The organism is Celerinatantimonas sediminis, assembly GCF_046054195.1.
Taxonomy (GTDB): Bacteria; Pseudomonadota; Gammaproteobacteria; order Enterobacterales; family Celerinatantimonadaceae; genus Celerinatantimonas.
Genome location: NZ_JBEQCS010000013.1, coordinates 1 through 57,671, shown reverse-complemented (window position 1 = coordinate 57,671; position 57,671 = coordinate 1). Strand labels below are relative to the sequence as shown.

Annotated in this window: 49 protein-coding genes and 1 other RNA gene (1 of these 50 running past the window's edge); 29 read left to right on the top strand and 21 right to left on the bottom strand. The window is 42.3% G+C overall.

The features are described from left to right. Positions 1-85, bottom strand: the 5' end (the start) of a protein-coding gene (locus tag ABTQ23_RS14540; protein ID WP_408616467.1) for an HlyU family transcriptional regulator. 206 nt of this gene lie to the left of the window's left edge; 85 of the gene's 291 nt are visible here — the first part of the coding sequence; the start codon lies at positions 83-85; its stop codon lies beyond the left edge, outside the window. Between the two features lie 75 nt (positions 86-160). Between ABTQ23_RS14540 and rmuC the strand changes: the two genes are divergently transcribed. Further along, on the top strand, positions 161-1,582 hold the full coding sequence (gene rmuC, locus ABTQ23_RS14535) for a DNA recombination protein RmuC (RefSeq protein WP_408616466.1): 1,422 nt from the start codon (positions 161-163) through the stop codon (positions 1,580-1,582). A gap of 53 nt (positions 1,583-1,635) precedes the next feature. Beyond that, on the top strand, positions 1,636-3,495 hold the full coding sequence (locus tag ABTQ23_RS14530; RefSeq protein ID WP_408616465.1) for a GGDEF domain-containing protein: 1,860 nt from the start codon (positions 1,636-1,638) through the stop codon (positions 3,493-3,495). On the opposite strand, the gene ABTQ23_RS14525 is transcribed toward ABTQ23_RS14530, so the two are convergent. After that, positions 3,465-4,169, bottom strand: a complete 705-nt coding sequence (locus ABTQ23_RS14525) for a pseudouridine synthase (RefSeq protein WP_408616464.1) — start codon at positions 4,167-4,169, stop codon at positions 3,465-3,467. The genes ABTQ23_RS14530 and ABTQ23_RS14525 overlap by 31 nt on opposite strands. A gap of 515 nt (positions 4,170-4,684) precedes the next feature. Here ABTQ23_RS14525 and ABTQ23_RS14520 point away from each other — a divergent pair. From ABTQ23_RS14520 to ABTQ23_RS14510, 3 genes are all read left to right on the top strand, one after another. After that, entirely contained in the window at positions 4,685-5,737 is a 1,053-nt protein-coding gene (locus tag ABTQ23_RS14520; protein ID WP_408616463.1) for an aldose epimerase family protein, read from the top strand. A gap of 79 nt (positions 5,738-5,816) precedes the next feature. Next, positions 5,817-6,254: a hypothetical protein gene (locus ABTQ23_RS14515; RefSeq protein WP_408616462.1), complete on the top strand. Its 438-nt coding sequence runs from the start codon at positions 5,817-5,819 to the stop codon at positions 6,252-6,254. Positions 6,255-6,449: 195 nt separating this feature from the next. Next, entirely contained in the window at positions 6,450-7,628 is a 1,179-nt protein-coding gene (locus ABTQ23_RS14510) for a cystathionine beta-lyase (RefSeq protein WP_408616461.1), read from the top strand. 46 nt (positions 7,629-7,674) lie between these two features. Here ABTQ23_RS14510 and ABTQ23_RS14505 read toward each other — a convergent pair whose 3' ends face one another. The 3 genes from ABTQ23_RS14505 to leuC form a co-directional block, all read right to left on the bottom strand. Further along, the gene (locus ABTQ23_RS14505; protein WP_408616460.1) at positions 7,675-7,884 is read right to left on the bottom strand and encodes a TOBE domain-containing protein; all 210 of its coding nucleotides are present in this window, start codon (positions 7,882-7,884) and stop codon (positions 7,675-7,677) included. Between the two features lie 392 nt (positions 7,885-8,276). Beyond that, positions 8,277-8,894: a 3-isopropylmalate dehydratase small subunit gene (leuD, locus tag ABTQ23_RS14500; protein WP_408616459.1), complete on the bottom strand. Its 618-nt coding sequence runs from the start codon at positions 8,892-8,894 to the stop codon at positions 8,277-8,279. A 28-nt stretch (positions 8,895-8,922) separates the two neighbouring features. After that, positions 8,923-10,320, bottom strand: a complete 1,398-nt coding sequence (leuC, locus tag ABTQ23_RS14495; RefSeq protein ID WP_408616458.1) for a 3-isopropylmalate dehydratase large subunit — start codon at positions 10,318-10,320, stop codon at positions 8,923-8,925. Positions 10,321-10,931: 611 nt separating this feature from the next. On the opposite strand from leuC, the gene tig reads away from it, so the two are divergent. From tig to ABTQ23_RS14460, 7 genes are all read left to right on the top strand, one after another. Next, positions 10,932-12,230 (top strand): trigger factor, encoded by a 1,299-nt coding sequence (tig, locus tag ABTQ23_RS14490; protein WP_408616457.1) that lies wholly within the window; start codon positions 10,932-10,934, stop codon positions 12,228-12,230. A gap of 105 nt (positions 12,231-12,335) precedes the next feature. After that, positions 12,336-12,956 (top strand): ATP-dependent Clp endopeptidase proteolytic subunit ClpP, encoded by a 621-nt coding sequence (gene clpP / locus ABTQ23_RS14485; RefSeq protein WP_408616456.1) that lies wholly within the window; start codon positions 12,336-12,338, stop codon positions 12,954-12,956. A gap of 75 nt (positions 12,957-13,031) precedes the next feature. Further along, positions 13,032-14,315: an ATP-dependent protease ATP-binding subunit ClpX gene (clpX, locus tag ABTQ23_RS14480; RefSeq protein WP_408616455.1), complete on the top strand. Its 1,284-nt coding sequence runs from the start codon at positions 13,032-13,034 to the stop codon at positions 14,313-14,315. A gap of 205 nt (positions 14,316-14,520) precedes the next feature. After that, positions 14,521-16,887, top strand: a complete 2,367-nt coding sequence (gene lon, locus ABTQ23_RS14475; protein WP_408616454.1) for an endopeptidase La — start codon at positions 14,521-14,523, stop codon at positions 16,885-16,887. 129 nt (positions 16,888-17,016) lie between these two features. Further along, complete coding sequence (locus tag ABTQ23_RS14470; RefSeq protein WP_408616453.1) at positions 17,017-17,292, top strand: HU family DNA-binding protein; 276 nt, start codon at positions 17,017-17,019, stop codon at positions 17,290-17,292. A gap of 79 nt (positions 17,293-17,371) precedes the next feature. Next, positions 17,372-19,261: a SurA N-terminal domain-containing protein gene (locus ABTQ23_RS14465; protein WP_408616452.1), complete on the top strand. Its 1,890-nt coding sequence runs from the start codon at positions 17,372-17,374 to the stop codon at positions 19,259-19,261. Next, positions 19,254-19,661 carry a DUF2850 domain-containing protein gene (locus tag ABTQ23_RS14460; RefSeq protein ID WP_408616451.1) on the top strand — a complete coding sequence of 136 codons (408 nt, stop codon included), beginning with the start codon at positions 19,254-19,256 and terminating at the stop codon, positions 19,659-19,661. Before ABTQ23_RS14465 ends, ABTQ23_RS14460 begins: the two co-directional genes overlap by 8 nt. A gap of 53 nt (positions 19,662-19,714) precedes the next feature. On the opposite strand, the gene fabV is transcribed toward ABTQ23_RS14460, so the two are convergent. The 5 genes from fabV to ABTQ23_RS14435 all read right to left on the bottom strand — a co-directional run bounded on the left by fabV (position 19,715) and on the right by ABTQ23_RS14435 (position 24,640). Continuing rightward, entirely contained in the window at positions 19,715-20,914 is a 1,200-nt protein-coding gene (gene fabV, locus ABTQ23_RS14455; protein WP_408616450.1) for an enoyl-ACP reductase FabV, read from the bottom strand. A 106-nt stretch (positions 20,915-21,020) separates the two neighbouring features. Next, positions 21,021-21,800, bottom strand: coding sequence for a peptide ABC transporter ATP-binding protein (locus tag ABTQ23_RS14450; RefSeq protein WP_408616449.1), 780 nt, complete (start codon positions 21,798-21,800; stop codon positions 21,021-21,023). Continuing rightward, entirely contained in the window at positions 21,797-22,795 is a 999-nt protein-coding gene (locus ABTQ23_RS14445; RefSeq protein ID WP_408616448.1) for a peptide ABC transporter ATP-binding protein, read from the bottom strand. Before ABTQ23_RS14445 ends, ABTQ23_RS14450 begins: the two co-directional genes overlap by 4 nt. Continuing rightward, on the bottom strand, positions 22,795-23,685 hold the full coding sequence (locus ABTQ23_RS14440) for an ABC transporter permease subunit (protein ID WP_408616447.1): 891 nt from the start codon (positions 23,683-23,685) through the stop codon (positions 22,795-22,797). The genes ABTQ23_RS14445 and ABTQ23_RS14440 overlap by 1 nt, the downstream gene beginning before the upstream one ends. Further along, the gene (locus tag ABTQ23_RS14435; protein WP_408616446.1) at positions 23,672-24,640 is read right to left on the bottom strand and encodes an ABC transporter permease; all 969 of its coding nucleotides are present in this window, start codon (positions 24,638-24,640) and stop codon (positions 23,672-23,674) included. The genes ABTQ23_RS14440 and ABTQ23_RS14435 overlap by 14 nt, the downstream gene beginning before the upstream one ends. A 350-nt stretch (positions 24,641-24,990) precedes the next feature. Between ABTQ23_RS14435 and ABTQ23_RS14430 the strand changes: the two genes are divergently transcribed. The 5 genes from ABTQ23_RS14430 (at position 24,991) to leuB (ending at position 30,443) form a co-directional block, all read left to right on the top strand. Then, complete coding sequence (locus tag ABTQ23_RS14430) at positions 24,991-26,355, top strand: YcjX family GTP-binding protein (protein WP_408616445.1); 1,365 nt, start codon at positions 24,991-24,993, stop codon at positions 26,353-26,355. 44 nt (positions 26,356-26,399) lie between these two features. Continuing rightward, positions 26,400-27,410, top strand: a complete 1,011-nt coding sequence (locus ABTQ23_RS14425) for a TIGR01620 family protein (RefSeq protein ID WP_408616444.1) — start codon at positions 26,400-26,402, stop codon at positions 27,408-27,410. 56 nt (positions 27,411-27,466) lie between these two features. Further along, the gene (locus ABTQ23_RS14420) at positions 27,467-27,796 is read left to right on the top strand and encodes a 4a-hydroxytetrahydrobiopterin dehydratase (RefSeq protein WP_408616443.1); all 330 of its coding nucleotides are present in this window, start codon (positions 27,467-27,469) and stop codon (positions 27,794-27,796) included. Positions 27,797-27,798: 2 nt separating this feature from the next. After that, on the top strand, positions 27,799-29,241 hold the full coding sequence (locus tag ABTQ23_RS14415) for a TyrR/PhhR family helix-turn-helix DNA-binding protein (protein ID WP_408616442.1): 1,443 nt from the start codon (positions 27,799-27,801) through the stop codon (positions 29,239-29,241). 98 nt (positions 29,242-29,339) lie between these two features. Further along, positions 29,340-30,443: a 3-isopropylmalate dehydrogenase gene (leuB, locus tag ABTQ23_RS14410; protein WP_408616441.1), complete on the top strand. Its 1,104-nt coding sequence runs from the start codon at positions 29,340-29,342 to the stop codon at positions 30,441-30,443. A 91-nt stretch (positions 30,444-30,534) separates the two neighbouring features. Here the strand turns inward: leuB and ABTQ23_RS14405 are convergent, their stop codons facing one another. The 3 genes from ABTQ23_RS14405 to ABTQ23_RS14395 form a co-directional block, all read right to left on the bottom strand. Further along, positions 30,535-30,744, bottom strand: coding sequence for a cold-shock protein (locus ABTQ23_RS14405; protein ID WP_408616440.1), 210 nt, complete (start codon positions 30,742-30,744; stop codon positions 30,535-30,537). A gap of 236 nt (positions 30,745-30,980) precedes the next feature. Further along, the gene (locus ABTQ23_RS14400) at positions 30,981-31,391 is read right to left on the bottom strand and encodes a SufE family protein (protein WP_408616439.1); all 411 of its coding nucleotides are present in this window, start codon (positions 31,389-31,391) and stop codon (positions 30,981-30,983) included. After that, complete coding sequence (locus tag ABTQ23_RS14395) at positions 31,388-32,602, bottom strand: aminotransferase class V-fold PLP-dependent enzyme (protein ID WP_408616438.1); 1,215 nt, start codon at positions 32,600-32,602, stop codon at positions 31,388-31,390. Before ABTQ23_RS14395 ends, ABTQ23_RS14400 begins: the two co-directional genes overlap by 4 nt. A gap of 446 nt (positions 32,603-33,048) precedes the next feature. Here ABTQ23_RS14395 and nhaD point away from each other — a divergent pair, with 446 nt between their 5' ends. After that, entirely contained in the window at positions 33,049-34,482 is a 1,434-nt protein-coding gene (nhaD, locus tag ABTQ23_RS14390; protein ID WP_408616437.1) for a sodium:proton antiporter NhaD, read from the top strand. A 284-nt stretch (positions 34,483-34,766) separates the two neighbouring features. On the opposite strand, the gene ABTQ23_RS14385 is transcribed toward nhaD, so the two are convergent. The 6 genes from ABTQ23_RS14385 to ABTQ23_RS14360 form a co-directional block, all read right to left on the bottom strand. Beyond that, on the bottom strand, positions 34,767-35,102 hold the full coding sequence (locus ABTQ23_RS14385; protein ID WP_408616436.1) for an SUI1 family translation initiation factor: 336 nt from the start codon (positions 35,100-35,102) through the stop codon (positions 34,767-34,769). A 62-nt stretch (positions 35,103-35,164) separates the two neighbouring features. Then, positions 35,165-35,410 carry a FeoC-like transcriptional regulator gene (locus ABTQ23_RS14380; protein ID WP_408616529.1) on the bottom strand — a complete coding sequence of 82 codons (246 nt, stop codon included), beginning with the start codon at positions 35,408-35,410 and terminating at the stop codon, positions 35,165-35,167. Then, positions 35,410-37,749, bottom strand: a complete 2,340-nt coding sequence (gene feoB / locus ABTQ23_RS14375; RefSeq protein ID WP_408616435.1) for a Fe(2+) transporter permease subunit FeoB — start codon at positions 37,747-37,749, stop codon at positions 35,410-35,412. Before feoB ends, ABTQ23_RS14380 begins: the two co-directional genes overlap by 1 nt. Then, a complete protein-coding gene (locus tag ABTQ23_RS14370; RefSeq protein ID WP_408616434.1) occupies positions 37,746-38,024 on the bottom strand; it encodes a FeoA family protein in 279 nt (92 codons plus the stop codon). The genes feoB and ABTQ23_RS14370 overlap by 4 nt, the downstream gene beginning before the upstream one ends. Positions 38,025-38,254: 230 nt before the next feature. Continuing rightward, on the bottom strand, positions 38,255-39,139 hold the full coding sequence (locus ABTQ23_RS14365) for a LysR family transcriptional regulator (RefSeq protein WP_408616528.1): 885 nt from the start codon (positions 39,137-39,139) through the stop codon (positions 38,255-38,257). 2 nt (positions 39,140-39,141) lie between these two features. After that, positions 39,142-39,906: a YciK family oxidoreductase gene (locus ABTQ23_RS14360; protein ID WP_408616433.1), complete on the bottom strand. Its 765-nt coding sequence runs from the start codon at positions 39,904-39,906 to the stop codon at positions 39,142-39,144. 138 nt (positions 39,907-40,044) lie between these two features. On the opposite strand from ABTQ23_RS14360, the gene sohB reads away from it, so the two are divergent. Continuing rightward, positions 40,045-41,067 (top strand): protease SohB, encoded by a 1,023-nt coding sequence (gene sohB, locus ABTQ23_RS14355; protein ID WP_408616432.1) that lies wholly within the window; start codon positions 40,045-40,047, stop codon positions 41,065-41,067. A 64-nt stretch (positions 41,068-41,131) separates the two neighbouring features. Here the strand turns inward: sohB and astB are convergent, their stop codons facing one another. Further along, on the bottom strand, positions 41,132-42,475 hold the full coding sequence (gene astB, locus ABTQ23_RS14350) for an N-succinylarginine dihydrolase (RefSeq protein ID WP_408616431.1): 1,344 nt from the start codon (positions 42,473-42,475) through the stop codon (positions 41,132-41,134). Positions 42,476-42,800: 325 nt separating this feature from the next. Here astB and topA point away from each other — a divergent pair, with 325 nt between their 5' ends. The 7 genes from topA (at position 42,801) to ABTQ23_RS14315 (ending at position 53,102) form a co-directional block, all read left to right on the top strand. After that, positions 42,801-45,431, top strand: coding sequence for a type I DNA topoisomerase (gene topA, locus ABTQ23_RS14345; protein ID WP_408616430.1), 2,631 nt, complete (start codon positions 42,801-42,803; stop codon positions 45,429-45,431). A 212-nt stretch (positions 45,432-45,643) separates the two neighbouring features. Next, complete coding sequence (locus tag ABTQ23_RS14340; protein WP_408616429.1) at positions 45,644-47,680, top strand: hypothetical protein; 2,037 nt, start codon at positions 45,644-45,646, stop codon at positions 47,678-47,680. Between the two features lie 493 nt (positions 47,681-48,173). Next, the gene (pfkA, locus tag ABTQ23_RS14335) at positions 48,174-49,136 is read left to right on the top strand and encodes a 6-phosphofructokinase (RefSeq protein ID WP_408616428.1); all 963 of its coding nucleotides are present in this window, start codon (positions 48,174-48,176) and stop codon (positions 49,134-49,136) included. A gap of 179 nt (positions 49,137-49,315) precedes the next feature. Further along, positions 49,316-49,412, top strand: an RNA gene (gene ffs / locus ABTQ23_RS14330) — signal recognition particle sRNA small type. Between the two features lie 121 nt (positions 49,413-49,533). Continuing rightward, positions 49,534-50,157, top strand: a complete 624-nt coding sequence (locus ABTQ23_RS14325; protein WP_408616427.1) for a TnsA endonuclease N-terminal domain-containing protein — start codon at positions 49,534-49,536, stop codon at positions 50,155-50,157. After that, positions 50,144-52,042: a TnsB C-terminal domain-containing protein gene (locus tag ABTQ23_RS14320; RefSeq protein WP_408616426.1), complete on the top strand. Its 1,899-nt coding sequence runs from the start codon at positions 50,144-50,146 to the stop codon at positions 52,040-52,042. Before ABTQ23_RS14325 ends, ABTQ23_RS14320 begins: the two co-directional genes overlap by 14 nt. 1 nt (position 52,043) lies before the next feature. Next, complete coding sequence (locus tag ABTQ23_RS14315; RefSeq protein WP_408616425.1) at positions 52,044-53,102, top strand: TniB family NTP-binding protein; 1,059 nt, start codon at positions 52,044-52,046, stop codon at positions 53,100-53,102. Here the strand turns inward: ABTQ23_RS14315 and ABTQ23_RS14310 are convergent. Beyond that, positions 53,091-53,402: a helix-turn-helix domain-containing protein gene (locus ABTQ23_RS14310; RefSeq protein WP_408616424.1), complete on the bottom strand. Its 312-nt coding sequence runs from the start codon at positions 53,400-53,402 to the stop codon at positions 53,091-53,093. The genes ABTQ23_RS14315 and ABTQ23_RS14310 overlap by 12 nt on opposite strands. 102 nt (positions 53,403-53,504) lie before the next feature. On the opposite strand from ABTQ23_RS14310, the gene ABTQ23_RS14305 reads away from it, so the two are divergent. From ABTQ23_RS14305 to ABTQ23_RS14295, 3 genes are all read left to right on the top strand, one after another. After that, on the top strand, positions 53,505-54,044 hold the full coding sequence (locus tag ABTQ23_RS14305) for a VspR family transcription factor (protein ID WP_408616423.1): 540 nt from the start codon (positions 53,505-53,507) through the stop codon (positions 54,042-54,044). Positions 54,045-54,497: 453 nt separating this feature from the next. Continuing rightward, the gene (locus ABTQ23_RS14300) at positions 54,498-55,709 is read left to right on the top strand and encodes a TniQ family protein (protein WP_408616422.1); all 1,212 of its coding nucleotides are present in this window, start codon (positions 54,498-54,500) and stop codon (positions 55,707-55,709) included. Then, positions 55,709-57,598 carry a type I-F CRISPR-associated protein Csy2 gene (locus ABTQ23_RS14295; RefSeq protein WP_408616421.1) on the top strand — a complete coding sequence of 630 codons (1,890 nt, stop codon included), beginning with the start codon at positions 55,709-55,711 and terminating at the stop codon, positions 57,596-57,598. Before ABTQ23_RS14300 ends, ABTQ23_RS14295 begins: the two co-directional genes overlap by 1 nt. The last annotated feature ends 73 nt before the right edge of the window (positions 57,599-57,671 follow it).

Sequence of the window (57,671 nt, the reverse complement as noted above, 5' to 3'; positions counted from 1 at the left end):
CTTGATAGTCCACCGACTCATGTTGTTTAGTAGCCGTCGGAGCTGGGGTGCTAAGCAGGGCTTTAAGAGAATTAAAAAGACCCATAATTATTCCTTGATTCATACAGATACAGCCCTGATGATACCGGGCTAATAGCATAGATACAACGGAGAAACCGTCGTGGGCAATTTTTTCACACAGCCAATTTCAATCACCTGGGTATATCTATTGGTGTTGATTATAGGTGTTAGCTGGTTTTTTTGCTGGTTTATCCGCCAGCGATTTACCAAGATTCATCAAGATTACCAGACGCTTAAACGTGAGTATGAACTGTTGCAAACCCAATATGACAGTTATCGAGATGAAAATTATCATCTGCAGCAACGCCAGCAGCAACTCATCCATCAACAAGGGCAATTGCAAGCAAAAGCTGAATATAGTGATGCATTGCAGAGCCAACTGAATGAACAGCGTATCGCTTTAGAAAAAGCGTTTACTAAACAATCTGAGCTGCAAAGCGAGATTGCTCGTCTTGTGCAGCAACGTGAAGATGATGCTAATCAGCTTTCCCAGCTTGCCAAAACCGAGCAGCGTTTTAAAGAAACATTCGAAAATTTAGCGCAACAGATCTTTGAGAAAAAAGCGACCACGATGCAAGAGCAGAACCAACAGAGCATGAATGGTTTGTTGGCACCGCTGCGTCAACAACTGGATAATTTTCGCCAGCAAGTCCAGCAAAGTTACGATACCGAATCGCGCGAGCGCCACTCGCTGAAATCTCAGGTTGAACGACTAAGTGAACTTAACCAAAAAATGAGTGAAGAAGCGGTGAATTTAACCCGAGCACTCAAAGGCGACAACAAGCAGCAAGGGAATTGGGGCGAAGTGGTCTTAGCTCGTATTTTAGAAGAGTCCGGGCTTCGAGAAGGGCATGAATATCGCCAGCAGGTAACAGGAAAGAACCAACAAGGACAGGTCATTAAGCCTGATGTCGTGGTTTCTCTTCCTGATAACCGCTGCGTTATTATCGATTCAAAAGTAACTCTCGTTGCTTATGAGCGGTACTGTCGCAGTGAAGATGAGCCAAGTGCAGAAAAAGCACTTCAGGAACATATTCGTGCGGTGCGTGGCCATATTAATGGTTTGGGACGCAAAAACTATCAGACTTTATACGGTATCGAAGGGCTCGACTTTGTACTGTTATTTATTCCAATCGAAGCGGCCTTTCAACTGGCTTTACAACATGACTCAGAGCTTATCTCGTTAGCTAGTCGGCAAAACATTTTATTGGTTAGTCCAAGTAGTCTATTGGTTGCTTTGCGCACGGTAGAGAATCTTTGGCGTAGTGAATATCAGCAACGTAACGTCGCTGAAATTGCTCAGCGGGCAGGGCGTTTATACGATAAATTCTGCGGCTTTGTGGATGACTTAACCCAGATTGGCAGCCAAATTGATAAAGCGCGTGATAGTTATCAAGGGGCATTGACGAAGCTTTCTGCAGGGCGCGGTAATTTAATCCGACAAGCTGAGCAACTGCGAGAGTTGCAAGTGCCGACAACTAAACAGCTCCCCGAAGAGCTACGTAATCAACAAACATCATAATTGTAAATGACTGACTATACTTGAGCTTATTGATTAGACAAGATGTTTTGCCAATGAGCTCAAGCGCGCAGCAGTACAAAGCAAAAAAAGCGAGGTTATCGCGTCAAGGATGGTTCCTTGGGTTAAATGTGCTTTGGGTTTTGCTTATCTTTGCGTTTGCCGCAGAAGCTATCTATCTGCAGTATCGCCACACTAGTCGCCAAGTAGAACAAGAGTTTCGCCTCTCTTTTGATGCTTATCAGTTGCAAATCAATGAAGCTTATCGACAGTCACTGCAACGTAATTTTCTGATTGCGCATGAACTTAAAGCCATGCAGATGGATGATAAGTTGCAGTTTCTGAAATTTAAGTCACTGTTCTCTTCGATGCGGCGATATCAAAAATTAACCGGGAGCTTTTATTATATCTCTGCTAGTGGTCAAGTGGTCGGTTGGATTGATACCCCCACCGGTTATAACTTAACCAAACATCTTCCTGAGCGATTAGCGCAAAAAATCAATAAAAATGATCTGGCAGCGTTGTCTACGACGGATTTTTTTGGGCCAGGTTTTATCGGGTTACAAACCGCTGTATTAAATCATCAAAATAAGTTTTCAGGTTGGTTGTTGAGTATTTATTCACCTGAGCAAATTCGCAAGTTAACACCATTAACAGGGAGCCAATTGATTCGTTCTAATTCGGTCGTGTTAACGCCATCAGGCTATTTTTATGTTGGCCATAATCAATTAACTCACCAGATATTAGTCAAAGTGACTCACACTTTTAACGTCAAACAACAAGGCGATCAGTTAGAGAAACTCACGCAAGGCCAATATGGCAAAATTGCCACGTCTAACGGACAGTTGTTAGTTAGCTGGATTACAGTTTCAGATGATAAATTTCCGGCTGTGATATTAATCAATTCAAAAATGATCTTAGGTTTGATAAAAAATTGGATTATAGCCGTCACACTGGGTGCTCTTGGACTTTTAGTGCTTGGGTTGTTGGTGATTTTCTTATTAGGTGTTCAATATAAACGTCGTCAGCAGTTAGCTTTATCAGCAGCGGTCTTAGAAGCCGCTTTTACTCGAAAAATATTTCTGGCTATTCTTGATCTTCAAGGGCGAGTGAAACGAGTAAACAATTTCTTTCTAGCGACATTTGGTTTGCGTTTTATCGATATGCAAATGCAACCACTTGATCAAATCGTTCACTTTGAACCGGCTTTACCCAAGTTACTTGAGATGGCCGCAAAAAGAGGGCACTGGCGTGGTGAAATGAAGCTAAGCCTGATGGAGAAATCGGTTTATGTACAATTTGATATATCGCTAGTTAAAGAGAAGAATCTGCCGGAGCTGTTTGTATGCTCTGGGATTGATAATCAGGCTCAGCGGGAAATGGCCAAATTACTCGCCACTCAAGCAAACACGGACTCACTCACTGGGTTATATAATCGAACGTTTTTGAATGACCAGATACAACGAGAGATTAAACGCTGTGAACGCAATAAATCCCCCTCATCGTTATTGCTGATAGATATCGATTATTTTAAACAAATTAACGATCAATTCGGGCATCTAATGGGAGACCAATTATTGGTTGAATTTTCCCAGTTGCTTTCCACCCGGGTGCGAGCCAGTGATGTATTGGTTCGCTGGGGGGGAGAAGAATTCGTAATTTTAGCTCCCGATACCTTATTGGATGACGCTAGCCAACTTGCCGCTCAACTATTATTAAGCGTGAATGAACATCGCTTCACCCAACAAATTCGATGTAGCTGTAGTATTGGTGTTTCGCAATGGGTAAGTGGACTCAATGCTCAGCAACTGTTTCAGCAAGCCGATGAGGCGCTCTACGAAGCGAAAGCATCGGGGCGAAACACCTATCGGGTTTGGGGAAAAAATCAGGATGATAAAAATGCGCTGACTTCTTGATCACTCAGTCTGCGGTATTCACCTGGTTGTAAATTTCCATCAAGGCTAATAGTACCTATTTGTTCACGGTGTAAAGCGGTCACTTTGTTACCAACGGCTGCGACCATTCTTTTAACTTGATGGTAGCGCCCTTCAATGATACTCAACCGGATTATTTGCTCATCCACTCGTTCAACTTGGGCAGGTAGTGTGGGAGTCTCTTCGCCGCGAAGCATAACGCCTTCACTCAATAACCGCAAAGCTTGCTCTGTTAGGGGCTCGGCAAGGGTTGTTAAGTATATCTTGTGCTGGTGATGGCGAGGCGAGGTGACTTGGTGGGACCATTGCCCGTCGTTGGTTAATAGCAGTAAACCGGTGGTGTCCGCATCAAGTCTGCCCGCAGCATGTAGAGCCGGGTTGCAAAACTCCTCGATGAGATCGAGTGCACTGGGATGATTGGCATCCTCTCTGGTGCTTGTATAACCTGCGGGCTTGTTGAGCATAAAATAGCCAGGCAAGCTTAGATGAAGTTCTTTTCCTTCAAAGGTGATGGTGTCTTTATCTGAGACTGATATTTTCCCTTGAGTGACGATTTGACCATTCAGTGAAATTTGTTTGTGATTGAGCCGCCGTTTAACCTCACTACGAGGTAAGCCCGTTGCATGGCTGACGAATTTGTCCAGTCTTTGGAGCATTTGAGTACATCTTTAAGGTAAATTTATAGTTTAATCCAAGCGCTGTGGTCATGATAGCTTTCTTTAAGCTCACAACTGGCTAATTTGCTCTGTATCTGGCGAAAAATATAAGCGTATTATCTGCATCATTGTTATAACCGTTAATGCAAATGAGCCAATATTGTAACGAAGTTGCGCGTATCGCTATCATTTGCTGGGAAACATATCATTAAAGGTAAAAAATACTTATTTAGCAGGGAATTGCCCTTGTGTTTATCAACGATAGAGGCAAAATATTCATTATTAGTGATTAGGGTTTTGTCAGGGCGCTAAAACAACGATTGTTAAAGCACAAATGGTTGGTAAGCTTAAATCGTATATATTTTAAGCAAATAGAACCGTGTTACCGTCATTTTGCGATGTAGATCTGGGTTTGTCTGCTGTGGTTTGATTTAATAGCGTTATTTTACAGCACAGTGTGACTCGTGCCGCAACACGTTAATAGTGCCTTAGCTGAAAGTTTACGGGAGAATAACATGGCTCAGCGAGCTGATATTTCGGTCACTTGGGAAAAATGGCAAGCAACCCCAGACGGCCAGACCGCTCGTCATTTCCACCTGACTAATAGACGGGGAACTCGATTAACTGTCTCTGATTGGGGGGCGACGTTAACGTCATTTAAATTGGCCATGCCAAACGGTAATTTGCGCCAGTTGGTTTTAGGCTGCGATACACTTGAAGATTATCTGCAGAGTCCATACCTGGGTGCAACCGTTGGGCGATATGCCAACCGCATTCGTGGTGCTAAGTTCAGCGTTGATGGTCAAGAATACAAATTGATTGCCAACGAAGGCGATAATTGTTTGCATGGCGGGCCTATTGGCTTTGCTCATCAACTCTGGGATGCGGAAATTATTGATGAAATTCCAGCGGTTCGTTTTACCTTGCTCTCACCTGATGGTGACGAAGGTTTTCCAGGAAATGCGACCGTGACGGTTATGTATACATTAAGCGAAGATAATAATATTCGCATTGATTATGAAGCCACCGTCGATAAAGCTTGTCCGTTTAATCTGACTAACCATAGCTACTTTAACTTAGATGGTGTTGCTGGGGATGTGGGTAACCATGTTGCACAAATTGACGCGAACAGCTATCTGCCTGTAGATAAAGCTAGTTTGCCTAAAGGCGCTCCGGCGAGTGTTGAGCAGACTGCATTTGATTTTAGAAAAGCCAAACCACTCAATCAGGATTGGCGCAAAATTGTTTCAGACCAGCGCTATCGTGGGTTTGATCACTGCTTTATATTAAATCACAGTGATGAGAGTCAGCCTGATGCACAAGTTCGCTCTGGTGATGAACAGGTCGTTTTATCGCTTTATACGACGTCGCCTGCTGTGCAGTTATATACCGGGCAATATTTAGAAGGCACTCGAGGTCATAATGAGCTGGTCTATCAGAACCGCGATGGTTTTTGTTTAGAAACGCAATATATGCCAGATCAACCCAATAGTGACAGTGCACAAGAATGTATTGTTCGTCCTGAAAAACCATTTAAGCATTCGACGACTTTTGCCTTTCATTGCTAAATGCTAGGATAAATAGATAAAAATGAATGGAGCCTCATTTTATATGGGGCTTTTTTGATCGAAGCGGAGAGTTGTCTGTATGAAGCGTTTTTTTGCCGGATTAATGGTATTGATTTTATGTGCGTGCGCACTGATGCAACTAGCTTCTCCAGCCCCATTATTTTGGTTTAGTGCGACTTTGTTTGTTGGCTTAATCTGCATGTTGTGTGCATGGGGAATTTGGTATCGTAAATTAGCCTTTATTGCTCTGTTGGCAAGTGCCGTTGGCCTCGGTTGGGTTTGGCAGGGGAGTGTTTGGTTGTTTACCCAATTTTCGCAGTGGGATTCAGTGACCTTTTTCTCAAGCCTCTCTCCATTTTTACAGATGCGACATGCATTAATTTTATGGATTATGGTGGTGGCTTTAGTTGGGATCCTAATTAATTTTAAAAGTAATAGTGACTCTTCAGATGATACGGCGAAGTCTAAGCCTTCAAAACGTCAATCTGATAACGAGCGATTAGAACCAAAAATCTAGATTGCAATTGAGTCAGTTACAGGTGGACATATAGCTAAAACTCATCCTTTATTAGTTTAAGATATTGGATATATGTTATTTTTAGCAATATAAAGAACATACATAATATTGCGTTAATTCTTCGCGCTAGAGCAACTTTTCAAGGAGCTATGGCGGATTTAAATTAAGCGCCTATCGAACAGATTTGTAGGTTTTATGAAAAAAGATACGAAATATGTGGCTTCTGGCCGCAAGAATGAATGGACTCGAGGCGCGGTTAATCCAGCTGTTTCAAGAGCATCCACTGTTGTTTTCGATAATGTCGAACAGATGAAATATGCGACACAGCATCGTGAAGGTAAAACGTTATTTTATGGCCGTCGTGGTACATCGACTGCATTTGCCTTTCAAGATGCGATAAACGAACTTGAGGGCGGTGTCGGGTGCGCGCTTTATCCTTCGGGTACAGCAGCTATTAGCGGTGCTTTGTTGTCATTTTTAAGTGCAGGCGATCATCTGTTGGTGGTTGACAGCGTCTATGAGCCAACTCGTGACCTGTGTGACAAACTATTATCTCGTTATGGGATTGAAACGACCTATTACGACCCGCTCATTGGTGCAGATATTGAGTCGCTGATTCAGCCTAATACCAAAGTCATCTATCTTGAATCACCGGGCTCTATCACTTTAGAAGTTCAGGATGTTCCAGCCATTACTAAAGTGGCTAAGGCGCATGGGATTATGACGATGCTTGATAATACTTGGGCATCACCTGTGAATTTACAGCCATTTGAATTAGGTATCGATGTCTCTATTCAAGCTGCGACTAAATATATTGTTGGTCATTCTGATGTGATGTTAGGAACTGCAACCACCACCGCTGAATATTGGGATCAATTACGCGAAAACAGTTATTTGTTGGGCCAATGTACTTCACCGGACGATCTGTATTTAGCACTACGAGGCGTTCGAACCTTAGGGGTGAGAATGCGTCAGCATCAAAAAAATGCTCTGGCAGTCGCTCATTGGTTGGCCAAACGTGATGAAGTGGACCACGTTCGTCATCCTGCTTTGGCTACATGTCCAGGACATGAGTTCTTTACCCGTGATTTTCAAGGTTCTAATGGGTTGTTCTCTTTTGTTCTTAAGCAGGGCACTCAGGCTGGGATTGATGCGATGCTCAATGAAATGGAACATTTTAAAATTGGTTTTTCATGGGGCGGGTTTGAAAGCTTAATTTTAGGACATATGCCAGATCATGTTGCACATCTGCGCTCAGTGACTAAGTGGCAAGCGAAAGGGCCTTTAATTCGTTTGCATATTGGCTTAGAAGATGTCGATGATTTGATTGGCGACCTTGATGCCGGTTTAGCGCGATTAAATGCACACCTGTAATCATTAAAAATGAAAGCCAAGAAAATTCTTGGCCTTCACTTCAAGACTATTCAATACCGATTAATACATCGGTTGCTTTAATCACTGCAAAGGCAGGCTGGCCCACTGTTAATCCTAAATTTTCGACTGCGCCATTGGTAATAATCGATGAAATAACTAGCCCATCGGCTAATTCGATATGCACTTCACTATTTACTGCGCCAGTAGTGATTGATTTTACGATCCCTTTAAACTGATTTCTTGCGCTTAGTTTCATTCCAAATCTCCTCAATTGTGGTCGTATCCGTATAAGCCAGGAGCAGGGTAACAGTAATAAGTTATTATTTTTTATCGTAAGTATGCTCTTAGTTATGCATCAGTTAGTAACTGATCGCAATCATTATTTATAGATTTATAAAAATATCTATTTAGTTGAGTGGACTAATTAGTTATGGGCTTGTTTGTGTAACAAATTGACTTTTTAGCTAACGGGGCAATGTTGAGAATGAATCTGCGTAAATATGATTGGCGCTCTAATCGACATCGCTTAAAGAGAACTCACAGAGGATTGTTGGACGCTTGCGGCTATTGATCGGTTAAATAAAAAACGCCAACATATGAGTTTGTTGGCGCCTGATGAATGACTTGGCTTTTGTAAAACCTAAAGTACTATTGTTGTGGCCACAACCATGGAAGTTGCTGCTTTTGCTTCTCTTCAAACGTGGTAATTTTTGACTCGTGTTGCAATGTCCAACCGATGTCATCTAACCCTTCAAGCAAACTATGCTTGCGGAATGAATCAACCTCAAAAGAGATTTCAAGCCCTTTTGGAGTGGAAATAGTCTGCTGCGCCAGATTGATCGTGAACTGGCTGCCAGGGTGCTCTTCAAGCTCAGCAAACAGCGCAGCGAGTTGTTCTTTGGTCACACGGATAGGCAAAATACCATTTTTAAAACAGTTATTAAAAAAGATGTCCGCAAAACTGGTTGAAATAACGGTATTAAAACCATAATCAGCAATAGCCCAAGGTGCGTGTTCACGTGAACTACCGCAACCAAAGTTATCACCCGCAACTAGAATTTTAGCACCTTTCACTTCTGGTTGGTTCAGCTCAAAGTCTGGGTTATCACTGCCATCGTTCAAGTAACGCCAGTCGTTAAATAAGTGGATGCCAAAGCCAGTACGTTCCACTTTTTTCAAAAACTGTTTTGGGATAATTTGGTCGGTGTCAACATTTGAACGATTCATCGCCACCGCAATTGAAGTATGAGTTTTATAAGCTTTCATTATCTTTTTCCTATGACGAGTGACGGTGTTATTTCCAGTGGCGCAAATCAACAAATTTTCCTGCAACAGAAGCCGCGGCTGCCATCGCTGGAGAAACTAAGTGAGTCCGTCCACCTTTGCCCTGACGACCTTCGAAGTTTCGGTTTGAAGTTGATGCACTGCGCTGTCCAGGTTTGAGGTTGTCACCATTCATAGCCAAGCACATTGAACAGCCAGGTTCTCGCCATTGCCAACCCGCTTCGATGAAAATTTTATCCAACCCTTCTTTTTCTGCCTGCAATTTAACAGGATAAGAACCTGGTACGGCGATAGCTTCGACCCCCGGTGCTACTTTTTTACCCTTAAGTAATGCCGCAGCCTGACGAAAGTCTTCGATTCGGCCATTCGTGCATGAACCGATAAAGACGACATCTACGCTGACATCAGTGAGCTTAATACCCGGTTGTAAACCCATATATTTAAGAGCGTTCGTTGCAGCTTGGGATTTAATCAAGTCACTCATTTGCGTTGGATCAGGCAGTGGCTGATCAACGGCTAATACTTGCTCTGGTGATGTGCCCCAGGTAACCTGTGGTGAAATATCGTCACCATCGAGCTCAACTACTTTATCAAATTGTGCGCCGTCATCAGTTCGCAGTGATTTCCAGTATTTAACCGCTTGTTCCCAGTATTCTTCTTTAGGTGCAAACTCTTTGTCTTTTAAAAATTCAAACGTTTTTTCATCAGGGGCAATTAAGCCTGCACGAGCGCCCGCTTCAATCGCCATATTACAAAGCGTCATTCGACCTTCCATTGATAAATCTTCAATGGCTTGACCAGAAAATTCAATGACATGGCCAGTCCCGCCAGCTGTGCCAGTTTTGCCAATAATAGCCAGCGCAATATCTTTAGCCGTTGCAAATTCTGGCAACTTGCCATTAACGATGATGTTCATGGTCTTAGATTTTTTCTGCTGAATGGTCTGAGTGGCCATAATATGCTCAACCTCAGATGTTCCAATACCAAATGCTAATGCACCAAATGCACCGTGCGTGGCTGTATGGCTGTCACCGCAACAGACCACCATCCCTGGGTGAACAAAACCATGTTCAGGAACTACGATATGGATGATGCCATTGTTCTGGTTACTCATGTCATACAGATTTAAACCGTTTTCTGCGCAGTTGTGTGCCAGCGTTTCAACCTGTTTGCGGCCAATTGGGTCACTGATCGAATCGCGATTGATAGTCGGAATACAATGATCCATTGTTGCTAGGATACTGTGGGGATTGCGGATTTTTCGTCCCGCAACTTTTAGTCCTTCAAATGCTTGGGGGCTTGTGACCTCATGCATTAAATGACGATCAACATAAAGTAATGGGGTGCCGTTTTCTGGAGAATGAACCAGGTGTGCATCCCAAATTTTTTCATACATTGTCTTTTTCATTGGACTTTCCCACTTTACTCCAACCAGTCTCGATGCTGGCCATCTTTAGTTTTTATGCCTGAATATTGGTTATTTAATCGAGGTTAAGACCTCATGCTATGTATAGTGCGGCAAAATCATGCGAATGTGAAGCGCTAAATGCTAAAAAGTATTCTTTAGTTAAAATTATACGTCCTTTTTATAACCGTAAATATTAAAAATATTGCTTTTTTTGATATAAATTTGGTGATCTGTGTTTTTAGAAACCTCGTTTTATATATAAACGCAATCTTTCACTCCGATTGCTTATTTAATGCACAGAAAAGTGACTTAAATCTGTGTTTTTGGCTTCAAAGACGCGAATTTACCGACACCATCTCGACTCATGCACAAAGCATCGCTATAATGCGGCGTCTTAATTAAAGGTTGTAAACTCAAATTAACCGATTTCAATACGGTGAGGTCCTGTTTAGGTTTACTGGGTTAGGGGACTTTTAGTAAGCTAAAGTCCAGTTTCAGCTGATGTTGAATATAGCCGCTAAATCTAAACAGGACCTCGCTTGATAAGCGTTGTTCTAAAAGTTTACTCTGGAGAAAAAGTCAGTAAGAACTGACCGATACGAGGTAAGAAAATGCAGGTTTCATTAGAAACGACTGAAGGTTTGGAGCGTCGTCTGTCAATTGCTGTTGACGCGCAAACTATTGATGAGGAAATCAAACAAGCGGTTCGTGATATTGCTAAGCGTGAACGGATGCCAGGGTTCCGTCCTGGTAAAGTACCAGCATCAGTGATTCAAAAACGCTATGGCGCAGCAATCGAAGCGGATGTCAAAGACAAAGCAATGCAACGTCATTTCTATGAAGCAGTGATCCAGGAAAAAATTACTCCTGCAGGTGCTCCAACTCTGGAAGTTGGCGAAGTTAAAGATGGTCAATTCCACTTTAGTGCAACTTTTGAAGTTTTCCCTGAAGTTGAATTAAACGACTTTGCTGCGCTAGAAATTGAAAAAGTTTCAGCTGAAGTTGCCGACGGTGATGTTGACAATATGGTTGAAACTTTGCGTAAACAGCGTGTTAACTGGGTTGAAGCAGCTGATGGCGCTCTGGAAGAAGGCGATCGTGCTACATTTGACTTCGTTGGTAAAATTGATGGCGAAGAGTTTGAAGGTGGCAAAGCTGAAGGTTTCTCTTTAGAAATCGGTTCTGGTCGTATGATCCCAGGTTTCGAAGATGGTCTGAAATCTCATAAAGCGGGTGAACAGTTTACGATTAAAGTAACTTTCCCAGAAGACTATCACGCAGAAAACCTAAAAGGTAAAGAAGCAGAGTTTGATATCACTTTAACTAAAGTTGAAAAAGCTGAGCTTCCTGAAGTAACTGCAGACTTTATCAAACAGTTCGGCATTGAATCTGGCGAATTGGCTGATCTTAAAGCTGAACTTCAAAAAAATATGGAACGTGAACTTAAACAAAAACTGCGCAGTGATATTAAAGAGCAGGTTTTGGATAAATTGCTTGAAGCAAATGACATCACTGTTCCTAGTGCATTGGTTAAAAACGAAGTTGAACAGCTGCGCAAGCAGGCAATGGAACGCTTCGGTGGCCAGGTTGATCCTAAAAACCTGCCTAACTTACCTGATGAACTGTTCGAAGAACAGGCACAGCGCCGCGTTAAAGTTGGCTTGTTGTTAGGTGAAGTAATCAAAGTAAATGAACTTAAAGCAGATGATGAAAAAGTTCAGGAACACTTAAAAGAGATTGCTTCTGCTTATGAACAGCCAGAACAGGTGATCGAATACTATAATAATAATAAAGAAATGAAAGAGAACCTCTCTAACGTTGTTCTTGAAGAACAAGCGGTTGATCTGATTCTTGATAAAGCTAAAGTAACAGAAGTAACTAAAGCTTTTGATGAAATTATGAACAACTAAGTCAATACCTGATCGGTTAGATTTGACTTTAGCCGATAAGGCTTGCATATAATGGCTCGGTAGGTTCAATTCTCCCGAGCCATTTGTTTAAGGAAGCGTGTATCGATGTCAAAAGATTATCCTGATTTAAGTAACCCTCTAGCTGCGCTAGTTCCAATGGTCGTTGAACAAACATCAAAAGGCGAGCGTTCCTACGACATCTATTCTAGATTGCTCAAAGAGCGGGTTATCTTTCTAACTGGCCAAGTTGAAGACAACATGGCTAACTTAATTGTGGCTCAGCTGCTATTTCTCGAATCAGAAAGCCCTGATAAAGATATTTTCCTGTATATTAATTCTCCAGGTGGTGTTATTACTGCGGGTATGGCAATTTATGATACGATGCAGTTTATCAAACCTGATGTAAGTACTGTTTGTATGGGAATGGCTGCGAGTATGGGGTCATTTCTTTTAGCTGGTGGCGCTAAAGGTAAACGTTATTGTCTACCTAACTCTAAAGTGATGATTCATCAGCCCCTGGGTGGTTATCAGGGACAGGCATCGGATATTGAAATCCATGCCAACGAAATTATCAAAACCAAGCGGCTTATGAATGAATTATTGGCATATCATACTGGGCAAAGCTATGAAAAAATTTCCCAGGATACTGACCGCGATAATTATATGACTGCACAAGAGTCTAAAGAGTATGGCTTGGTGGACGATATCTTAACTAATCGTGGATAAGTAAATTTGAAAAACATGTAGAGTGTCATCATATATATTATATTGATAACTGCTCTACAGTTGTGAGGTTAGCTAATGACAGATAAACACAAAGGTGATGGGGACAGTGGCAAACTGTTGTACTGCTCATTTTGTGGAAAAAGTCAGCATGAAGTACGTAAATTAATTGCTGGCCCATCGGTCTATATCTGTGATGAATGCGTGGAATTATGTAATGATATTATCCGCGAAGAGATCAAAGATATTTCACCCAAGCATGAAGACGGGGCTCTACCCGTACCGAAAGAAATTCGCTCTCACTTAGATGAGTACGTTATCGGTCAGGACCAGGCAAAAAAAGTTCTTTCTGTTGCGGTTTATAATCACTACAAACGGCTGCGTAACTCAAGCAGTACCGACCAGGTCGAATTAGGTAAAAGTAACATTTTGCTGATTGGCCCAACCGGTAGTGGTAAAACTTTGTTGGCAGAAACAATGGCACGGTTACTTGATGTACCGTTTACCATGGCTGATGCAACGACCTTAACCGAAGCTGGTTATGTGGGTGAAGATGTTGAAAACATCATTCAGAAGTTACTGCAAAAATGTGACTATGATGTTGAGAAAGCAGAGCAGGGGATTGTTTATATCGATGAAATCGATAAAATCTCTCGTAAATCTGATAACCCTTCTATCACCCGTGACGTATCCGGTGAAGGCGTTCAGCAAGCACTGCTGAAACTGATTGAAGGCACCGTGGCTTCTGTTCCTCCTCAGGGTGGGCGCAAACATCCCCAGCAAGAGTTTTTACAGGTTGATACCTCTAAAATATTATTTATTTGTGGGGGCGCTTTTGCCGGTTTGGATAAAGTTATTGCTCAACGTACCGAAGCGCATGCAGGTATTGGTTTTGGCGCAGAAGTTAAGACTAAAGAACAGCAAAGTTCAGTCTCTAAAATTTTCGCACAGGTTGAGCCTGAAGACTTGGTGAAATACGGGCTGATTCCTGAGTTTATTGGACGTTTGCCTGTAGTTGCTTCTTTGACTGAGCTTGATGAGTCTGCTTTGATTCAGATCTTGAGCGAGCCTAAAAACGCACTGACCAAGCAATACGGTGAGTTGTTCAAACTTGAAGGTGTTGAGCTTGAGTTTCGTGAAGATGCTTTAAAAGCTATCGCACACAAAGCGCTGGCCCGAAAAACTGGTGCTCGTGGATTACGCTCAATTGTTGAAGACGTATTGCTTGATACGATGTACGAGCTGCCTTCAATGGATAACGTTAGCAAAGTTGTTATTGATGCAACAGTTATCAAAGGTGAAAGTGATCCATTGATTATCTATTCCAATAAAGAGCAAGCTAAGGCTTCCTCCGGCGAATAGATATCTGTTTAGTTAATCACAAATAAAAGGTGGCTCTTAAGTCACCTTTTTTAATTTAGTCGCTGCTATATTCACAATTGGCGTAATTGTATCCAGTTAACCGCTTTTTATCACTTTTTCTTCCATCTCTAATTGAATCTATGTGAATTACCCCAATATACTGAACATAGCGAATTTATATTTCAGCTAAGGCAGAGAGGACCAAATGACCTTAGAGCGTTCAGAAAGTATGATAATTCCGGTGCTGCCACTGAGAGATGTGGTGGTTTATCCCCATATGGTCATCCCTCTATTTGTAGGGCGTAAGAAGTCTATCCAATGTCTGGAAACAGCTATGGAACACGATAAGCAGGTTTTGCTTATCGCGCAAAAAGATGCATCTACAGATGAACCGAGTGTTGATGACCTGTATGACGTGGGCACTGTTGCCAATATTCTTCAGCTGTTAAAACTTCCCGATGGTACGGTTAAAGTCTTGGTGGAAGGGAGCCAGCGTGCGAAATTAAATGAATTTACTGACAACGAAGATTTCTTTGAGGCGCAGATTGAATTTATTCAATCGCAGCCCATTGATGATCGCGAACAAGAAGTGCTTGTTCGGTCAGCTATTTCGCAGTTTGAAGGATACATCAAACTGAATAAAAAAATCCCACCAGAGGTTTTAACTTCTGTTTCTGGGATTGATGATGCCGCTCGGCTAGCGGATACCATGGCAGCTCATATGCCATTAAAACTAGCTGATAAACAGCAGGTTCTAGAGATTGCGAGTGTCACCGAGCGTCTCGAATATCTGATGGCGATGATGGAATCTGAAATCGACCTATTACAGGTTGAGAAGAAAATCCGTTCTCGCGTGAAAAAACAGATGGAAAAGAGCCAGCGCGAATACTATCTCAATGAGCAAATGAAAGCGATTCAAAAAGAGCTCGGTGAGATGGATGAAGGCCAAGATGAATTTGAAGTTTTAGCTCAGAAAATTGCTGAAGCAAAAATGCCTCAGGAAGCTCGTGAAAAAACCGAAGCTGAGCTCAATAAACTGAAAATGATGTCGCCTATGTCGGCTGAAGCGACCGTTGTTCGCGGCTATGTCGATTGGATGCTGAGTGTCCCGTGGACTAAACGTTCCAAAGTTAAAAAAGACTTAGCTAAAGCGGAAGAGATCCTAAATAGTGACCACTATGGCCTTGAAAAGGTCAAAGAGCGGATTTTAGAGTACCTTGCAGTACAAACTCGCACCAACAAATTGAAAGGCCCAATTCTGTGTTTGGTAGGACCTCCAGGGGTTGGTAAAACCTCTCTGGGTCAGTCAATTGCTCGTTCGACCGGACGTAAATATGTCCGTATGGCATTGGGTGGCGTGCGTGATGAAGCTGAAATTCGTGGTCACCGTAGAACTTATATTGGTTCTATGCCGGGTAAACTTATCCAGAAAATGGCGAAAGTTGGCGTTAAAAACCCACTGTTCTTATTAGATGAAATCGATAAGATGTCATCAGATATGCGTGGCGACCCAGCATCTGCTTTGCTAGAGGTGTTGGACCCTGAGCAAAACAATAGCTTTAACGACCATTATCTGGAAGTGGACTATGACTTGTCTGATGTGATGTTCGTTGCGACATCTAACTCGATGAATATTCCAGGCCCGCTGCTTGATCGTATGGAAGTGATTCGTCTGTCTGGCTATACCGAAGACGAGAAACTGAATATTGCCAAACGTCATTTAATTGAAAAACAGATTAAACGCAATGGCCTTAAAAAAGGTGAACTGACCATTGAAGATAGTGCAGTGGTTGGCATTATTCGTTATTACACTCGCGAAGCCGGCGTGCGTGGTTTAGAGCGGGAGATTTCTAAAATCTGTCGTAAAGCAGTAAAACAGATCTTGCTTTCACCCGATGTTAAACATATCAGTGTCGATGGTGATAACCTGCATGATTATCTGGGTGTCCAACGCTTTGATTATGGCAAAGCCGATGAACATAACCGGATTGGCATGGTAACTGGTTTGGCTTGGACTGAAGTGGGTGGCGATTTGCTGACCATTGAAACCGCCTCGGTTCCAGGTAAAGGCAAAATGACCCAGACTGGATCACTTGGCGATGTTATGCAGGAGTCGATTCAGGCAGCTATGACGGTTGTTCGCTCTCGCGCTGACAAATTAGGGATCAACTCTGATTTCTATGAAAAACGCGATATTCACGTGCATGTGCCAGAAGGCGCTACGCCTAAGGATGGCCCAAGTGCCGGGATCGCGATGTCAACAGCGCTGGTTTCAGCTTTAACAGGCAATCCGGTTCGTGCTGATGTGGCCATGACTGGTGAAATCACTTTGCGCGGTGAAGTGTTACCTATCGGTGGTTTGAAAGAGAAACTGTTAGCGGCTCATCGCGGCGGAATTAAACGCGTGTTGATTCCAAAAGAAAACGAACGTGATTTGGAAGAAATTCCAGAAAACGTTAAAAAAGAGCTTGATATACGACCTGTCCATTGGATTGAGGAAGTATTAGAACTGGCTCTTGAGAGAAACCCTTTTGGTGTAGAGTTCGTCACTAAAAAAACTGAAACTGCTTGAGCTTGAGCGGTTGATACATAATAATTGTCAGCTCAGTCTTTCTGATGGGCTGGCGAAATTGTGTCATAGTGGCCTCGTAAGGGATGTGAGGTTTGTGGCCGAATTAGATGATTATCAAAGGGGATTCTTGTGAACAAAGCTCAGTTAGTCGATAAAATTGCAAGCGGTGCCGATATGTCAAAAGCGGCAGCAGGGCGCGTACTGGACTCAATGCTGGAAGTGATTAGTGAATCACTAAAAGAAGGCGATAGTATCAGTATCATTGGTTTTGGAACGTTTCAGACCCGGGAACGTGCAGCTCGCAGTGGCCGCAATCCTCAAACTGGGCAGGAGATTGAAATCCCGGCCGCACGAGTCCCTGCATTTAAGGCAGGAAAGCTTCTTAAAGATTCAGTAAATGAATAGTGATTTTCTGATTTTAAATTATTGAGCGCATCATGGATGCGCTTTTTCGTTATCTATAGCAGTGAAGAGTGAAACCAGAATGTTGGAGAAGATTCAGGAAGGTGGCCAGGGGCTAATTATTAAGATTATCCTATGCCTTATTATCATCTCATTTGCCCTGGCTGGGATTGGGAGCTATCTTGGTTCATCCGGCGGTAGTTATGCCGCAAAGGTCAACGGGGAAACAATATCGGAAGCTGAATTTCAGCAGGCTTATCAGCAACAGCGTAGTCAGATGCAGCAGCGTTATGGTAGTGCCTTTTCTCAGTTAGCCGATAATCCTCAATATATTGCTCAATTAAAACAAGGTGTCTTGGCTCGGTTAGTTAATCAAAAGCTCATTGATCAAGAGTCTGAAAAATTGGGTATTGCAGTGAGCGATAAGCAAGTTGAAGATAATATTAAAAATATGGATGCATTCAAACAAAATGGTAAGTTTGACAATGCATTGTTTCTTCAGCGCTTACAAAGCAATGGCCTGACCGCAGTACGTTTCAGTCAACTTATTCGCACTGATATGCAAAATACGCAGTTGCAGCAGGCTCTATTTGAGTCACAATTTGTTTTAAACAATGAAGTAAAACAATTGGGCAATTTGCAGGCTCAGACTCGTAGTTTTCATTATGTGCATGTACCAGAAGAGAATTTTGCAGGTACTATAAAAGTCTCTGATAAAGAGGTGAAAGCCTATTATCAGCAGCATCAAGAACAGTTCCGCTCGCCTGAAACAGTCGATATCAATTATATTTTGCTGGATGCTAAATCAATTGCTAATTCCATTAACGTGACAGATGAGCAGGCAAAACAATATTTTCATGAGCATGCAGACCAATATCAGTTGCCTGTTCAGCGCCATGTTGCACATATCTTAATTAAACCAGGTAAAGATCCGCAAAAAGCGCAAGCCGAAGCTGAGAAGCTGGAAAAAGAGCTGAAAAATGGTGCCGATTTTGCCACGTTGGCTAAAAAATATTCTCAGGATCAATTTAGTGCCAAAAAAGGTGGTGACCTTGATTGGTTCCAGAAAGGTGTCATGCCTAAAGCTTTTGATAAAGCGGCTTTTGGTTTAGCTAAAGTTGGGGACATCAGTGGAGTGGTTAAAACTAAGTATGGTTATCACATCATTAAACTGCTAGGTGTACAAGATTCGAAACTGCCTCCTTTTGCCAGAGTGAAAGATAAAATCGTCAAAAAAGTTCAGCAAGATCAGGCAATGACCAAGTTTTATGATGTTTCTCAGAAGCTCAATAACCTTACCTATGAGTCGCCTGATTCCTTGGATGAAACTGCTAAAAAGTTAGGTTTAAAATTAGAAACAGCTAAAGGTGTTTCTCGTGATAATCTGCCTAAAGATATTGATTCACAGCAGGCGATTGAACAAATCTTCTCTAAAGATGCAATCGAGAAACAGCAAAACAGCCCGATTATTAATTTGAGCCCTGAACAGGCACTGGTTGTGCGAGTAACTGGCCATAAAGCTGCATCAGTTAAACCTTTTGACAAAGTCAAAGAAGATGCCAAGCAAGCTTTAGTTACAGAAAAAGCAATTCAACAAGCGCAGGATTATGCAAATAAACTTGCAAGTGTTGCTGATAAGAGCGCTGAGTTTGACAAGCTTCTCCAAGCTCAAAACCTGAAATTACAACGGGCATCGGATGTCGCTCGTAATGATCAGAAACTCGACCAACAGGTTGTTAGTGAAGCATTTACAATGGCTCACCCTAAAGATGGTAAACATCCAGCCAAAGCTATTAAAACGGCGACAGGTGATGCTTTCGTGATTACGCTAGATCAAATTAATCAGCCTAAGGTTGATGACAATCTGAAACAACAGATCCTTAAACAGTGGCCATCACAATTAGCCAACGAAGATTACCGTTTATTGCTAGACTATCTAAAAAGCAAAGCGGATATTTCTTATAATGGTTAAAACTGGTCAGTATGGTCGGCTGCTGATTACTCGGCAGTGGGCCTTTCTGGTGTTAGCTCTGTTGGGGGTAGGAATAGGAGTCGGACTTTTTGTCTATTTCTCTTTATTTTACAACCCCCATACGGTTAATCCGATTATTGGTAAATGGAGAAGTGAAGAGCCATACTTTGGCACAACTGAGTATTTGCAGTTTTCTGCACAGGGTGTGATTCAGGATGGGAGCTTAATTCATACTACATATAAAATTCGTAATAACACAATTTATGTTGAAACGAATTTAGGTGAGCATAAGTATGTAATATCTCATGACCGAATGCGATTATTTATCCATAAGCCACGTGTCGGTAAATTAACTTATCTTCGAGTAGGGCCCTTGCCCAAAGAGCTCCAACCAGATTAAAAAAAGCCACCTTAATTAAGGTGGCTTTCTCATTACTGAGTCATTGAAGTGAATTAGGCTTCAATCGGACTAAATTCAACAATTGGGCTAATATCTGCGTCGTAATCTACGCCATCTAAACCAAATCCGAATAAACGCATAAATTCATTTTTATAGAATTGATACGCTGTTTTTTCCTGAAGATTTTCTGTCGTGATTTGTGGCCACATTTCGTGGCAAGCAGATTGAACATCGTCACGCAGTTCCCAGTCGTCTAAGCGGACTCGATTTTGCTCATCAAGAGGAATCTGACTGTCTTGGCCATAAAGGCGTTGTTCAAATAAACGCTGAATTTGCTCAATGCAGCCTTCATGAATGCCTTTTTCCTGCATGACCTTAAAGACCATCGCTAGGTACAAAGGCATCACTGGAATTGCTGCACTAGCTTGTGTAACAACACTTTTTAGCACTGCAACATTAGCACCGCCATTGAGCTCTTCTAAACTTGCATTGATTTGAGCTGCTGCGCGATCAAGGTCTTTTTTCGCCTGACCGATAGTGCCATGCCAATAGATAGGCCATGTTAAGTCTGCACCAATATAGCTATAGGCAACGCTGCGAGCTCCTTGAGCTAATACACCCGCTTCTTTTAAGGTACTCATCCAGAGTTCCCAATCTTCGCCGCCCATGACTTTAATTGTATTATCAATTTCTTCTTGGGTTGCAGGCTCAACAGTTGCTTCAAACAATTCGTCTTTATTGGTGTCAACAGCCGTTGCTGTATAAGTTTCACCAATAGGTTTTAAAGTAGAACGGATAAGTTCGCCAGTATCTGGCATTTTACGAACAGGTGAAGCCAGAGAATAGACAACTAAGTCAACTTGGCCTAAATCGGCTTTGATTTGATCAATTGTGACTTGGCGAATTTCATTAGAGAACGCATCACCATTAATGCTTTTGGCATAGAGTCCTTGAGCGTGTGCGGCTTTTTCAAATGCTGCACTGTTATACCAGCCAGCTGAGCCTGGTTTTTTTTCTTTTGGTGCTTTTTCTAAAAAGACTCCTAAAGTAGAAGCCCCGCCACCAAATGCAGCGGTAATTCGTGAGGCTAGGCCATACCCAGTTGATGCACCAATCACCAAAACCCGTTTTGGGGCGTTAGCGATTACACCTTTGCTTTTTACATAGCTAATCTGCTCATTAACATTAGCTTCACAGCCTGTAGGATGGGTAGTCGTGCAAATAAATCCACGAATTTTAGGTTTAATAATCATCTATATGGTTCCTTTGGCTTATTCAGTTGTTAACTGGATAAGGCGAATGTAAAACGCGTATATCATACCATAACTGCGGGCTAATCTAGTTAGCCCTGAGCAAACATTACTTTTTGAAGTCAGTATAGTAAGCATTGAGCAGGCGTTGAGTCACACTGTGCTGCGGGCTTTCAAATAGAGTTTTAGTTTGTGTCCATTCGATAATTTCGCCCTGATGCATTACCGCGACCTGGTCACTCATATGGCTAACCATACCTAAGTCGTTGGAGACTAAAATATAACTCAAGCCAAATCGTTCTTGCAGCTCTAATAATAGGTTAATGATTTGTGAACGTACAGAGACATCCAATGATGAAATACTTTCATCGGCGATAATGATTTTAGGGTTAAGAATAAGGGCTCGCGCCAAAGCAACACGCTGCTTTTGGCCATTACTGAGCATTTGTGGATAATATTGCGCATGTTCTGGGAGTAAGCCTACCAGTTTTAAAGTCGAAGCAATGCGCTCAGAACGCTGGCGATCACTCATATAAGTATTTAGCGCAAGTGGGACTTCTAAGATACGTCCAATCCGGTTACGTGGATTTAACGAGGTATTCGGGTCTTGAAAAATCATTCGGACCAGTTTGCAGCGCTTAGCGTTTTCACCGTAGTGAAGCACTTCGCCATTGATACTAATTTCGCCCTCACTGGGGCGATTTAGGCCAGCAATGAGTCGTGCTAACGTGGATTTGCCTGAGCCTGATTCACCCACGAGCGATAATGTATGCCCCTGTTTTAAAGTAAGATTGACCGACTTTAAAATTGGCACGTTATGACGTTTAAACCAGTTATCATGAACACGAATATATTGGGATAAATTAGTGACTTCTAATAACGCACTCATCCATTATCCTCTTCAAAGTTCAGTGGGTAATGACAGGCAAAATAGTGGCTTTTAAACTGTTTAAGCGCTGGCTGCTGTACACATTCTCGCTGGGCTCTAGGACAGCGCGGACCGAGGCGGCAGCCAATAGGCAGATGTTGCAAAGAGGGGGTTGCTCCAGGCAATGAGGGTAAGCGGCTTTTTGGCACTAACCCATCCAGATAATTAGGTACAGCATTAATTAAGGCTGAAGTATAAGGGTGATGTGGATTATCTAATACTTGTTTAGATTGGCCAGATTCAACCGTTTGGCCGCAATATAAAACGGTGACCTGATCGGCTAAATCAGCCAGTGTTCGAAAATCATGGTTGATCAGCAACACTGCCGTATTATTGAGCTTGCTCAGTTTATCGAGCAGACGCAAAATCTGCATGGCGGTTGTGGTTTCCATCGATGTGGTTGGTTCATCTGCAACCAACAGCCGTGGCTGACCTGCAATTGCCATCGCGATCATAATCTTCTGACAGATCCCATCGGAGAGCTGATAAGGGTAGCTGCGCATAATGCGGCGTGGATTCTTAATCCCAACTCGGTGTAATAAGTTTCGCGCTTCTTTATGACGCCATCCAATTCGTTGCCATATTTTGCCTTTAAATAGACTCCACGGAATTGCTTCGATAAGCTGTTCGCCGATTTTCTCTGCGGGGTCCAAGCAGCTTGCAGGTTCCTGAAAGATCATCGCAATTTCTCGGCCCATGATCTGGCGGCGCTGTTTAGGCGTTAAACTCAGCAAATCTAATTTGCCAAGTCGCATGCGGTCTGCTCGGATTCGCCAAGTCGGTTTGGTTACGCCTAGGAGCGCTTTAGCGATAAGACTTTTGCCAGAGCCTGATTCGCCAACTAGCGCGCGAATTTCGCCCTCTGCCATGGTCAAACTAACTCGTTCGACCGCTTTGACCAATCCCGTTGGCGTCTCAATTTCAATCGTTAAATTACGGATATCGAGTAATGCCATTATTCGATCCCCTCATTAAGCGCTTGTCTTAAACCTTCGCCAACTACGTTGACCGACAGAATACAAATGACAACCGCAATGCCTGGCAGTGTGACGGTCCAAGGTGCAACGAGCAAAAGGTCGCGGCTGGCCGACATCATCGCACCCCATTCTGGTAAAGGAGGCTGAGCGCCAATGCCAATGAAACCTAAAGCAGCAATATCCAAAATGGCTGATGAAAGCGCGCGAGTGGTTTGGCTGACAATGGTTTCTAGAATATTAGGTAAAATTCCATACTTAAGAATATGAAAATTAGATGCGCCATCAAGTTTGATGGCCATCAGATATTCCTTTTGCATCTGTTCAACAACCGCTGAGAATGTTGAACGAATGAATTTAGGAATTTGCGCTAATGTCACGGCAAGGATGGTCGTCTCAAGCCCCATGCCAATAAGAGAGACAAATAGCAGCGCAAGTAACAGCGATGGAATCGATAGCGTGGTATCCATCAAGTGGTGTAAAACGCTTGATTTTATGCCTCGGGTTACCCCAGCGAGGATCCCAATTGGAACGCCAACAAATAGCGCGATTAAAATGACAATCAGTGCACCACCAAAGGTAAGTTGCGTGCCATAAATTAGCCGCGATAAAACATCTCGTCCTAAATCATCGGTGCCTAAAAAATGATCCATTGATCCAAGGTCATCCCACGATGGCGGGATTAACAAATGGGAACTCATCTGGTTGATTGGATGTACCACCAGATAAGGGCCTGCGATAGCTAAAATAATAAAGCCAAGCAACACCCAAAATGCGATCATCGCTAGTCGATTATTATGAAAATTGCGCCAGATCCGAACGGGTGTTGAAGGAATATACTCTTCAGCAAAGATATTATTAGAGTTGCTCATAAATCTCCTTGCGACGAATTGGGTAGGTTAGCGCTGTGAAAAGGTCAGTTAAGACCGTTGCACAGATAACAAAGCTGGCAACCACCAACATCCCGCCCCGGATCGCAACATAATCATGTTGATACACGGCACTAATCAGCCATTGGCCAATTCCGGGCCATGAAAATACAGTTTCAGTGACCATTGCCATGGTTAACACACTACCAAACTGTAAGCCTAAGGTTGGAAATACATTCGGCAGGGTGTTGCGAAGCGCATGACGAAAGACAATTTCTGATTTTGATAATCCTTTAAGCGCAGCGGCTTTAATATAGTTCTCTTGCATGACTTTGGTCATCGCACTCGAGAGCTGACGAATCACTTCAGTGGTTGGCAAAATAGCTAACACCAGTGCTGGCAGTGCTAAGTGATGCAATACCGACATAACCGCTACGTGGCGAATCTGTGCTGGCATTAAAAAAGCGTCAATTAAACTAAAGCCTGTGACATGGGGTATATAAAGCAGCGGGTCAAAGCGTCCTGCCACTGGAAACCATCCCAATTCAAGGGAAAAATTCATCACGAATAAGATGGCTAGCCAGAAAACCGGAATACTATATCCGATCATCGTTAAACTAATGATAACGCGCCGAATCCAATGTTGGCGGAATAATCCACAAATGGTTCCTAAAGGAACCCCAATGATCAGTGAAATGATAAATGATGCAAAACACAGCTCCAATGTTGCTGGAAACACGCGCAAGATGTCGTGCATGACTTCATGTCCGCTCACGGGGGAAATCCCTAATTGACCATGCAAATTATCCCAAACAAATTGACCAAATAAGAAGACTAAATTTCCATGCTCAGGGACAACTCCGCCATTTTGATAGCGATCTAATCCAAACGCAATCAGGTTAAGAATAAGCAGCGTTATCAGCAACAGCATGATACGTCTGATGAAGTAACGTAGCATCGTTTACTTCCTGTCGTTAATCGTTAAGGCAATCCTTTACAGCATTACCAGCATAGTATTTAAGATGATTGACTAAGGTCGAATCGCATTCATCATCAATAAACATGATATATAAAATAAGAGTATATGATGATTTTGGGAACGAATTATAAAAGCCTCTGGTCATCAGTATCTACCGTTTTGGCATTTTTTTTTGTTTTAACGTCAATAAAGAGCCAAATTTTCAGCTATTTTGCTCTAAGTATTGATTTTTTAATTCATACTTCAATCAGTTAAAATAAAAACATAAATTGACAGAGTGTCAAATTCGTTATCTGATGAGCGTTTAGCGCGGTTTAAAAGGGGGCTATTTGCATTCAAATTGGCAATCCGTCGGACGGGAATGGCTTAAAAGAGGAACAGATCAACATCTGCGAATCGCTGTCACCGGTCTGCGTCAAAGCGGTAAGACCACTTTAGTTACAGCCTTGATTGATGCCTTGCTCAATTGGCAAAAAGCGAGATTGCCAATGTGGGAGGTCGCAGCCAGTGGACGACTGTTAGGATGCGAACAGTCTCGCTATGACTTGCTGCATATTCCAACATTTCCATATCCTGTTATGCGAGAGCAGCTTGCTAACGGTCAATGGCCGCAAGCCACCGAAACGCTCAATGAGATTCGCCTAACCATTCGTTATCAGCCAAAGGGGAGCCTTCGTCAAAAGTTGACTCCACATCGTGATTTGTTGGTTGATTTGTTTGATTATCCAGGCGAGTGGCTGCTGGACTTGCCACTGCTTGAGCAGTCTTACCTGCAATGGAGTGATAATGTTAGGCGAAATCTTGAATCAGACCCGTTGGCCGAGCCCTTTTTACGCAAACTGAGCGCGTTAGATCCATCATCAAACGCAACCGATATCCCAATCAAAGAAATTACTCAAGATTATCGCCAATACTTGGTTACATCGCGTAAGCAGGGGGGGTATTGGCTCACTCCCGGTAGACAGTTATTGCCTGGTGAGCTCAAAGATGCGCCTGTGTTAGATTTCTTTCCTTGGGTTGGCAAAATCGCAACCAATGACAAACAATATTCAAAACATAGTTGTTTTAAAGTGCTACGCCAGCGTTATGACTATTACCGATCTCATATCGTCACTCCTTTTTATAAAGAACACTTTAGTCGCTTTGATCGACAAGTCGTGTTGGTTGATGTCCTCGATGCGCTGAATCATGGCCCGGTTGCGGTTTCGCAGTTGCAAAAAGCGCTCAGTGAAGTATTAAAAAGCTTTAATTATGGCCGGCGCAGTTTGTTAAATCGGCTTTTCTCTCCGCGCGTTGACAAAGTTGTGTTTGCAGCAACGCAAGCCGATCGTATTACGATGGATCAATATCCGGCATTATCGTTATTAATCGATGATTTACTGGCTAATGCGATGGGCCGATTACGGTTTAATGGGATTGACTATCAAACGATGGTCACAAGTGCTGTGGTTGCAACAGAGCAGGGTAAAATTCAAAATAAACCGGCGCTTAGAGGTAAAGAGTTAAGTTCTGGACAATGGTTAAATGTATTTCCTGGAGGGGTTCCCAAAGAAGTTCCAGAGCCTCATTTTTGGAATACTCATCAGTTTGATTACCCATCATTTTCGCCCATAGCAACGCCAATGGGGTCTCCAATGAAACATATGCGCCTTGATGCACTGCTTGAATATCTGATTGGCGATAAACTTGTTTAATCTATTTTTGACACATATGTGTTGCGCTGAGCAAGGAGGTCGATATGAGTAAACTCGCTCAACGAGAAAATTTTTCAGCTCCGGTAGAAAATGAATCACCTGCGAAAGAGATATTGTCAGAGCGCATTGATTTTGCCGATGAACCTAACTGGCAACAGGTGGATGATAACGAATATGGCGATGATTTATCATTTGCTGTGGACAAACCGTCGCAAAATCTAAAACTCCAATGGTATTGGAAAGTTTTAGCACTAGGATTGGTTGTGATTATCCTCTGGCCATTAGTGCAGGCGATAGAGCAGTTAATTTTTCAGCCGTGGGGAGCCAACTCATTGTTTGCCATTGCGGTTTTAGTCGTCGGGTTTATTGTTTTTATCGGCATCATGCGAGAGCTTTGGGCGGTGTATCGTTTTAAAAAACGCGCAAAACTTGATTTATCTGCCCAGTCTTGCGCATCTGGAACATCAAAGCAGAAATTAATCGTACATTTGAATCAGATGGCGCAGAGCATGGGAGAAAATAGTGATACGTGGCAAAGCGCATTAGAGCCATATCATGAAGCTCGTGAAATTTTGGTCTTATTTGAAAATAAAGTTCTCAGTGCACAAGACCAAAAGGCAAAAAAATTAGTCCTTCGTTATAGCTCTCAATCCGCCGTTATGTTGGCTTTAAGTCCTTCTGCAAGTTTGGATATGGCGTTGATGATGTGGCGAAATTTAACGATGATGCGACAGATAGCTCGCCTATACGGATTACCTTCAGGCATGATGATGCAAACGTTATTGGTTAAAACTGTCTTAGCGAATATTGCATTTGCGGGTGTTTCACAGGTTATTAGTGACATGGGCGTGGAAATGATGGGCGCGAGTTTAACCCGTAAATTATCAGCCAGCGCTGCTGATGGCTTAAGTGCCGGGTTGCTAACCGCTCGTTTGGGATATCAATGCTTACAAGTCTGTCGGCCCTTTAAACTGTCCCACGAACAGATGCCTAAACTTGCTTCAGTGCAGCGACAATTATTAAAAGATATTGTGCAAATCTCTGGCAAGGGGTGATTTTTGCCTATCGAATCGGCTATATTGGATTTATGAGGAGTTAAGGAGTGCCACAGATGGCTAAGAATGAACAAACCCAAGCCAACGCGTTAGATCAGTCGCAAATATCCCAATTGCTCTCTCATCTGGATCATTGGCAATTGCAACATACTGACAGCGGTTATCACTTGGTTAAGAAATATCGCTGTGCTCAATTTGCTGATTCAATGTTGTTAGCCAATCAAATTGCTAACATGGCTCAGCTTGAGAATCATCATCCACGCTTGACGATCCAGTCTCAATGGGTTCAGGTGTGTTGGTGGAGTGAGTCCTGCCAGGGCCTCACTGAAATGGATTTCATTATGGCTGCGCGCTGTGATGAACTGGCAGAACGAAATGTAGGGTAATTATGACTTGTTTGGAAATAGTATGCCCTTGTGGCGTTGATGTTATTTCCTCAGTTTTTGATGTATTGAATCAGTATCAAGTCAGTCTTGAAGCGATTGAATCTAATCAGGCTGGGTATCTGTATGTCACTATTTCAAAAGTTGAGTTTAGTGATTTAACACAGATGCTTGGAACATTGCGCCGCAATGAGCAAATCTATGATGCTCGTACAGTAGATGTTGTCCCTTCTGAGCTTGAACGTCGGGAATTGCAGTTATTACTCAACCAGATTTCTTATCCCGTTATCTTAATTGACCGCAATGGTTCAATTTTACAAACCAATCAAGCGGTCAGTTATGTATGCCAATGTTTAATGAGCGAGCTTATTGGCCAACCATTGGCTGATTGGGTCAAGGGATTTTCGATTACCCGGTGGCTTGGGCGCGATAATGGTCGCCCTGAAGTGACAGAAGTCTATTTAGGGGGGCGAGCCTACCGCGCATATGTTGAGCCGTTAGTTGATAATTTAGCGCTTTCCCATCTTCCCAGTGCCTTAATGAGTTTTCGCCCTGATAGCCAATTTATTCCGGATTTAGATTTAGCTAGCATTCGCGACAGCTTTGCCCCATTTGGTTTAATCGCTCATGACCCAGAATATATTCAGATTATCGAGCAGATAAAAGAGATAGCTAGTTTACCAAGATCGTTGCTGATCTATGGCGAAGTTGGCACGGGGAAAAGGTTTTGTGCGCAGTTGCTTAACCACTTTCGTGGCCATTCTGTGGGCCAAATGACAGTGATTTCAGGGCCGATTAATGATGAGGCGTTAGACGAGCAATTACTTGATCTAGCGGCTAGTCGGCCTGAGATGGTGCTGGTTTATCAGGTCGAAAATTTCACCTCTGAACAAATATTTCGCATTATTGCGCAAATGCATTTTGTCGCTCAGGTAGTTTATACATCATTATTATCGCCAGAGGAACTTATTGAGCAACATGGCGAGGTATCTTTTTATAGCGCTGTGGGACAGGTCATTCGCCTGCCACCTCTTCGTGAGCGTCCAGAAGATGGCGTTCAACTGGCGCAAGCCTGGTTGAACGAGCATTTTATTAGCCGAGGGGTACAATCACCAATTTTAAGCCGTTCAGTGCAACAATTTATCAAAAAATGTCAGTGGCCAGGTAATATTACCCAACTATTGCAGGTGTTACGTGATACTATAGCACATACTGGTCTTCGCGCCTGGACCACGAAAGATATTCGTTACGGCAGCCAAAGTGCTAATCCAGAAAGTACGATTAGCGGCTTGCTTGATAAAGATTATCACCAGGCGATGGCAGATTTTGAAAAATTGCTTTTAAGCTACTATTACCCGCAGTTTCCAAGTACCAGAGCATTAGCTAAAAAACTGGGACTATCACATACGGCTGTAGCTAAAAAGCTTAAAGAACATAAAATTACTTAAACCTTAAAGATTCTCAGCAACATTTTGGGCAGCTAGTTTGCTTTTGCAAAATCGCTGTTTAGTTCGAGAAATTAAGGATATATCTTCAGGAGTTGCGAATGAAACAGTATAAAATTGCATTGCTGGCTGGCGATGGGATTGGTCCAGAAATCATGAATGAAGCGGTAAAAGTGCTTAAAGCCGTTGAAAAACGTCACGCTGATGTGAGCTTTGATTTGCAGGAAGCCCTATTTGGTGCAGCTGCCTATTTTGAAACTGGTAAATCGTTCCCTGAAGAAACGATAAAAATTTGTGATGAAGCCGATGCAATTCTTAAAGGTACAATCGGCTTAAATCATGAGCAGTCCCAGAAAATTCCGGTAGATGAACAACCTGAGCGCGGTGCTTTGTTACCCATGCGCCGTCGATATAATACCTTTGCTAACTTCCGCCCAGTGTATTTGCCTAAAGAACTGTCATTTTTTTCACCATTAAAAGAAGAAGTTATCGGTGATGGCATTGACTTTATGATTATTCGCGAGCTGGTTGGTGGGTTGTATTTCGGTGAGAAAAAAGCCGGCGTAGATGCCAATGGCAAACGCTATGTGAAAGAGCTGCTTGAATATGATGAAGATCAGATCCGAGCGATTGTTAAAGTGGCCTTTAATACAGCTCAGTCACGCAAAAAAGTACTACACAATATCCACAAAAGTAATGTTCTTAAATCAAGTGTACTGTGGAATGAAATTGTCGGTGAAGTCGGCAAAGATTACCCAGATGTTGAAGTGAAACATATCCTGGTCGATGCTGCTGCAACCTATCTTTGTCTAAATCCAAAACAATTTGATGTCATGGTTATGGAAAATATGTTTGGTGACATCTTAAGTGATTTAGGTGGCGGTATTTTGGGGTCTCTAGGTCTGATGCCTTCGGCTTGTGTTGGTCCCGAAAAATCTTATTACGAACCATCTCACGGCAGTGCTCCAGATATCGCTGGGCAGAATATCGCTAATCCGTATTCGATGATTGGCTCAGTTGCACTGATGTTGGATATGAGCTTTGGAATGAAGCAAGAAGCTAATAACCTTTGGCAGGCAATGCAAGCTGTTTTCGCACAAGGCTATTGCACGCCTGATCTTGCTAAAGGGCGAGATGTTAAATTAATTAAAACCGATGAGTTTGGTGATATGGTTGTACGTGAATTGGAAAAAATGCCCGTATAACGAATCAATATAAAGGCCATAAATTTTATGGCCTTTATAAATAAAAATAGCCGCATAATGCGGCTATTTATTTTTATTCTGTGCCGTTTACTTACAGAGGAACAACGTTCTCTGCTTGTGGGCCTTTCGGGCTTTGGCCTAAAGTAAATTCGACTTGCTGACCGTCTTTTAAGGTTTTGAAACCATCAGATTGTATTGCACTAAAATGTACGAATACATCAGGGCCTTCAGCCTGAGAAATAAAACCAAAACCTTTAGTTTCGTTAAAGAATTTAACGGTACCAGTTAATCGTGTGGACATATTATGATCCTGCATTTAATAAATTTCATATTACTTTGAAAGAACAGACGTACTTATGAGTTACAGGATCATATACATGGTCATTGAAAAACATAAATATTGCCAATCGTTTCAAACCAATCCAGTATTACACTTAGACTGAGCTGCTGCAAGAGCTTTCTAATAGGAATAAAGAAATTAAATCAATCAGTTAATATTGTTCAAAAAAATTTAATTCAAATGCGATTAATATCACATTATGTCGCTTGTAAGACAATTATTTGTCGCCAAATTGCTTGGATACCATTAATTCGTGAATCACTAATATAATGGCGTAAGCCTAATTGTTCGAGTTTACTTATTAAATCAATCGATTTTATTGATTGATGATTAGAATAATTAACCAAGCTTAATATTATTCCCATTAATCCTTTAATGATCCGCGCTTCGCTATCGCACCATAATTGATTATTTTCAGAATAAACCCAACTACGGCTTTCACATCCAGATACTTCACTTTGCTCTAGACGATAATTCTCAGGCATGGCTGGAAATTTTTTGCCCAATAATAATAATTGGCGATAGCGTTCTTCGTAACTCTTCGCTGAGCTAAATAAGGTTTCTAATTGTTGCCAGTCTGGCAATGCTGCTGCTTGTGGGTAAATCATAATAAATTAATGTTAATTGCCTGATTGAGTGAATCAATAAACCGATCGATCTCTTCAAAGGTGTTGTAGGCCGCTAATGAGACTCGAATGCTTCCTTGATGTGCCCATTGTTCGGTGATAGGCATCGCACAATGAAAGCCGCACCGTACGGCAATACGTTGTGTATTTAGCCAATCAGCTATATCAAATGGATGAACATTGTTAACCACAAACGAAATAACGCTGCAGCGTTGCTGTGGTTGGGCGAGAATAGTGAGCTCATTAATCTGTTGCAGCTGCGACTCACAATAAGCTAACAGTTGTTGTTCGTAAGCTTTTTTCCCGCTCTGATGTTCAGTTAAAAAGCTAATTGCAGTTCCCAGAGCCAGCACACCATCGATATTCGGTGTACCAGGTTCAAGGCGATAAGGCATGGCACGAAACGTCGCATTTTGATAAGTGACTTTTTGCACCATTTCGCCGCCAAATCGACTTGGATGCAATTGCTCTAAAAAATCATGTTGACCCATAATCGCACCGATGCCAGTTGGTGCATAAACCTTGTGGCCAGAAAACAGATAAGCATCACAATTGATAAATTGAAGGTCAATATCTAAATGAGCTACCGCTTGGGCACCATCAATAATAGCCAAAGCACCATGTTGATGGGCAAGTTGAGTGATTTTTTGAACATCATTGCAAACACCTAAACTGTTAGACACATGGCAGCAACAGACTAAAGCAACATCATGAGTCTCAAGTAGCTTTTGATAGCTCTGATAATCAAGGTCGCCTGTTTCAGTTGTTGGAATAATGGCAAGTGTGAGCTTGTCTCTGGCACATAGTTGTTGCCATGGAACAAGGTTGGCATGATGCTCTAAGGCTGAGACTAAGATAGTTTGCCCCGATTTAAAATGCCCGTTTAAACCATCCGCAATGCGGTTTAATCCGTCAGTTGTTCCGGATGTCCAGATAACTTCTTTGGCTGAACCGTTGAGCCACTTAGCAACAAGTGTCCGAACTTTTTCAAATTGCTGCGTTATCTCACTGGCGAGTGGGTAGGAGGAGCGGTGAACATTAGCCCTTCCTGATTGATAATAGTTGAGCAAGGTTTGACACACTTCATCAGGAATTTGTGTCGTTGCAGCGTTATCAAGATAGATCCCAAGTGTCTGTGAAGTTGAAAAACAACGAAAATGATGACGAAACTCATCGGGATTAAACAATTGCATGACGACTCTTCCATAAAAGCAGGTGCGTATTGTAACCTGATTTTAGTGAATATTTAACACTATCGGCAGATGAACGAGCTTCTCCAACTTGTATGTCAGTTCGCCTAAAAAATGAGTTTCAAAGACATGTTGGTGCAATTTTTTGAAATTTTGAATCATGATTGGTTATAGAACAACACGAATGTGAAATTATATTTCAATATAACCGCGATAGCTGATCTTCATCAATTTTGCCTGTAGCGATTCGTATCACAATTTATAACGAGTATTTTCTCGTTATAGCAAGTTATCTCTTGATTCGAAGACTAGTACTATTTATTAATCATTGGCTTATCAATGAGTCATCAATACACACAAACGGATTTGTGGTTGTTTGATAAATAGCTGCAGAGGTCTATTTATTGCTCTTTGTTGTTTAGAACGCTAATTAACTAACAGGAATGATTATGTCTAAATATCTTCGTTGGAGCGTTTGGCTGATGTTAAGCTTGAGCTTTCCCGCTTTAGCTGAGACTTCTACACCTCACCTTCAACTCGTTGGAACATCAACAGCTTGGCTCTGTTTGATTGCTTTCATTGTTGCTTATCTCTTTGTCGCAACCGAAGAGTGGACTCAGTTGCATAAGTCCAAACCGGTATTAATTGCGGCTGGTATTATCTGGTTTGCAATCGGCTTGGCCCAAAGAGGTTCCCCTCATGCGGCGTGGGTTGAACAAGCGTTTAGCTCAAACTTGGAAGAGTATGGGGAATTGTTATTGTTCCTGTTGGTCGCAATGACATATATCAACGCGATGGAAGACCGGCGAGTATTCGATAAACTGCGTTGCTGGTTGGTCAGCAAAAAACTGTCATATCGTGCATTATTTTGGTTAACCGGTATCTTGGCCTTTGTGATTTCCCCTGTGGCTGACAACATGACTACGGCGTTATTAATGTGTGCGGTCGTTGTAAAAGTTGCCAAAGGTGAGAAACGCTTTATCAATATGGCGTGTATCAATATTGTGATTGGTGCTAACGCCGGTGGTGCATTTAGTCCTTTTGGCGACATCACTACATTGATGGTCTGGCAAAAAGGGGTGGTTGAATTTAATCAATTCTTTGATTTGTTCATCCCGGCGGTGGTCAACTTCGTTATTCCTGCCGCAATTATGACTTTCTTTATTCCTCGCGGGCCCGTTAAATCAACTAACGAAGATATTTCAATGCAGCGAGGCGGTAAGCGGATTATTGCCTTATTTGTGTTAACCATTGTGACAGCGGTATATGCACATAACTCATTAGAACTGCCTCCTGTTATGGGAATGATGTTTGGTCTGGGATATTTGCAGTTAATGGGCTTTTATCTGCGTCTTACTTTCCCCAAAAAAATGGCCGCTTTGCAATCAGATGCCCATGCTCGAGGGGATCAGGAAGCGCTAAGTTACTTGGGAAGTGTGGTGCCGTTTAACGTCTTTAATCGCATTGCTAAAGCCGAGTGGGATACGCTGTTATTCTTCTATGGTGTGGTTATGTGTGTTGGCGGGTTAGGATTTGTTGGTTATCTAGAACTTGCATCTAACGCTATGTATGCCAACTGGAACCCGACTTATGCCAATATTGTGGTTGGGCTATTAAGCTCGGTTGTCGATAATATTCCGGTGATGTTCGCGGTATTGACAATGCATCCAGCAATGAGTTTAGGCCAATGGTTATTGGTGACAATGACGGCTGGGATCGGTGGTAGTTTGCTATCGATAGGTTCTGCCGCTGGCGTGGCTTTAATGGGTCAAGCTCGCGGAATGTATACCTTCTTTGGCCATTTACGTTGGTTCCCGGTGATAGCCCTTGGTTATATTGGCGCTATTGCGGTACATATTTGGCTTAATGCCGCGTTATTCTAATCAAACTTGGCGGTGCATCTTAATCGATGCACCGTTTTTATAGTATTCACCTCATCACTAATTCTTCTGCTAAACATTTGTTGGCTTGTCTTGATTGTAAGTTATTAACAATTTTGAAAATAGATAACAAGACATCCATATGGCTAGTCGCCATAAATTTTGCCGTCATAAAGCCATATTTTTATAGATGTTGATGAAATGCTGTGCAGATGTAAAAGTGCTCTAAAGAGCACTTTCTATGAAGATGAGGAATTATTCATTGCCAGTAGAGAGTAGAGAAGGGGTTAGCCTCCAGTGCGCTTAAAACGATAATCGTGAGCACTGAGCCATTTTTCAAGTGTATCCCGTTGGTCACCTTGAATCTCTATGGTATGTTCTTTCACGCTACCGCCAACGCCACAATGTTTTTTCAGAGTTTTTGCGATATCTTTCAGTTCGTTTACTGATACACCAAAACCACTTAAAACGGTTACACCCTTACCTTTGCGACCTTTTGTTTCTCGACGAAGCCGAATAACACCATCACCTTGAGGAATATCTTCAGGTTCTGGCTCTGGTGTGATTTTGCCCTGATCAGTGGAGTAAACCAACTGACTTAATTCGTCTTGTAAACTACCCATGGGTCAGCCTTTTTTAAAAACGTAATAACTGCTTAATAGTGTAGCGTCTTGCAAGCGCTGACTCAATGAGTCGTATTCCAGCGGTAAAATTCACCAGTTGGCGAATGGCACCCACCTGCAGCGCAATTGCTGCAGCTGTGACCTGAGCTACAACTTGCAGGCTCTGCTAAAATGACGCCTCGTCGCGACCAATGTTCCAAGGCTTGTTGCACCAGCGGTTTCGGTAGCTCAAGCGATGCAGCTATCTGAACATCGCTAACCAATTGATTTAATTTTATAAAGTCGCGAACGGCAAATAATGGATTCATCAAATAGACTGCTCCATTGAAACTCTGCTTTGTGCGTTTTGATATTTACCAAACCAACGCAATCCTACAATTAACGCAACAAACCCTACCGCTATACCAATGCACCAGGCTAAAGAGCTATTGGGGTGGTAGAGGTAATTACCCAGCTGATAAATCAGTGTCCCGCCAGCCCAGCCAATGGCAATCCCATAAACACTAGAGAAAGCCATCCATCCCCAGCCAACTTCGCGGCGTAATGCTCCCATGGTACTCGCGCATGGCATATAAAGCAGGATAAACACCATATAGGCAAAAGCGGATAACGGGGTAAAGCCAATGGCGAGCGCTTTTAGCGTTGCACTGCTGGCCCCTGATGCTTGGCGAGCATCGGTATCACTGCGCAGGCTTGACACCCCAAGCGGGTCACCTAATGTTGATAAGAACGTTTTTGCATTCTCTGGGATGGTTGCCAATGCATCTTTAAGTTTGTTCAAAATATCGGGATGACGATAGTTCGCCATGAGGTCATCGGTATTTTGGCGCTGGTAAATCCCATTCATGGTGCCAATGACAATTTCTTTTGCGGCAGCTCCGGCAATTAATCCTGAGACGGCTGGCCAGTTATCAGGTTTAATCCCCATCGGGGTAAAAATAGGGGTCAGAGCTCGGCTTCCTTGAGCAAGCAGTGAATGATCAATATCAGTGGTGGTTAATTTGCCATTTTGCCAACCAATACCGGGCAGAATAAATAGTACTAAACCAATGACTGCAATAACTCGCCCAACTCGGAACATAAAGATTTTTAGTCGATGCCAGCTTTGCAATAAGACACTGTTTAAGCTGGGCAGACGATAGGGGGGTAATTCCATGGCAAATGGCTGAGGATTTCCGCGAAGGGCTGTTTTTCCAAGCAACCACGCCGTTAAAAAAGCAACTAAAATCCCAATTACATAAAGCAAGAAGACAACTTGCCCACCATTTTCTCTGAAAAATACCACAGCAAATGCCATGTAAATCGTCAAACGAGCTGAACATGACATAAAAGGCTGCATCAAAACGGTCAGTATTCGCCCTCTTGGGTCTTCAATAATTCGAGACCCCATAATGGCTGGCACGTTACAGCCAAAGCCGATGACCATTGGTACTAAAGTATTTCCTGGTAAACCCATGCGCCGCATGAGTCTGTCCATCGCATAAGCTGCCCGCGCCATGTAGCCGGAGTCGTCTAATAGCGCTAAGAATAAAAATGTTAACCCGATTGGTGGAATAAAGGTAATCACCAGATTTAACCCGCCACCAATGCCACCGGCGATAATTGAAACCAGCCAATCAGGAAGACCGGCTAAATATAATACGTGGCCAACGCCGCTAATCAGCAGTGCTGAAGAACCTTGGTCGAAAAAGTCGAGCAGAATGTTGCCGCCGCTGTAACTGATAACAAATACCAAGTATAAAACGACGAGAAAAATGGGAACGCCAAACCAATCACTCAACACTAAATTGTCTAACCACGTTGTGATTTTTTGACGCCGAGGATTGGCCGCTATTTTACTAAATGCCAACTGAGCAATTTTATAGGTCCAGCCAAATCGAGCACTTGCTATCATATCGACAGGCTCTTCCCCCTGAGATTGGCGAATTTTAGCTCGTTGCTCGTCTAATATAGTATTTACTTGGGCATTATCAGTGCTTGAAAGCTCTTCAAGTAAGCGCAGTGCTGCAAAATGACGTCTTGCTGGATTAACTGATGAATCGATAGCTGCTTCAAGTTCGGCCAGGGCTGTTTGGGTATCGCTATCATATTCAACGGCAATGCCTTGGCGAGGATTTTTAAGGCTCGATTCAATTTCTTGTTCTAGCTCTTTACGGCCATGGCCTTTGCGAGCAATCATCGGAACTACCGGAATTCCTAAACTTTCACTTAACCGCGCAACTTCTGGTTTTAAGCCAAGCGATTGTGCTTCATCAACCATATTCAGCACTAGGAGCATGGGTTTGCCCATCTCTAAGAGCTCTGCCGTCATAGCTAGATGTCGTTCAAGATTTGATGCATCAACGATATTGACGACTAAGTCTACCGTTTCATCAAGTAAAAAATCTCGAGCCACGGCCTGATCGGCACTGCCTCCGCCGAGTAAGCTATAGACCCCAGGCAAATCGACCAGCTCCATTTTCTGGCCTTTAATATTCAAAAGTCCTGTGCGCCTTTCAACCGTAACCCCCGGCCAGTTCCCGATGTGCTGATGAGAACCCGTTAATAAATTAAATAGGGTGGTTTTGCCACAGTTAGGATTGCCAGCTAGTGCGATGACAGGGGCATTTTGGATATGTACTTCAGCGGTACTACAGCAATCGCTCATCGTGTTTGGTCCTCTTTGAGGTCAATAGGAGTAACTTCAATTTGCTCAATAATCTCTCTTCCCAGAGCAATACGAGCGCCCCCAGATTGAACAACCGCCCCTCGTCTTCCTGGACCATGGACAACTTTGATTGGAACTCCTTTGCGAAGTCCAAGCATCTGAATTCTTTGAATCTGTTGAGATGAGCCGTTGATTTTAAAAATGACAGCTTGATTTCCGATTTGCATCTGTTTGATGGTTTGCGGTGTACTCGCTTGGTTTGCTTGATTTGTCATGGCATCTCTGCTGGCGGTTGAGCCGTTAAATCAGTATTAAGGTCTTTGTGCCATATAAGGCGACCTGGAAACTAGAATGATAATAATTCTTTTTTATACAGAGAATTTTGATCTATATCGCCAAGAGTGCAAGCTGTATTTACAAAAATTTAAATTAAATAAATTTAATTTATCAGTAAATCAAGCTGTTATAGAATAGATTTTGAGCAGTTTATGCTGTTATAAGTGAGTTAATTTAGATATTGATTTAAAATGAGCCGTTCAAGCAAAGCGCCAGCAGGTCCTTGATGTTGAGGCCGTGAAACCACTAAATAACTGGCAAACTGGCGGGTTGCTCCCCGTCGCATCTTCAATTGAACCAGCTGCCCGGATTTTAGATATTCACTGACTAAATGTTCTGGAAGCCATGCAAAACCAAGTCCTTCGAGCAAAAGCTCTAATGCTTCACCAAAGCTTGAGAGCGTCCAACGCTGCTCTGCTTTAAGCCACCCGTGGCGATCATTTGGATGTTTACCATTATCACGGATAACCAGCTGCAAGTGTTGGGCTAGGTCATCGTACGCAATCTGCGATAGGTGGGCTAGAGGGTGCTGGCGATGGGCAACGAGTATCAGTTTGCTATAGCAAAGACATGTGCCTAAAACGCCTCTTGGCAATTCAGGAGTAATGACTAAATTGGCTTCGGCTTCTGTGATGGCTTCTTCGGTGGCAGATAAAACTGTGTCATAAACTGTTACACGAGTTCCACGGCTTTGCGGCAAGAATTGTTTTAGTGCTTGGTAAATTTTGGCCTTAGGATGAAAGTGCTCCACTGCTATTGTTAGAGTGGGTTCCCATCCTTGTTCCAATGAGCTTGCAAGCTGTTCTAAATCTTCAACTTGCTGCGTTAATAGTTCGCTGCGCCTAAGCATGACTTGGCCAATTGAAGTGAGGTGGGTTTTTCGACCTTTAACTTCTAGCAGTTGCACGCCAAGTTGGGCCTGTAATTTGGCAACTGCATGGTTTAGCGATGATTGGCTTTTATTGAGCTCTTTAGCTGCTTGGGCATAGCTGCCGCAATGTACGACAGCCTGAAATATACGCCACTGCTCAATAGTGGTACGAGCGCGATACAAACTCATTTTGGTTGGGCGTCCAGACAATATCCAGTGATATGAGCGCTGGCATCATCCATTAAATATAGATAAGTAGGCATAATATCGAGTGGTGTTTTTAATACCATCGGATCTTCATCTGGTTTAGCTTGTGCTCGCATTTGGGTTCGAGTAGCGCCAGGGTTAATACAATTTACTCGAAGCGTTGTATCCTTATACTCATCACCAAGTGTTTGGGTTAATCCTTCCACTGCAAATTTAGACATAGCATAACTGCCCCAAAGCGCTCTTCCCGCATGGCCAACCGTTGAGGTGGTAAAGACTAAAGAGCTGCTCGGTGCATTATTTAAAAGCGGCAGCAGAGCCTGTGCCAGTAATAATTGTGAACGAACATTAATATTCATCACTTCATCAAAGTTAGCGATTTGAATATCTTTGATTGCGCATAGTTGGCCTAAAATGCCGGCGCTAAGTAGGGCTCCATCGAGTCGATGCCATTGGGCCTCAATATTTGCTGCTAGAGAGTGATAATCCTCAGCAGTTGCACTGGCGAAGTCTAAATCAATTGCCAATGTTTGGACGGGGTATTGACTGACTTTTTCCATCGTTTGGGTCAGTTTGTCACGATTTCTGCCCAATAAGACTAAATCGGCACCTAACTTTGCGTACTCAATGGCGGCGCACCGGCCCAAACCATCGCTAGCACCACTCACTAGGATCACCTTATTTTCTAAACTATTGGTCTGTGGCTGGAAATGTAGATAGTCATGATTTTGCCAAACTGCCATGATGGCCTCGCTGCGTCTTCGGAGTGGGGGAAACTTTTATACCGTAAATTATACCCAATGGCGAGCCCGTAATGATAGACCATAGACACTCTATGCCAAGACATCCTAAAATATAACAAATACTTTTGGAGGATTACTGTGGATTTTTTATACCATATTGGCACTTTTTTAATCGAAGCCATCATTATTGTGGCAGCTATTGGTGCAATTGCCTTAATAGTTATGGCTGCTGGCATGAAAAATCGCCATAAGTCAGGTGGATTAAATATCGACGATTTATCTGAACAATATAGCCAGATGAGCGACCAGCTTAGCGAAACAATGATGGGTAAAAGCGAGCGAAAAGCCCACCATAAAGCAGTTAAAGCAGAACATAAAAAGAATAAAAAACACCCCAAACAAGATCAGCATAAACTGTTTGTGGTGGATTTTAAGGGCAGTATCGATGCTAAAGAGGTACGCTCGTTACGTGAAGAGGTCAGTGCCATTCTCAGTGTTGCTAAAACAACAGATGAAGTGCTGATTCGCCTAGAAAGTGGCGGTGGTATGGTTCACGGATATGGGTTGGCCGCTTCTCAATTGGCTCGAATTCGCAGTGCCGGTATTCCATTGACGATTGCTGTTGATAAAGTGGCCGCTAGTGGCGGCTATATGATGGCCTGTATCGGGAATAAAATTTTAGCTGCCCCATTTGCCATCGTTGGTTCAATCGGTGTCGTTGCTCAGCTTCCTAACTTTAATAAGCTGCTGAAGAAAAATGATATTGATTATGAGCAGATCACCGCTGGTAAATACAAGCGTACCTTAACCATGTTTGGTGAAAACACCGACGATGGCCGCGAAAAATTTAAAGAAGAGCTAGAGCAAACCCATCAATTATTTAAAGGGTTTGTGCATCAGTATCGCCCTGAATTAGATGTTGAAACCGTTGCAACGGGTGAGCATTGGTTCGGTAAACAGGCGATTGAAAAAGGCCTTATCGATGAAATTACGACCAGTGATGATTATTTGATGCGTCATTACAAAGAACGTCAAGTCGTCAAAGTTCACTATCAGATTAAGAAAAAAATCTCAGATAGATTAGGTAAGTCGGTTGCCATGGGCGTTGAAAATGCAGTTGGCCGCTTTATCAATCAAGGCAAATGGGACTGGATGCGCTAAAGCAACTTAATACCCGTAATCGTAATAAAGCTCGCTTATTTAAGCGAGCTTTTACATTTTGGGGCTAGTTCAATTGCTGAAATGGGTAAACTGAGCCAAGTTTCAATATTTGGGTCAGCTCATCAAGTGCGGTATAGGACTCGGTAATGAGCGATGGATCGCGCATATCATCAAAACTGAATCGATCGCGGTAGTGTTTTTCAATCCATCGATTCAACGTTTCAAATAGTTGATCATCCAAAATTGTGTGCTGGTTTACTGCGTTTACTTCTTGCTCACTTAATGCAACACGCAAGCGTAAACATGCCGGGCCTCCACCATTTCGCATCGACTGTTTCACATCAAAATAATGAATTTTCTGAATTGGCGTGTTTTTTGTGAGCAGTTCATCTAAATATGCTTTAACGCTAGGGGTTTCCTCGCAATCGGTTGGGGCAATAATCGCCATCGAACCGTCATTTAAGCTGACCAATTGGGTGTTAAAGAGATAACTCTTTACTGCATCATCTAAGCCTACTTGCTGCTGCGCAACTTCAATAAAGTGCATCTGTGTATCGGGTAGGCGATGGCGAATATCATCCTGAAGCTTCAGTGCATCGACAAAAGCTTGTTCGTGATAGAAAAGAACATTTTGATTGCCCACTGCAATCACGTCATTATGAAAAACACCCTGATCAATAACATCTGGATTTTGCTGCACAAACAAGGCGGTATCTTCATCTAACCGATGCAAACGAGCGACTGCTTGGCTTGCCTCAAGGGTTTGTCGGGCTGGGTATTTTTTTGGAAAAGGCAATGAGCTATCGTAACAACTGCGTCCGTAAACAAATAATTCTAGCCCTGCGCGCCCATAGTCAGAACATAACCGAGTGTGGTTTGCTGCGCCTTCGTCACCAAAGTCTGGATGAGAGGGTAAATGACGATGGTGAATAAAATATTTGCTGTCACGGAAAGTTGCTTTTAGAATGGCGCCCGTCACATCTGGCTCAATTGAGCGATGAAACTTGTCAATTAGATTCGCTGGTGTAATGTGGACACGCCCATCTTGCGTATCAGCGCTTGGCGAAATTGTTGCAGCATTGGCTGTCCACATGCTTGATGCCGAATAACATGCCAGCAGAGCTTGCGGGCTTTGTGATGCTGCTTTTTCTAGGACTTTGGCATTGGCCCCAGTAAAACCAAGGCGTCTTAGCGTGGTTAAATCAGGCCGTTCTTGTGGTGCTAAAACGCCTTGAATTAATCCTAGATCATGAAGAGATTTCATTTTAGCCAACCCTTGTTTTGCGGCTTCTTTAGGGTTGGAGATTGCTTTTGCATTAGATAGCGAAGCAACGTTGCCAAACGATAATCCGGCATAGTTGTGGGTGGGGCCGACTAAACCATCAAAGTTTACTTCGTAGTGTTTCATAGCTATCCTCAGCGCTAAAGCTTGAATTAATTGATGTAATTATTTTTTGTATCCTGCTCAAAAGTATGGCAAAAGCTGGCTTGTTTATCTATGGTTTTTTTGACAGGTTAAAAGGGACGCCAAGCCATCTTGACAAGATTGCTAAGGTTAGAAAAAGTAATGAGCTTATTGTTATAGAGTAAGTTTATAAGTGGTTATTTTCGCCTCGTTTGAGACAAACAGTGTTGCAAATTGGGGTTGAGCTTGCGAGGATGTGCCGCAAGACTGGATATAATTTTTATTTATAAGCCCGAAAAATTTCAGCGGGCCAACGGTATTTGAAAGAATGAGTAAATCACTGGTTATTGTGGAATCGCCAGCCAAAGCGAAAACCATCAATAAGTATCTTGGCAATCAATACGTTGTTAAATCAAGCGTAGGGCATGTCCGCGACTTACCCAAAAGTGGAGGCTCATCAGCCGGCAAAAAAAAGGCTGATCCGATTTCGACAAAAGGTTTAAGTGCCGAAGAAAAAGCCCAGATCAAAAAGCAACGCGAAAAAAATGCGTTGGTGGTTCGCATGGGAATCGACCCAGAGCACGGCTGGAAGGCTAATTATCAGATTGTGCCGGGTAAAGAAAAAGTTGTGAACGAGTTAAAACAACTTGCCGCCAAAGCTGACACCATCTATCTCGCAACCGACTTGGACCGCGAAGGAGAAGCCATTGCATGGCATCTGCGTGAAATTATTGGTGGTGATGATTCTCGTTTTAAACGCGTTGTGTTTAACGAAATTACAAAAACGGCGATTCAGCAGGCGTTTTCTAAACCAGGCGAGCTAAATATTGCCCGAGTTAACGCGCAGCAAGCCAGACGATTCCTTGATAGAGTCGTGGGTTATATGGTTTCGCCGTTGTTATGGAAAAAAATTGCTCGTGGCTTATCTGCAGGCCGTGTGCAATCAGTGGCGGTGCGATTAGTTGTCGAGCGTGAGCGCGAAATTAAAGCGTTTGTGCCAGAAGAATACTGGAATATTTTTACCGATCTGCTGACTGCGAAAAAAGACGCGCTGCGCATGCAGGTGGCTAAGTTTCAGGGCAAAACATTTGAAGCTCATAGCAAAGCCGAAGCAGATGTTGCTCTTGATGTGCTCAAACAAGCAAGTTATGAGCTTGTCAAACGCGAAGATAAACCCACTCAGACTAGACCTCGTGCACCTTTTATTACCTCTACATTGCAGCAAGGGGCAAGTGTTCGATTAGGTTATGGTGTGAAACGCACCATGATGCTGGCGCAGCGTTTGTATGAAGCAGGTTACATCACCTATATGCGTACGGACTCAACCAACTTGAGCCAAGATGCGCTGAACGCCGTTCGTGAATTTATTGATTCTGAATACGGTGATCAATATCTGCCTGGCAAACCTAATGTCTATTCTAGCCAGGCGGGTGCTCAAGAAGCGCACGAAGCGATTCGTCCAAGTAATGTTGGCGTTAAATCCGGTGATTTAAAAGACGTTGATAATGATGCCAAAAAACTTTACGAGTTAATTTGGCGCCAGTTCGTTGCCTGTCAGATGACACCTGCTCAATACGATTCAACGACGTTGACCGTGCAAGCCGGCGATTATGAGCTTAAAGCCCGCGGACGTATTTTGCGCTTTGACGGTTGGACAAAAGTCATGCCAGCAACGGGCTCTAAAAAAGAGGAAGAGCAAGCGCTGCCTGCGGTTCGCCAAGGTGATAAACTCAACCTGAAAGCGATTGACCCACAGCAATTGTTCACTAAGCCACCGGCTCGTTATAACGAAGCCTCGTTGGTTAAAGAGTTAGAAAAACGCGGGATTGGTCGGCCTTCAACATACGCCTCAATTATTTCGACAATCCAAGATCGTGGCTATGTTCATGTTGAAAAACGCCGTTTTTATGCAGAAAAAATGGGTGAGATTGTCACTGATAGACTCTGTGAGAGTTTCCCTAATCTGCTTAGCTATGATTTCACCGCGAATATGGAAGCTGAGCTAGATGAAGTGGCTGAAGGCACCCGCGATTGGCGTCAAACACTTGATCAGTTCTACGATGACTTTACCCATAAACTTCATCATGCCGAAGATGAAGCGCAAGGGATGCGGGCTAATGTTCCTGTTTTAACGGATATCGATTGTCCGCAATGTGGCCGTAAAATGGGAATCAGAACTGCAAGCACTGGTGTGTTCTTAGGGTGTAGCGGTTATGCCTTGCCACCTAAAGAGCGGTGCAAATGCACAATTAACTTAATCCCTGGCGAAGAAGTGGTATCTGCGAACGAAGAGCAGATGGAAACTGAAGCGCTGATGGCGAAAAAACGTTGCCCGAAATGTGGCACGGCCATGGATAGTTATTTGATTGATGAGCATCGGAAGTTACACGTCTGCGGGAATAACCCTGATTGTGATGGTTACTTAATCGAAGAAGGGCACTTTAAGCTTAAAGGGTACGATGGCCCGGTTGTCGAATGTGACAAGTGTGGTCATGATATGCAGCTTAAAACAGGCCGCTTTGGTAAATATATGGCCTGTACTAATCCCGAGTGTAACAACACCCGTAAGATATTAAAAAATGGTGAAGTTGCACCACCTCGTGAAGATCCAGTTCATTTACCAGAGCTTAAATGTTCGCAAAGTGACGCCTATTTTGTGTTACGTGATGGCGCTTCAGGAATTTTCCTGGCTGCCAATACGTTCCCGAAATCACGAGAAACTCGGGCGCCTCAAGTTGCTGAATTAGCCCAGTTTAAAGATAGAATTTCACCGAAGTTTCACTATCTGGCTGAAGCACCCGCGTTTGATCCCGATGGTAACCCAGCTATTGTTCGTTATAGTCGCAAAAACAAAGAACAATATGTCATGACCGAGATCGACAAAAAAGCAACTGGATGGGCTGCTTATTATCGTGATGGTCGTTGGGAAGTCACTGATAAACGCAAAAAGAAAAAATAACGTGAGAAAACGTTTTTAAGGGATGATAAAAGGGCTACAAACTCATATTTGTGGCCTTTTTTTATGGGGTTTAACTATCTCTTTGTTTTTTAGTTACGTCACGTAAAAATGACGTAAGATTAACATGTTAGTGCAATAAAACTTGCACTCTTAGCAATTATCGATCTTAATAAGAGTATATTTATTTTAGTGCTCAGCAAAAGGACATGGTAATGAGCCAAGATAATCTCCCTATCGAACATCTCTATTACACAGAGAATGACTTAGAGCAGATCCTAGAAAATCTTGATGTGGTTCGCCAGCAGATTGCACCTAAGGTTTCTGAAGATGTCGTCACTAACGAGCAAAGTTTTCCTTCGGTTTGCCTGATTGGGCTGGGCCGATGTGGTTCGAATATTGCCTTGGATGTTGCGACCCTCGTGTTTAATGCTCGAACGAGCTATTTGAGCGAACTGGAATATCAGCAACAAAAAGCGCATGAGCGAGAGATGGAGCCAATGCGTTGGATCCGTCGCCACCTGCCGTTAGACGATAAAAATCGTACTCAACCGGTATTTTTAATCGAGCCTATCGTGATGCTTGGAGACTTGGATAAAGATATCGAGGGCCGAATTCGGTTTTCTAACCAAAAAGGGCGAGCGCGTTTTCTAAGCGAATATCGTAAATTGCAGATTATGGACTTGTCCGAAGTGCATGCCGGTGGTGCGGGTAACGCGCCTATTTTGGGCCAATATCTTGCAAAAATTATCCTTAATAAAGATACCGCTAGCTTCCGTAATGATAGTTGGCGGCATATGCATTCTTATCTCGTTGATTCGTGTGGTATTAAAGCGAATCAGTCGCGACTGTATTTTTATATTTTCAGTGCGGGTGGGGGAACCGGCTCAGGGATGGCATCTGAGTTTGGACTTGCGCAGCAGTTTTCTTATTTAAGTAAAACTTTTGATTACAAAGTGGTTCAAAATCAACAAGTTGATAAACGCCATAGTTTTGTGTTTGAACCAATCTTTACCTCTGGTATCTGTATTTTGCCAAATATCTCCGGGCATAATTTGGATATTTCTGAAGCGCTACATATTAACGCGGGGCGCTTGTTGACCAAGTACATCTCTGAGGAGTGGAATTTCTCTTATAACGAAGAACGTGAAGAAGAGGAAGTTCCAGCCGATGTCATGAAGCGGATCCGGCCATGGAATGCGATGATGTTAATCTCTAATGACATCATGCGTTATGCTGAACAAGAAAATGGTAAGAATTCTCAGGATATCGACGTCAACACCATGGAGAAATATGCCAACCAATATATTTCTCAGCAGATCTTTAATATTTTAACTGCGCAAGCTGTGACCACCGATTATGACGAGGACTATTTTCGTCGTGCCGGGATTGATATCGCGGAGACGATTCGCCTCGATGCTAATGACCTTTTCATGAGCTTAGCCGGACCGGTCGCCGTCGCTTACGCTGAAAGTGTGGTTTCTGACAATGCGCACCAAGAATCTGTGGATATTGATGACTTATTTTGCCGTTCAATCGATTTGCCGCATTTTAATGATGAAACATCTGCAATTGAAGGGATTAGTATTTTACCGATTGAATCTGAGCATTATCGTGAAAGTATCGAACGTTATCGCTCCAGCGGGTTTGATCCCAGTGAGCTAAATCAGCTGCACTTTTACAAAAACTGTTCATCTATCGTGTCCATCATATCGTTACCGCGTGATTACAAACTGTCGTTTACCTCATTGAATCGATTAAAAATTCATTTGAACCGTTTGTGTCCGAATACAACACTGAAACGTTATGCGCTGGTCATCGGTGCATCTGCAAACCTTTCATTGACCACCTTAATTGCTAAAAGTCCTTGTTTAAGCGACGATTTCTTGACCCTGATGGTTGCTTATATGAAACGTTGCTTTGCTAAAGACGAATATCGCTTTAGTGATGATATCGATAAAACCATTATTGATTTGATTCGTTCTGATGAGTTTGATGACTCACGAATTGAGCAGTATTTCAGCCAATATGAAAACCCAGCAAAAATTTTGGATACAAACTGGTATGCGATTAAACCAATGTATGAGAAAAAATATCGGGAGCTGATTGAAGACCAGCAACGTTTCGTTTCGATTAATGATATTCGATTAGATATCGATAATGTGAAAAATGCGATTCGTTATCTTCGAGAAATCTATCGCCACCGCATTAGTAAAACCAACATTCTTACACTTAACGACGAAATCAAATAACCGTCAGGCTGATGGAGCTATCGCTCCATCAGTATCTTTTGCCATCAAAGATTCAAACTTATCAAATAATCAGATGAGCTACCACTTAGAACTGTGACAGCTATTTTTGCAACACCTGCGATAAAAAGTCACCCTTGTAGGATTGCTCATTACAACTATCTTAAAGTAGAGGTGGGTGAGAGTTTGTTACCATTTTTGCTTAAATTTTAGTTTTTCACGGTGGTGAAATTCTCACCTTTATGGCTAAGCAATACACTAATTTGATCACAGTAATGTAATATTCTTACTTTGACATTAAAGTGTTGATGTTAAGCATTAAAGTTTGGATGAATTTGTGGCAGAATAAAGCCCATAAAAAGACAGGTTAACTCGGCATCTGATGTTAATAGAGCGCTATGTCGTACATGACGCAGTTTTTGTCATCTTCGCTTAAAAGTTATCAGATGTAATATTTTTTCAAAATTTCCAACAGGATTGAATTGAGAGGAATCCAATGGTTAAAAAAATTGGTGTACTAACCAGCGGTGGCGATGCACCCGGTATGAATGCCGCCATTCGCGCAGTGGTCCGCACTGGTCTTTCTCATGACCTTGAGGTTTATGGCATATACGATGGTTACATGGGTTTGCATCAGGACCGAATCGAAAAAATGGAGCGCCATAGCGTTTCTGATGTTGTAAACCGCGGTGGGACATTTTTAGGATCGGCTCGTTTTCCCGAATTTAAAGAAGAAAAAGTTCGTGAAGAAGCCGTCGCTAACATGAAAAAACACGGTATCGAAGCCTTAGTTGTTGTCGGTGGTGATGGTTCATATATGGGGGCGAAAAAACTCACGGAAATGGGTTTCCCATGTGTTGGTATCCCAGGCACAATTGACAATGATATTGCCGGCACGGATTACACGATTGGCTTTGATACAGCTTTAAATACAGCAATTGAAGCCATTGACCGTGTTCGTGATACTTCATCATCACACAACCGTATTTCCGTCGTTGAAATCATGGGCCGCTATTGTGGCGATTTAGCTCTGCAGGCGGCAATTGCTGGTGGCGCAGAATATCTGATTATCCCTGAAGTTGGTTTTAACCGGGCAGACTTGCTTAAAAGCTTAAATGAAGGGCGATTAAAAGGTAAAAAACACGCCATTATTGTTATCACCGAGCATATTACCAATGTCAATGAATTAGCCGCAGGGATTGAAATGGCGACAGGCCGTGAAACTCGTGCAACGATTCTTGGCCATATTCAACGTGGCGGCGCGCCAACAGCGCGTGACCGTGTACTTGCAAGTTGGATGGGCGGTTATGCTGTTGAGTTGTTGCTTGAAGGCAAAGGCGGGCGCTGTATTGGTATCCAGAACAACAAACTGGTTCACCATGACATCATTGAATGTATAGAAACAATGCGTCGCCCATTTGCTCAGGAACTTTATACTCTGCAGCAAAAACTGTTTTAATTTAGGGTTGCTCATTGAGTTAAATGCCAAGTGAGCAAATATTCATCGACAGGTTGTGTATTCGTTTGAAAAGTATGCAACCTGTCATGGTCAAGTGAATATCAGCTTGCAATCTATGTAGTGGCTGATATTATCTTGCCACGTTTAGCGCTAACGCTAAACGCCTTCTATGGTGGTTCTGCGGGTTCTCCCGCATCGATACTCTGTGGACTCGGTCAGGCCCGGAAGGGAGCAGCCGCAGCAGACGACTCGAGTGCCGGGGTGTTGCTCGTAGAACCGCCACCCTATAATATGTGCAACATAAGTTAGCAAAAATTGCAGAGTAAGTTAGCAAATTTGCACTATAAGTCAGCATAGTCTATGTTTTGTTGTAGGTTTACAACAAAGTGTTTTTGCTATGTATGATCAAACCCACAAATCTTCCTATGTACACAATATCCGCAAGTTTATGAGCTTGAAAAACGATGCTGTTGTACGAACGATGTCTGTCCTCGAATTCGATTTTTGTTTTCATCTTGAATATAATCCGGACGTTAAACGCTTTTCTTCACAACCAATTAATTTAGCTTATTTTTTCAACGGAAGAAGTTGTCGTTATACGCCAGATTTTTTGGTGACAAGTATTGATGGCAAGGATGTGCTGGTTGAAGTAAAACATTCAAGCCAAATCTTTAAACCAGATTTCAAAGCTCGCTTTATGGAAAGAAAAAGATCTGCGCAGGACAATTATGGTTACCAATTAAATCTAATCACTGAGAAGCAAATTCAGCTCAACCCAATACTTAATAATCTGAAGTTATTGCATCGCTACTCAGGTTTACACACTGTTACAGAGGCCGAAAAGTACGTTCTCAGTTATATTAGGCGGAAACAAAAAGTACAGCTTTATGATATCTCAGAAGCTTTAGGTCTAAGCGAACATGAAACGATGATCAGCACTTTATGCTGGTTATCTTCAGGAAAGATAAAAACAGATTTAGCGAAAGAAAGTTTTGGGTTAACTAATTATGTATGGTGCTGATGCCCCCTCTGATAATGACGTTGGCTTATTCGGCTTCATTGATGAGTTTATCGAAGGAAATAAAGATTCTCCTGCACAAACTGATGTCAGCTCTTTTTTTGAATCTTTAGATACCCATTTTCAACTGTCATTTGACACTTTACCCCTAGAACTTCAACACCAAGCTCTTGCCCGTTTAGATATATTGAATTACGTAGAAAAACGCCTAACAGGGGGATGGACAGCCCGGAAGTTAGCTCCTTTATTGAATTCATATAAGGATGAAACGGGTAAGCCAGTTCCTTCTTGGCGGGTATTGGTGAATTGGAAATCAGCTTATTTTGGTTCTGAGAGAAATATTATTTCTTTAGTACCTAGGCATAAGAAAAAAGGAAACAGGGCTAAGAAGCTAGACTCTCAACAATTAGTTTATGAGGCAATAAATAAAAAGTATCTAACAAAAGAAAGATTGGCCGTTGCAGAAGTCTTTGAGTATTACAAATCGCGAGTAATTGAAGAAAACTGCAAAAATCCTGATTGTAAGATAAAGCCCATAAGCCAACGTACTTTTTACAATAGAGTCAATGAACTTAAACCTTATGATGTGGCAGTTAGGCGCTATGGGAAGCGTTATGCCGATCGTAATTTTAAGATGGTGGATCATATTCGACCAGCGACATATCCCATGGAATATGTTGAGATTGATCATACTCCCGCACCAGTCATGCTGTTAGATGATGACTTAGGATTACCACTAGGACGTCCATATTTGACCATCCTTTACGATAGGTACAGTGGATGTATTGTTGGACTATATGTTGGCTTTAGAGACCCGAGTTTTGAATCTGTTCGCTCGGCCTTTCTTAATGCGGTACTGACTAAAGATTGGTTAATAGAAAGGTATCCATCTATAAAAAATGATTGGCCTTGCCACGGGAAAATAACTTATCTAGTTGTTGATAATGGGGCTGAGTTTTGGTCGGATGACCTTGCTGCTGCATTAAGTCCTTTGGTGACGAATATTCTCTATACCAAAGCAGCTAAGCCATGGGAAAAACCACATGTAGAAAAGGCATTTGATTCCTTCTATAAGCTTTTATTTAGCCGTCTTCCTGGGAAGACATTCAATAATATTAATGAATTGGAAGACTATGATCCCAAAAAACATGCAGCTGTACGCGTATCGGTTTTTTTAGAACTGCTATATAAATGGGTTGTGGATTATTTCCACATGAAGCCCGATTCCAGAGAACGCCACATACCTTATCATAAATGGCACGAATCAAAGTGGCGTCCTAACTTTTATGAAGGAGTTGAAGCTGAGCAGTTAAAAATAGAATTAGGTCGTTTAAATACCAGAACACTGGGTAAAGATGGTATTCGGCTACATAACTTAAGATATAACAGCGAAGAATTAGTGGCTTACAAAAAACGTTCAGCAAAAGCGAATCGAAAAGGAGCTACGCTGAAAGTGAAAACTGATCCTGATGATATTAGTCATGTTTATGTGTTTTTGGACGAAGATAAATGCTACCTCAAAGTTCCGATGATTGAAAATTATGGCCATCTTAGAGGTATCTCTTTGTATCAGCATGAACGAATATGCGCAATAAGGCGATTAAATACTCGTCTTCAAAAAGATGATGAAGCACTTGCTGATACATACTTATACATAGATCGACGAATAGATGGGGAGCTGGAAAGAATAAGTAAGAAAAGGCATAAGAAATCCACAATTCCTAAAACATCAAATTTATCAAAAATTGCTAAGTACAAGAAAGTTGGCAGTGAAGGGCCTGTATCTATTGCAACGAAACAAAAAAATATTAAATCATCTTTAGTTGCCAATTTAGACAAGGGCGATGAAGCTGATGGTATCGATCTGAGTGATATAGATGGATACTAAAATGCTTAAACTGACTAATCAGCAGTTAAATCAGATAACTAATTTTCGTGAGTGTTATGTGGAATATCCGCAGATAACGGAAATATATTCTATTTTTGATAGGTTAATGTTTAATAGCACTGTTGGTGGTGAACAAGAGTCGTTATTACTTACGGGAGATACAGGATCTGGTAAAACAGCACTGATTAACAATTATCTCCAAAAATTTTCGGTTAAGAAAGGACGATGGGAGGAAATGCCAGTATTGAATACCAGGATACCAAGCAGGATTAAAGAGCAAAATACTTTAGAAAGGTTTTTGCTCGACCTTGATGACGTGCGTTCGAGTCGAGTGAGGCGAACACATAGGGAAGGGTCTTTAACTGCAGGTGTTATACGAACTCTAACAGATAAAAAAGTTAAACTAATTATAATCAATGAAATACAAGAGCTTATTGAGTTTAAAGATGCAGAAGAAAGACAAACAATCGCTAATACGTTTAAAATGATAAGTGAAGAGGCTAAGGTCTCATTTGTATTAGTAGGAATGCCATATTCGTCGCTACTTGCAGAAGAACCCCAGTGGAGTTCTAGACTTAGTTGGCATCGACATCTTAGCTATTTTCATTTATTTAAAAATTCCGAGCAACATAAGGGATTGATCCCCGACAAATTGGGAAAAATTCATTTCGCTAAGTTTGTAGCTGGGCTAGCTGGAAGAATGGGCTTTGATGACAGGCCAAATCTTACTTGTGATGAGATCCTTCTCCCTTTATTTGCTGTCTGTCGTGGTGAATGTCGAGCACTCAAACACTTTTTATCAGATGCCCTTACAAATGCGTTATCTGAGTCTAAAAATACCCTAGATAAAGAGATCTTGGAGGGCACATTCAGCTCCAGATATCCTAATGAAGATAATCCATTTAGATGCTCATTAAACCAACTCAATATACGAGAATTAAGGATTGGGGCTCGTTATAACAAAGATGCCCAGTTCAAAGAAGACAAGTTGATTGACAGGACTTTTACGGATTTATTGCCCATTCATATGTTGCTTAGTAAACAACCACTAAAGAGTTGAGCTCTTATTTGCCAGCAAAGTGAGTAACTTTTCTTTTTCTTCATCACTTAATTTATCAATTAAGCACGCAAGTTCAGCGGTCACTTCATCTTGACAGAAAAAGTAATTGAGCGGTACGTCTAGCTCTTCGGCCATTCGGTTTAAGGTTCCGATATCAGGTACATGCCGACCTTTTTCATAATGATTCATGCGACCACTAGCCGAGCTTTCTTCCATACCAATTTTTACTCCCAAATCCTTTTGGGTGATCTTGGCTTTTTTCCGAGCTGCTTTGAGCCGTGCTGGGATTGGGTTTTCCACTTAGACATTCTTATAAGACCTATCGATAACTTAGATTGTCTAAGTTTTACTTATTTTTGTATACTTAGCAATCCTAAGTTCGAAAGTCTGGCAGTGGTAGAGATGAAGAAAACAAAGAAGTTAATGAAGCCGATGTATAACCTTCTGATTAAAAGTAATTTAAATAATTTCTCCGTTCTTCAGGCACGAGATGAATTGTTAAAAATGCCAAATTTTATTGGGGATCCAAATGAAGCTAGAAAGTTTATTCATCGCCAAGTTAATCATTTGGTCGCATCAGGGTATCTTGATGTGACAGGAACTGGCCGTGCTAAAAGATTCACTAAAAGCGCTCTTTTCTATCAAGTTAAATTTATAGCAAAAGCAAATCATCGTACTTGTTTTCCAAAGCAGCCGTTGAAGTTACAGCTTGAACTGCAGGCGAGCTCTGATTATCAATTACTCGTAGAAGAACGTAATCAATATCATGGTGAATTAGCAATGTCTCAGGCTGAAGCTGAAGAATATGAAACGTTACTTCGGAGGTTTCCAGAAAAAGAGTCTATTTTGCATCCATTAAAAATAGAAGCCATAGAACGTTCCTCCATGATTTTAGGTAAAATGAAAGCACTAACAGCATTACTCGCTAATATTGAATTATAAACTGGAAGTTTGTGAACAGTTGAAAGTTCGCGTAAAGACATTTCAAAATATTCAATTGCAGCTCACTGACGCTATTGTTGAACAGGCTCTGTAACCGTGGCTGTTCAAACCAAGTCCAAACTATTTCGGAACTGTTGGGTCTTGAGCTCAACGTTCCTACCTACCAACGTCCTTATTAATGGTTACCTAAACACGTTAACCAACTGATTGACTATACACTGTATCAAGACGTGTTACCGCCTTGGTACGGTATTGTTACATCAGGAAAAGGATGACAGCAATCATTTCGATATTGAGGATGGTCAGCAGCGCTTGCTGACTATGAATTTTGGATTTTGATTAACGAGCTATCGAATTTTTATGAGATGTTGTTCACTAAATTATAAAGAACAGATAGTAAAGCAAAATTAATTCACGATACTAAAGCTTAGTAATCCTAAGTTTTGGTGGGCAATGAATGCGGAAATAGAACCATATTCAGACGAGTCACTTGAAAGTTTTTTGCTTCGATTGAGTCAATATCGAGGTTATGAGCGGTTTGCTTATTTTGCCGAAGATATCTGGCAAAATACGTTATTTCAGCATCAGGCGACTCCCGGCGCTTTTCCTTTTGAGCTTAACCGAATCAATGTGTATCACGCTCAAACGACAAGTCAAATGCGGCTGCGAGTTCTCTTAGATTTAGAAAATCAACTCAAGCTCGGTAAATTTCAACTGCTGCAAATCGCGCTCTCTCATTCTAAAGCTACCTTTTCACCTGATTACAGGGCTGTGCATCGTCAAGGGATTGATTACCCACTTCTGTTTATTCGACACCAATCAACGCCAGTCTGTCCACAATGTTTGGCTGAAGCTCCATATATTCGCCAGCAGTGGCATTTACTGCCACTTAAAGCTTGTCCTAAACATCACTGTAAACTTGTAGAGCGGTGTCCTGAATGTGGCAAATTGCTCAATTATCAGTCTACTGAATCAATCACGCATTGTGAATGTGGGTTCTCATTAGCTAAGACCGCGCCAGTTAAAGCAGAATTATCAGAGCTCAAAGTTGCACAATGGCTCAATGGAGAAGTCATCGAAGAGGCTGGGGTCATGGAGCTGCCTCTAGCCATATCTGCCCGATTTGGCTTTTTGCTTTGGTATCTTGGTCAATTAGAAGTATCAGAGATTAGCTTTGAGCATTTCTTAACGTACTGTTCCACTTGGCCACGACAGTTCGATGCTGAACTTGAAAAACGAACTAAACATGCGGATGCCATCCGAGTAAACAACTGGAATAAAGTATTTTTGTCAGAAGCATTTGGTCCATTGCTAAAAAATAGCCGGCAATTACCTCATTCACAGTTGTCGCAAAATATAGCGTTGGCACAAATACTTCAGTATCTAACTCGACTCGTTTCGCAACACCCTCGAGGTAAGCATGCCAATATTGGCGACATCCTATTAAGTTCTCTTGAGGCATCAGCCATATTAGGCTGTTCGACCAAGGAGGTTGCTTGGCTATACCAATTTGGAGAGCTAAAAGCACAGGTGACGCTAAAGTTGCGCCACAATTTATCCAAATATGATTCGGTCTTTTCTTTAAGGGATGTTGTTGAACTTAGGTTGGCTCAGATGAATTGTGAATCGGATGGGCTGCAAAATTATCTGCCAGAGTGGTCGTGATGAATCATTTAAAAGAACTTCTTGATATGGATGATGGCCCCGTTAAATCTAGATTGCTTAAAAAGGCCTTTATGCCTTATACCCAGCGGGTTGAAATTGATGGTGTGGAAAGCGAAGCGTTAACAATTTTACTTAACTTATCGCAGAGTAAACCGGTGCTTGATTCTTGGCTCAATCAAAAGCGGGCACAGCAGTATTTCCAAACATCAAAAAATTTGGAGATAGCCTGTGATGAAATTCAGTGGTTGCATACGCATAATCTGAAGTATCCAGATAGCCGTGTCTCCGGGCAACGGTTGATCGCGGAACCGCTGCCATCGGATACAGCGACATTAACGAGTGCTGGTTTGCCTAAGTCGTATGGATGGGCACATAATTCGGCTGTTTATCATCATACTATTTGGCTCATTAATGAGTTTATTTGGCGAGGGCAGATTGAAAACATTCTCTCTTTAGTCACGAAAAAGGATGATTTTTGGAGTTTGTTGCTGACTGACTTTGGATTGGATAAGTCTTTGCAAAGCACTTTATTGTACTGCATCGAAGAGCATTTACCTGCGACTACTTTTCCCTCAGAAGTGAGTCGATATAGCAAACAGATCCGTATTCCTTGGAAAGATGATTATCTATCAATAACCCCAGTTGTTAGCCATGCGATGCAGCTGAAAATAGAAGATCTCGCTAGAGAACCTCACCGCCACTTTCGATTCAAAACTGACTCACTACCTAACCCCGCAAGTATTGGTAGCTTATGCGGCGCTCTAGGTGGCCATATAAGCATTTTAAATTATCCGCTGGGTGTGCAAGTCAATTCGAAAAACACATTAGTGTCTCGTAGAGTTCAAAGCCGACAGTTTTTTGATGATTACGCATTAACGAATAAACGTATGTGCACCGTATTTGCTCATCTCATTGGTGTCGATGCTCCTCAAACGCGAAAAGGCTGGCTGCATGTTCGAAAATACCAGATGCGGATGGTTCGCCGACAGATTGCTCGATGGTTACTCCCATTGATAGAAATTCGTGAAAAAGTTTATCCTTCAACAAAAGTCGCAATGACAGATTTGGACGATCAGTTAGTTAAATGTTTTATCAATGCTGATGAATCAGATTTTTTACAGTTATTAAAACCGCTGAATCAGCGGTTACATTTTGCATTGCAAAATAATCGTTTTTCAATGCAGTTTGCCTATCATCCTAAATTACTGCAGCCACTGAAAACCCAGTTAAAATGGGTATTAAATGAACTAAGTAAACCAGTAGTAGGCGATCAACAGCAGGGCCAAGAACAGTATATCTATCTGTCATCCATGCGTGTATTTGATGCGAATGCTCAAAGTTGCCCGTATTTATGCGGAGTACCTTCGTTGACGGCAATTTGGGGATTCATGCACCAGTTCCAGAGAGGCCTTATCTCAAAGCTTGCGGTTAGTCCCCATAAAATAAAATTTGCTGAATTTGCAGTTTTTATTCGCAGTGAAACGATTAAGTCGGGTGCAAAACTCACAGAACCCAGTGTGCCAGCGCTGAAAAGGCATGTATCACCAGTAAAAAGACCGACCATTCTCACGAATCAATATACCGATCTGGTTTTTGATGTAGTGATTAAAGTTCATAGTGATATTCGAATTTCGGATTATCGGCCCGAGTTGAAATCTGCAATACCTGTGAATTTCGCGGGAGGCACATTATTCCAACCGGAAATATCGAACTGCGTTCATTGGCTTACTACGTTTAGCGATGCATGGTCATTATTTCAAGCAATTAAAGGATTACCAAGTTATGGAGAGTGGCTGTCCCCGTATACAGATCAACCGCAAACGTTAGAAGAACTGGGGGACGTTCTTGCTGAAGATCCATCTTTAATCCCTGTATCAAACGGCTTCTGAATCGCCACTACTTCACTAGACGACTTTTAGCCTCATTAAAATATTGACGCTCATACTCTAACGGCGATAGCCC

Excerpts from the sequence above, each read along its gene's own strand:
- ABTQ23_RS14530 (WP_408616465.1), top strand. The coding sequence starts at position 1,636 with ATGAGCTCAAGCGCGCAGCAGTACAAAGCAAAAAAAGCGAGGTTATCG.
- ABTQ23_RS14525 (WP_408616464.1), bottom strand. The coding sequence starts at position 4,169 with ATGCTCCAAAGACTGGACAAATTCGTCAGCCATGCAACGGGCTTACCT.
- ABTQ23_RS14520 (WP_408616463.1), top strand. The coding sequence starts at position 4,685 with ATGGCTCAGCGAGCTGATATTTCGGTCACTTGGGAAAAATGGCAAGCA.
- ABTQ23_RS14515 (WP_408616462.1), top strand. The coding sequence starts at position 5,817 with ATGAAGCGTTTTTTTGCCGGATTAATGGTATTGATTTTATGTGCGTGC.
- ABTQ23_RS14510 (WP_408616461.1), top strand. The coding sequence starts at position 6,450 with ATGAAAAAAGATACGAAATATGTGGCTTCTGGCCGCAAGAATGAATGG.
- ABTQ23_RS14505 (WP_408616460.1), bottom strand. The coding sequence starts at position 7,884 with ATGAAACTAAGCGCAAGAAATCAGTTTAAAGGGATCGTAAAATCAATC.
- leuD (WP_408616459.1), bottom strand. The coding sequence starts at position 8,894 with ATGAAAGCTTATAAAACTCATACTTCAATTGCGGTGGCGATGAATCGT.
- leuC (WP_408616458.1), bottom strand. The coding sequence starts at position 10,320 with ATGAAAAAGACAATGTATGAAAAAATTTGGGATGCACACCTGGTTCAT.
- tig (WP_408616457.1), top strand. The coding sequence starts at position 10,932 with ATGCAGGTTTCATTAGAAACGACTGAAGGTTTGGAGCGTCGTCTGTCA.
- clpP (WP_408616456.1), top strand. The coding sequence starts at position 12,336 with ATGTCAAAAGATTATCCTGATTTAAGTAACCCTCTAGCTGCGCTAGTT.
- clpX (WP_408616455.1), top strand. The coding sequence starts at position 13,032 with ATGACAGATAAACACAAAGGTGATGGGGACAGTGGCAAACTGTTGTAC.
- lon (WP_408616454.1), top strand. The coding sequence starts at position 14,521 with ATGACCTTAGAGCGTTCAGAAAGTATGATAATTCCGGTGCTGCCACTG.
- ABTQ23_RS14465 (WP_408616452.1), top strand. The coding sequence starts at position 17,372 with ATGTTGGAGAAGATTCAGGAAGGTGGCCAGGGGCTAATTATTAAGATT.
- ABTQ23_RS14460 (WP_408616451.1), top strand. The coding sequence starts at position 19,254 with ATGGTTAAAACTGGTCAGTATGGTCGGCTGCTGATTACTCGGCAGTGG.
- fabV (WP_408616450.1), bottom strand. The coding sequence starts at position 20,914 with ATGATTATTAAACCTAAAATTCGTGGATTTATTTGCACGACTACCCAT.
- ABTQ23_RS14450 (WP_408616449.1), bottom strand. The coding sequence starts at position 21,800 with ATGAGTGCGTTATTAGAAGTCACTAATTTATCCCAATATATTCGTGTT.
- ABTQ23_RS14445 (WP_408616448.1), bottom strand. The coding sequence starts at position 22,795 with ATGGCATTACTCGATATCCGTAATTTAACGATTGAAATTGAGACGCCA.
- ABTQ23_RS14440 (WP_408616447.1), bottom strand. The coding sequence starts at position 23,685 with ATGAGCAACTCTAATAATATCTTTGCTGAAGAGTATATTCCTTCAACA.
- ABTQ23_RS14435 (WP_408616446.1), bottom strand. The coding sequence starts at position 24,640 with ATGCTACGTTACTTCATCAGACGTATCATGCTGTTGCTGATAACGCTG.
- ABTQ23_RS14425 (WP_408616444.1), top strand. The coding sequence starts at position 26,400 with ATGAGTAAACTCGCTCAACGAGAAAATTTTTCAGCTCCGGTAGAAAAT.
- ABTQ23_RS14420 (WP_408616443.1), top strand. The coding sequence starts at position 27,467 with ATGGCTAAGAATGAACAAACCCAAGCCAACGCGTTAGATCAGTCGCAA.
- ABTQ23_RS14415 (WP_408616442.1), top strand. The coding sequence starts at position 27,799 with ATGACTTGTTTGGAAATAGTATGCCCTTGTGGCGTTGATGTTATTTCC.
- leuB (WP_408616441.1), top strand. The coding sequence starts at position 29,340 with ATGAAACAGTATAAAATTGCATTGCTGGCTGGCGATGGGATTGGTCCA.
- ABTQ23_RS14405 (WP_408616440.1), bottom strand. The coding sequence starts at position 30,744 with ATGTCCACACGATTAACTGGTACCGTTAAATTCTTTAACGAAACTAAA.
- ABTQ23_RS14400 (WP_408616439.1), bottom strand. The coding sequence starts at position 31,391 with ATGATTTACCCACAAGCAGCAGCATTGCCAGACTGGCAACAATTAGAA.
- ABTQ23_RS14395 (WP_408616438.1), bottom strand. The coding sequence starts at position 32,602 with ATGCAATTGTTTAATCCCGATGAGTTTCGTCATCATTTTCGTTGTTTT.
- nhaD (WP_408616437.1), top strand. The coding sequence starts at position 33,049 with ATGTCTAAATATCTTCGTTGGAGCGTTTGGCTGATGTTAAGCTTGAGC.
- ABTQ23_RS14385 (WP_408616436.1), bottom strand. The coding sequence starts at position 35,102 with ATGGGTAGTTTACAAGACGAATTAAGTCAGTTGGTTTACTCCACTGAT.
- ABTQ23_RS14380 (WP_408616529.1), bottom strand. The coding sequence starts at position 35,410 with ATGAATCCATTATTTGCCGTTCGCGACTTTATAAAATTAAATCAATTG.
- feoB (WP_408616435.1), bottom strand. The coding sequence starts at position 37,749 with ATGAGCGATTGCTGTAGTACCGCTGAAGTACATATCCAAAATGCCCCT.
- ABTQ23_RS14370 (WP_408616434.1), bottom strand. The coding sequence starts at position 38,024 with ATGACAAATCAAGCAAACCAAGCGAGTACACCGCAAACCATCAAACAG.
- ABTQ23_RS14360 (WP_408616433.1), bottom strand. The coding sequence starts at position 39,906 with ATGGCAGTTTGGCAAAATCATGACTATCTACATTTCCAGCCACAGACC.
- astB (WP_408616431.1), bottom strand. The coding sequence starts at position 42,475 with ATGAAACACTACGAAGTAAACTTTGATGGTTTAGTCGGCCCCACCCAC.
- topA (WP_408616430.1), top strand. The coding sequence starts at position 42,801 with ATGAGTAAATCACTGGTTATTGTGGAATCGCCAGCCAAAGCGAAAACC.
- ABTQ23_RS14340 (WP_408616429.1), top strand. The coding sequence starts at position 45,644 with ATGAGCCAAGATAATCTCCCTATCGAACATCTCTATTACACAGAGAAT.
- pfkA (WP_408616428.1), top strand. The coding sequence starts at position 48,174 with ATGGTTAAAAAAATTGGTGTACTAACCAGCGGTGGCGATGCACCCGGT.
- ABTQ23_RS14325 (WP_408616427.1), top strand. The coding sequence starts at position 49,534 with ATGTATGATCAAACCCACAAATCTTCCTATGTACACAATATCCGCAAG.
- ABTQ23_RS14320 (WP_408616426.1), top strand. The coding sequence starts at position 50,144 with ATGTATGGTGCTGATGCCCCCTCTGATAATGACGTTGGCTTATTCGGC.
- ABTQ23_RS14315 (WP_408616425.1), top strand. The coding sequence starts at position 52,044 with ATGCTTAAACTGACTAATCAGCAGTTAAATCAGATAACTAATTTTCGT.
- ABTQ23_RS14305 (WP_408616423.1), top strand. The coding sequence starts at position 53,505 with ATGAAGAAAACAAAGAAGTTAATGAAGCCGATGTATAACCTTCTGATT.
- ABTQ23_RS14300 (WP_408616422.1), top strand. The coding sequence starts at position 54,498 with ATGAATGCGGAAATAGAACCATATTCAGACGAGTCACTTGAAAGTTTT.
- ABTQ23_RS14295 (WP_408616421.1), top strand. The coding sequence starts at position 55,709 with ATGAATCATTTAAAAGAACTTCTTGATATGGATGATGGCCCCGTTAAA.